This window comes from Paramicrobacterium fandaimingii (genome assembly GCF_011751745.2).
In the GTDB taxonomy this organism is placed as follows: domain Bacteria; phylum Actinomycetota; class Actinomycetes; order Actinomycetales; family Microbacteriaceae; genus Paramicrobacterium; species Paramicrobacterium fandaimingii.
The window spans coordinates 2792935-2850605 of the sequence record NZ_CP061170.1 but is presented as its reverse complement, the minus strand read 5'-3'; the positions used below and the strand labels follow the sequence as shown (position 1 = coordinate 2850605).

The 57671-nt window shown below is 63.8% G+C and carries 52 protein-coding genes (2 of these 52 only partly in view); 32 read left to right on the top strand and 20 right to left on the bottom strand.

Going from position 1 to position 57671, the window contains the following annotated elements:
- From HCR84_RS13735 to HCR84_RS13685, 11 genes are all read left to right on the top strand, one after another.
- Positions 1-820: the 3' portion of an SDR family NAD(P)-dependent oxidoreductase gene (locus tag HCR84_RS13735; RefSeq protein ID WP_166980126.1), read on the top strand. 86 nt of this gene lie to the left of the window's left edge; 820 of the gene's 906 nt are visible here — the last part of the coding sequence; its start codon lies beyond the left edge, outside the window; it ends in the stop codon at positions 818-820.
- 107 nt (positions 821-927) lie between these two features.
- On the top strand, positions 928-2259 hold the full coding sequence (locus HCR84_RS13730) for an RDD family protein (protein WP_166980128.1): 1332 nt from the start codon (positions 928-930) through the stop codon (positions 2257-2259).
- The gene (locus HCR84_RS13725; protein WP_195706648.1) at positions 2256-6746 is read left to right on the top strand and encodes a type VII secretion EssC family protein; all 4491 of its coding nucleotides are present in this window, start codon (positions 2256-2258) and stop codon (positions 6744-6746) included. Before HCR84_RS13730 ends, HCR84_RS13725 begins: the two co-directional genes overlap by 4 nt.
- 113 nt (positions 6747-6859) lie before the next feature.
- Positions 6860-7132 carry a hypothetical protein gene (locus tag HCR84_RS13720; protein WP_166980130.1) on the top strand — a complete coding sequence of 91 codons (273 nt, stop codon included), beginning with the start codon at positions 6860-6862 and terminating at the stop codon, positions 7130-7132.
- Between the two features lie 7 nt (positions 7133-7139).
- Positions 7140-7493, top strand: coding sequence for a hypothetical protein (locus HCR84_RS13715; protein ID WP_166980132.1), 354 nt, complete (start codon positions 7140-7142; stop codon positions 7491-7493).
- A gap of 27 nt (positions 7494-7520) precedes the next feature.
- The gene (locus HCR84_RS13710) at positions 7521-8744 is read left to right on the top strand and encodes a putative T7SS-secreted protein (RefSeq protein ID WP_166980134.1); all 1224 of its coding nucleotides are present in this window, start codon (positions 7521-7523) and stop codon (positions 8742-8744) included.
- Positions 8745-8774: 30 nt separating this feature from the next.
- On the top strand, positions 8775-9401 hold the full coding sequence (locus tag HCR84_RS13705; protein ID WP_166980136.1) for a hypothetical protein: 627 nt from the start codon (positions 8775-8777) through the stop codon (positions 9399-9401).
- Entirely contained in the window at positions 9398-9970 is a 573-nt protein-coding gene (locus tag HCR84_RS13700; RefSeq protein WP_166980138.1) for a hypothetical protein, read from the top strand. The genes HCR84_RS13705 and HCR84_RS13700 overlap by 4 nt, the downstream gene beginning before the upstream one ends.
- A 9-nt stretch (positions 9971-9979) precedes the next feature.
- Complete coding sequence (locus HCR84_RS13695) at positions 9980-10834, top strand: hypothetical protein (protein ID WP_166980140.1); 855 nt, start codon at positions 9980-9982, stop codon at positions 10832-10834.
- A gap of 92 nt (positions 10835-10926) precedes the next feature.
- Entirely contained in the window at positions 10927-11202 is a 276-nt protein-coding gene (locus tag HCR84_RS13690) for a WXG100 family type VII secretion target (RefSeq protein ID WP_166980142.1), read from the top strand.
- 172 nt (positions 11203-11374) lie between these two features.
- The gene (locus tag HCR84_RS13685) at positions 11375-11986 is read left to right on the top strand and encodes an immunity protein Imm33 domain-containing protein (protein ID WP_166980144.1); all 612 of its coding nucleotides are present in this window, start codon (positions 11375-11377) and stop codon (positions 11984-11986) included.
- 27 nt (positions 11987-12013) lie between these two features.
- Here HCR84_RS13685 and HCR84_RS13680 read toward each other — a convergent pair whose 3' ends face one another.
- Both HCR84_RS13680 and HCR84_RS13675 read right to left on the bottom strand, forming a co-directional pair.
- A complete protein-coding gene (locus HCR84_RS13680; protein ID WP_166980146.1) occupies positions 12014-14140 on the bottom strand; it encodes a YhgE/Pip domain-containing protein in 2127 nt (708 codons plus the stop codon).
- Positions 14137-16854 (bottom strand): MMPL family transporter, encoded by a 2718-nt coding sequence (locus tag HCR84_RS13675; RefSeq protein ID WP_166980148.1) that lies wholly within the window; start codon positions 16852-16854, stop codon positions 14137-14139. The genes HCR84_RS13680 and HCR84_RS13675 overlap by 4 nt, the downstream gene beginning before the upstream one ends.
- 92 nt (positions 16855-16946) lie before the next feature.
- Here HCR84_RS13675 and HCR84_RS13670 point away from each other — a divergent pair, with 92 nt between their 5' ends.
- Positions 16947-17636, top strand: coding sequence for a TetR/AcrR family transcriptional regulator (locus HCR84_RS13670; protein WP_166980150.1), 690 nt, complete (start codon positions 16947-16949; stop codon positions 17634-17636).
- Here HCR84_RS13670 and HCR84_RS13665 read toward each other — a convergent pair.
- Positions 17626-19032 (bottom strand): sugar porter family MFS transporter, encoded by a 1407-nt coding sequence (locus tag HCR84_RS13665; protein ID WP_166980152.1) that lies wholly within the window; start codon positions 19030-19032, stop codon positions 17626-17628. The two genes, HCR84_RS13670 and HCR84_RS13665, sit on opposite strands and share 11 nt — an antisense overlap.
- 186 nt (positions 19033-19218) lie before the next feature.
- On the opposite strand from HCR84_RS13665, the gene HCR84_RS13660 reads away from it, so the two are divergent.
- Complete coding sequence (locus HCR84_RS13660; RefSeq protein ID WP_166980154.1) at positions 19219-19782, top strand: dihydrofolate reductase family protein; 564 nt, start codon at positions 19219-19221, stop codon at positions 19780-19782.
- Between the two features lie 18 nt (positions 19783-19800).
- Here the strand turns inward: HCR84_RS13660 and purL are convergent, their stop codons facing one another.
- A complete protein-coding gene (purL, locus tag HCR84_RS13655; protein WP_244972496.1) occupies positions 19801-22104 on the bottom strand; it encodes a phosphoribosylformylglycinamidine synthase subunit PurL in 2304 nt (767 codons plus the stop codon).
- Positions 22105-22268: 164 nt separating this feature from the next.
- On the opposite strand from purL, the gene HCR84_RS13650 reads away from it, so the two are divergent.
- Entirely contained in the window at positions 22269-23522 is a 1254-nt protein-coding gene (locus HCR84_RS13650) for an amidohydrolase (RefSeq protein ID WP_166980158.1), read from the top strand.
- Between the two features lie 6 nt (positions 23523-23528).
- Here the strand turns inward: HCR84_RS13650 and HCR84_RS13645 are convergent, their stop codons facing one another.
- The 3 genes from HCR84_RS13645 to HCR84_RS13635 form a co-directional block, all read right to left on the bottom strand.
- Positions 23529-24179, bottom strand: a complete 651-nt coding sequence (locus HCR84_RS13645; RefSeq protein ID WP_166980160.1) for a trimeric intracellular cation channel family protein — start codon at positions 24177-24179, stop codon at positions 23529-23531.
- 74 nt (positions 24180-24253) lie between these two features.
- A complete protein-coding gene (locus tag HCR84_RS13640; protein WP_166980162.1) occupies positions 24254-24769 on the bottom strand; it encodes a DUF3817 domain-containing protein in 516 nt (171 codons plus the stop codon).
- Positions 24770-24860: 91 nt separating this feature from the next.
- A complete protein-coding gene (locus HCR84_RS13635) occupies positions 24861-25472 on the bottom strand; it encodes a TetR/AcrR family transcriptional regulator (protein ID WP_166980164.1) in 612 nt (203 codons plus the stop codon).
- 96 nt (positions 25473-25568) lie between these two features.
- Here HCR84_RS13635 and HCR84_RS13630 point away from each other — a divergent pair, with 96 nt between their 5' ends.
- Complete coding sequence (locus HCR84_RS13630) at positions 25569-26354, top strand: SDR family oxidoreductase (protein ID WP_166980166.1); 786 nt, start codon at positions 25569-25571, stop codon at positions 26352-26354.
- A gap of 45 nt (positions 26355-26399) precedes the next feature.
- Here HCR84_RS13630 and purQ read toward each other — a convergent pair whose 3' ends face one another.
- Both purQ and purS read right to left on the bottom strand, forming a co-directional pair.
- Positions 26400-27095 (bottom strand): phosphoribosylformylglycinamidine synthase subunit PurQ, encoded by a 696-nt coding sequence (gene purQ / locus HCR84_RS13625; protein WP_166980168.1) that lies wholly within the window; start codon positions 27093-27095, stop codon positions 26400-26402.
- Positions 27092-27343: a phosphoribosylformylglycinamidine synthase subunit PurS gene (gene purS / locus HCR84_RS13620; RefSeq protein WP_166980170.1), complete on the bottom strand. Its 252-nt coding sequence runs from the start codon at positions 27341-27343 to the stop codon at positions 27092-27094. The genes purQ and purS overlap by 4 nt, the downstream gene beginning before the upstream one ends.
- Before the next feature lie 113 nt (positions 27344-27456).
- On the opposite strand from purS, the gene HCR84_RS13615 reads away from it, so the two are divergent.
- From HCR84_RS13615 to HCR84_RS13605, 3 genes are all read left to right on the top strand, one after another.
- Positions 27457-28665: a sensor histidine kinase gene (locus tag HCR84_RS13615; protein ID WP_166980172.1), complete on the top strand. Its 1209-nt coding sequence runs from the start codon at positions 27457-27459 to the stop codon at positions 28663-28665.
- Entirely contained in the window at positions 28662-29288 is a 627-nt protein-coding gene (locus tag HCR84_RS13610; protein ID WP_166980174.1) for a response regulator, read from the top strand. The genes HCR84_RS13615 and HCR84_RS13610 overlap by 4 nt, the downstream gene beginning before the upstream one ends.
- Before the next feature lie 116 nt (positions 29289-29404).
- Positions 29405-29989, top strand: coding sequence for an HAD family hydrolase (locus HCR84_RS13605; protein WP_166980176.1), 585 nt, complete (start codon positions 29405-29407; stop codon positions 29987-29989).
- Here the strand turns inward: HCR84_RS13605 and HCR84_RS13600 are convergent.
- Both HCR84_RS13600 and HCR84_RS13595 read right to left on the bottom strand, forming a co-directional pair.
- Positions 29973-31091 carry an alpha/beta hydrolase gene (locus HCR84_RS13600; protein ID WP_244972495.1) on the bottom strand — a complete coding sequence of 373 codons (1119 nt, stop codon included), beginning with the start codon at positions 31089-31091 and terminating at the stop codon, positions 29973-29975. The genes HCR84_RS13605 and HCR84_RS13600 overlap by 17 nt on opposite strands.
- A 53-nt stretch (positions 31092-31144) precedes the next feature.
- Positions 31145-32032, bottom strand: a complete 888-nt coding sequence (locus HCR84_RS13595; RefSeq protein ID WP_244972494.1) for a VOC family protein — start codon at positions 32030-32032, stop codon at positions 31145-31147.
- A 124-nt stretch (positions 32033-32156) separates the two neighbouring features.
- Between HCR84_RS13595 and HCR84_RS13590 the strand changes: the two genes are divergently transcribed.
- Positions 32157-32681, top strand: coding sequence for a DoxX family protein (locus tag HCR84_RS13590; protein ID WP_166980178.1), 525 nt, complete (start codon positions 32157-32159; stop codon positions 32679-32681).
- Here the strand turns inward: HCR84_RS13590 and HCR84_RS13585 are convergent.
- Positions 32678-33589 carry a phosphoribosylaminoimidazolesuccinocarboxamide synthase gene (locus HCR84_RS13585; protein ID WP_244972493.1) on the bottom strand — a complete coding sequence of 304 codons (912 nt, stop codon included), beginning with the start codon at positions 33587-33589 and terminating at the stop codon, positions 32678-32680. The two genes, HCR84_RS13590 and HCR84_RS13585, sit on opposite strands and share 4 nt — an antisense overlap.
- Before the next feature lie 504 nt (positions 33590-34093).
- Between HCR84_RS13585 and HCR84_RS13580 the strand changes: the two genes are divergently transcribed.
- The 3 genes from HCR84_RS13580 to HCR84_RS13570 all read left to right on the top strand — a co-directional run bounded on the left by HCR84_RS13580 (position 34094) and on the right by HCR84_RS13570 (position 37225).
- Entirely contained in the window at positions 34094-35209 is a 1116-nt protein-coding gene (locus HCR84_RS13580) for an HNH endonuclease signature motif containing protein (protein ID WP_195706647.1), read from the top strand.
- A gap of 232 nt (positions 35210-35441) precedes the next feature.
- A complete protein-coding gene (locus HCR84_RS13575; RefSeq protein WP_166980184.1) occupies positions 35442-36920 on the top strand; it encodes a DHA2 family efflux MFS transporter permease subunit in 1479 nt (492 codons plus the stop codon).
- A gap of 56 nt (positions 36921-36976) precedes the next feature.
- Complete coding sequence (locus HCR84_RS13570; protein WP_166980186.1) at positions 36977-37225, top strand: hypothetical protein; 249 nt, start codon at positions 36977-36979, stop codon at positions 37223-37225.
- A gap of 14 nt (positions 37226-37239) precedes the next feature.
- Here HCR84_RS13570 and purD read toward each other — a convergent pair whose 3' ends face one another.
- Positions 37240-38529, bottom strand: a complete 1290-nt coding sequence (gene purD / locus HCR84_RS13565) for a phosphoribosylamine--glycine ligase (protein WP_166980188.1) — start codon at positions 38527-38529, stop codon at positions 37240-37242.
- Positions 38530-38547: 18 nt separating this feature from the next.
- Here purD and HCR84_RS13560 point away from each other — a divergent pair, with 18 nt between their 5' ends.
- The 4 genes from HCR84_RS13560 (at position 38548) to purF (ending at position 42120) form a co-directional block, all read left to right on the top strand.
- Positions 38548-38913 carry a sterol carrier family protein gene (locus HCR84_RS13560; RefSeq protein ID WP_166980190.1) on the top strand — a complete coding sequence of 122 codons (366 nt, stop codon included), beginning with the start codon at positions 38548-38550 and terminating at the stop codon, positions 38911-38913.
- A gap of 77 nt (positions 38914-38990) precedes the next feature.
- Entirely contained in the window at positions 38991-39521 is a 531-nt protein-coding gene (locus tag HCR84_RS13555; RefSeq protein ID WP_235940699.1) for a hypothetical protein, read from the top strand.
- Positions 39518-40618 carry a phosphoribosylformylglycinamidine cyclo-ligase gene (gene purM / locus HCR84_RS13550; protein WP_166980192.1) on the top strand — a complete coding sequence of 367 codons (1101 nt, stop codon included), beginning with the start codon at positions 39518-39520 and terminating at the stop codon, positions 40616-40618. Before HCR84_RS13555 ends, purM begins: the two co-directional genes overlap by 4 nt.
- A 44-nt stretch (positions 40619-40662) precedes the next feature.
- Positions 40663-42120, top strand: a complete 1458-nt coding sequence (gene purF, locus HCR84_RS13545; protein WP_166980194.1) for an amidophosphoribosyltransferase — start codon at positions 40663-40665, stop codon at positions 42118-42120.
- Positions 42121-42262: 142 nt separating this feature from the next.
- On the opposite strand, the gene HCR84_RS13540 is transcribed toward purF, so the two are convergent.
- A complete protein-coding gene (locus tag HCR84_RS13540) occupies positions 42263-42454 on the bottom strand; it encodes a DUF3073 domain-containing protein (RefSeq protein WP_166980196.1) in 192 nt (63 codons plus the stop codon).
- A 258-nt stretch (positions 42455-42712) separates the two neighbouring features.
- Between HCR84_RS13540 and HCR84_RS13535 the strand changes: the two genes are divergently transcribed.
- On the top strand, positions 42713-43222 hold the full coding sequence (locus HCR84_RS13535; RefSeq protein ID WP_166980198.1) for a universal stress protein: 510 nt from the start codon (positions 42713-42715) through the stop codon (positions 43220-43222).
- A gap of 37 nt (positions 43223-43259) precedes the next feature.
- On the opposite strand, the gene HCR84_RS13530 is transcribed toward HCR84_RS13535, so the two are convergent.
- Positions 43260-43871: a PadR family transcriptional regulator gene (locus HCR84_RS13530; protein ID WP_166980200.1), complete on the bottom strand. Its 612-nt coding sequence runs from the start codon at positions 43869-43871 to the stop codon at positions 43260-43262.
- A complete protein-coding gene (locus HCR84_RS13525; protein WP_166980202.1) occupies positions 43868-44719 on the bottom strand; it encodes a DUF4097 family beta strand repeat-containing protein in 852 nt (283 codons plus the stop codon). Before HCR84_RS13525 ends, HCR84_RS13530 begins: the two co-directional genes overlap by 4 nt.
- 165 nt (positions 44720-44884) lie before the next feature.
- On the opposite strand from HCR84_RS13525, the gene HCR84_RS13520 reads away from it, so the two are divergent.
- From HCR84_RS13520 to HCR84_RS13510, 3 genes are all read left to right on the top strand, one after another.
- On the top strand, positions 44885-45649 hold the full coding sequence (locus HCR84_RS13520) for a MerR family transcriptional regulator (protein ID WP_166980204.1): 765 nt from the start codon (positions 44885-44887) through the stop codon (positions 45647-45649).
- 155 nt (positions 45650-45804) lie between these two features.
- On the top strand, positions 45805-49383 hold the full coding sequence (locus tag HCR84_RS13515) for an efflux RND transporter permease subunit (RefSeq protein WP_166980207.1): 3579 nt from the start codon (positions 45805-45807) through the stop codon (positions 49381-49383).
- A gap of 3 nt (positions 49384-49386) precedes the next feature.
- Positions 49387-49866: an NUDIX hydrolase gene (locus HCR84_RS13510; RefSeq protein WP_166980209.1), complete on the top strand. Its 480-nt coding sequence runs from the start codon at positions 49387-49389 to the stop codon at positions 49864-49866.
- A 9-nt stretch (positions 49867-49875) separates the two neighbouring features.
- On the opposite strand, the gene HCR84_RS13505 is transcribed toward HCR84_RS13510, so the two are convergent.
- Both HCR84_RS13505 and HCR84_RS13500 read right to left on the bottom strand, forming a co-directional pair.
- A complete protein-coding gene (locus HCR84_RS13505; RefSeq protein ID WP_244972492.1) occupies positions 49876-51402 on the bottom strand; it encodes a pyridoxal phosphate-dependent decarboxylase family protein in 1527 nt (508 codons plus the stop codon).
- Position 51403: 1 nt separating this feature from the next.
- Positions 51404-52789 (bottom strand): MFS transporter, encoded by a 1386-nt coding sequence (locus HCR84_RS13500; RefSeq protein ID WP_244972491.1) that lies wholly within the window; start codon positions 52787-52789, stop codon positions 51404-51406.
- A gap of 106 nt (positions 52790-52895) precedes the next feature.
- Here HCR84_RS13500 and HCR84_RS13495 point away from each other — a divergent pair, with 106 nt between their 5' ends.
- Positions 52896-53804 carry an agmatinase family protein gene (locus HCR84_RS13495; RefSeq protein WP_166980211.1) on the top strand — a complete coding sequence of 303 codons (909 nt, stop codon included), beginning with the start codon at positions 52896-52898 and terminating at the stop codon, positions 53802-53804.
- A 163-nt stretch (positions 53805-53967) separates the two neighbouring features.
- Positions 53968-54927, top strand: coding sequence for a hypothetical protein (locus HCR84_RS13490; protein WP_166980213.1), 960 nt, complete (start codon positions 53968-53970; stop codon positions 54925-54927).
- A 119-nt stretch (positions 54928-55046) separates the two neighbouring features.
- On the opposite strand, the gene hutI is transcribed toward HCR84_RS13490, so the two are convergent.
- Both hutI and hutU read right to left on the bottom strand, forming a co-directional pair.
- Positions 55047-56279, bottom strand: coding sequence for an imidazolonepropionase (gene hutI, locus HCR84_RS13485; RefSeq protein WP_166980215.1), 1233 nt, complete (start codon positions 56277-56279; stop codon positions 55047-55049).
- A gap of 2 nt (positions 56280-56281) precedes the next feature.
- On the bottom strand, positions 56282-57671 hold the 3' portion of the coding sequence (gene hutU, locus HCR84_RS13480; protein ID WP_166980217.1) for a urocanate hydratase. Its footprint extends 344 nt past the window's final position; only the last 1390 of its 1734 coding nucleotides appear in the window; the start codon falls outside the window, past its right edge; the stop codon is at positions 56282-56284.

Here is a 57671-nt window from a genome sequence, read left to right as displayed (position 1 = left end):
ATCAGGCGACCGTGTGGTGATGGCCTGTCGAAGCGCAGCGCGAGCGGATGCCGCAGCTGCGGCGATTCGCTGTCGGGTTCCCGGTGCTGAGCTCGAGATCGTGCGACTCGACACGGCCGATCTCTCGTCGGTTGCCGAGGCGGCAGCGCAGCTGAGCACGCTGGAGCGCATCGACGTGCTGATCGAGAACGCCGGAATCGTGCATACGCCGGCGTCGCGGCAGCAGAGCGTCGACGGCTTTGAACTGGTGGCTGCCACAAACTTCTTCGGACACTTTGCGCTCACCGCGGCGCTGCTGCCCCCGCTCGAGCGCACGCCAGGCTCCCGCATCGTGACGCTCGGAAGCCTCACTGCGCTGTGGCCGTGGCCGCGTCTCGACGACCCGCAGCTGCAGCGTTTCTATAACGCGTTTGTCGCCTACGCCCGATCGAAGCTCATGCTGCAGTCGTTCGGCTTCGAGCTCGATCGTCGCCTTGCGGCATCCGGAATTCTCGTGCGGTCGCTCGTCGCCCACCCCGGGTACTCCATCTCGGGCAGAACGCCGCGTGTTCCCTCCGTGAACGAGCCGCGCCTCGGCAAGCGATTTCGCGACAACCTGCAGGCCCCATTTGCCCAGGGAAAGCATCGGGGAGCGATGCCCGTCGTGCTCGCGGCATCCGACCCGTCACCGCCCGCGGGCCTGGCCTACTATGGGCCGAAATGGATGCTGAAGGGCGACGCGGCGCTGAACTCGCCCGCGCGAGAGACGACGAATCGCACTGTCGCGGCGGCGATCTGGGCCGAGGCAGAACGCGCGACGGGCGTGAGCTTTTCCCTCTAGAAGCACGCCCATGGGCAGAACTCCACCATGACTGCGGCGACGTCGTTCGTTAAGCTGTGTGCGGGCGACGTCAGACGGTTTTGAGCGCGTCGCTCGGGGAGGAATGAGTGACGGTTGCGGATGGTCGTCGTGCCCGGCGTGAAGCCGAGCAGCAGGTGCAGGCGATGACGGTGAGGGACCCCGCGGCAGAAAAAGCCGCAGCACGTGCTCATGATCGTGAAGAGTATGCGGAGGCGCTGCTCAGCGCTGACCGACTCGGCATCGTCCCGGCGTCATCTGGGCGACGCTCCCTCGCGTACTTCTCGGACATCGTGTGCTATCTGATCGTTGCATCTCCCGGCCTGACCGCCGCGTGGTTTCTGATCGCCGGCGCCAACTGGGCGAGGCCGGGCATCGAGGTCTTCATCAAGCAACCGAACTTCGTGCTTCTGATCATCATCATGCTGGGCGGAATGCTTCTCGGCTGGATTTTCATCATCGTCGAGGTCGCCCTGCATGGGCTGAAGGGGATGACGGTCGGCAGGGCACTGACCGGTATCCGGTCTGTGAGCGTCGTGAAGATGCGAAAGCCGGGGTTCTGGCGCATCGTGCTGCGTGCTCTCATTCTGCAGGCAGCCAACGTTGTGCTTCCGCTGTTCGGACCCGCACTCATTCTCTGCTCGCCGCTGTGGAGCGCGCGAGGCATCGGCTGGCTCGACAGAGTGTCGAAGAGCCGAGTCATCGACATTCGCCTCGGGATCAACCCGATGGACCTCAAGGCGCTGCGCCGAGCAGAGCGCCGGATTGCCCGCCCCGAGAGAATCGTCGAGACCGATTTGCCGGCATTAGACTCGACGGCAATCGACAGCCACTTTGCGCCGGGGGAGCGCTCCCGACTGAGCGTCGTCGGCGAGAATCCGATTCTTCCGCCCGGTGACAGCCGCGACGAGTGGGCCGTCAGCGTGCCGCCTGCACCTGCGCCTACTCCTGCGGCACCGGCGTCTGCGTCTGATCCTGCACCACCATCTGCAGCTTCTGCGCTCGTCGCCTCTGAAGATACGATCTCTGCCACGGCATCCGCCGACAGTGGTGCAGATGCGCAACTCGCACCCCACACAGAATCGGTCGAATACGTTGTCGAGGGCGGGGGAGTCTCCATCGGGCTCACCGACGCGCCCGTCGTCGTCGGGCGCAATCCCGAGGCACGCGACGGTGAACACGTCAACCTTGTCGCTGTAAACGACCCGTCGCACTCGATGTCGAAGACCCACGCCCTTTTCGGAGGCGAAGCCCGAGGGGTCTGGGTGGAAGACCGAGGGTCGTCAAACGGAACGGTGATCGTTCAGCCTGATGGCAGCGAACGAGCACTTGAGCCGTTCGTGCCGACCTGGCTGACGGGGAGCGTCGTTCGATGCGGAGACTGTGAGTTTCGAATTCTCATGAAGGGAGCGCGTTCATGAAGCTGAAGCTCGTCCTTCGTCGAGAGAACGGTGCGACATCAGACGTCGTCGTGACGGCCGACTCGACGGCGACTGTCGGTGACGTTGCTCGCACATTTCTGCACGATGACCCCAACCTCTCGCTGGCGCCATGGGCCACTGACGACGTGACGCTGGCTGTGACATCTCCCGATGGCAGCCAGCGCGTGACTCTCGATCCCGACAGCCCCATCGGAGAGTCTGCGATGGGCTCCGGTTTCGACGTCTCCGTCGTCGATGCAGCGAGTCGCACAGACGAGACCGCTGCCGCTGTGCTCACGATTCTGAGCGGTCCGGACGCCGGTCGCGAGACGCTTTTGGCTGAAGGCAGCGGAACGATCGGGCGCGACGCAGAGGCCACTGTCACGATCAACGATCCGATGGTGTCGAAGAAGCACGCGCGCATAGAGATCACGGCGGCAGGAACCGAGATTGTCGACCTCAACTCGGCGAATGGCATTCTCGTCGATGGAGGGCTCGTTCCCCGTCTGCGCATGATGGAGGGGCGTCGAGCGACGCTGGGAGACACGGTGATCACCGTGACTCCGCTTAACGATACGGATGCAGGCGAACGCTCGATCATCGAGCGTGGAGGCCTTCTTGGCTTCAACCGGTCTCCTCGGGTGGAAGTGCGCTATGTCGGCGAAGAGATTCCGGCACCGGAAATACCGAAGGATAAGGAACCTCGCCCGTTCCCGTGGATCATGATGATCGCTCCGGTGCTCATGGGCGGCTTCATGTATGCAATGACGCGGAATCCGCTGAGTCTGGGATTCATCGCCATGGCGCCCATGATGATGATCGGGAATTTCTTGATGCAGAGTTCCCGTACATCGAAGAAGCAGCAACGCGAGATCTTCGACTTCGAGCTTCAGCTCGAGGCCATTGAAGATCGGATGGTGAACGAAGAGCCGCAGGAACGCGTGACGCGTTTGCGTGAAAGCCCGTCTGTTGCCGAAATCTTCGACGAGGCGCAGCAGCTTGGCCCGATGCTCTGGACGCGGCGTCCCGAGCACTGGAACTTTCTCGATCTGAGGCTCGGAATCGGGTCGATGCCGCGACGTCTGACGGTGGGCAACCTCGAAAAAGAGGGTGGTCTGGAAGATTATCGGGTGCGTCTCAAAGACCTGCAATCTCGGTTTGAGCAGATTGCACATGTGCCCGTCGTCGAGAACCCACACATCGCTGGCGCGCTGGGCATCTGCGGAGCGACAAGCGCCGTCTGCGACACGGTGCGTGCACTCGGCGTTCAGCTCGCCGGTCTGCATTCGCCATCCGAGGTCACGTTTGCAGCATTGACGAGCACGGGGATCGCGAGCGAGTTTGAATGGCTCAAATGGATGCCGCACACGACGTCGCCACACAATCCGTTGGGTGACTTTCCTCTCGCAGACAATCCGGCTACGGGAACGGCTCTCCTCAACGCACTCGAGGGACTTGTCGCCGAAAGAATCGGAAATTTGCGATCAAGCGATATCGCGCGGGGCCCGCACGCCGATGACGCGTCGGCCGCGCATCGCGGCACAAAAGTTGGCGACGACAGATTCGAGTCTGACTTCGAGCCGGAGACTCCCGTTCTCGTCATGTTCATCGACAACGATGTTGACGTTGACCGCGCGCGCCTCGTGCAGCTGATTGAGCGAGCCGCAGAGGCGAGAATCTATGCGATCTGGATGGCACCGACCATCGAAGCGTTGCCCGCGGCCTGCCGCACAGTCGTTGACGTGGCCTCCGGGCTCGAGCATGCGCAGGTCAGCTATGTTCGTCAGGGCCGCATGGTTGACAACGTGGATGTTGAGGGCGTCTCTCAGCATTACGCGACGGTTCTCGCTCGACGGCTCGCGCCTGTTGTCGATGCCGGAGCGGTGATCGCCGATTCGAGCGACCTACCTCGAAGCGTGTCGCTGTTGACCCTCACGGGCACAGACCTCGCAGACGACCCACAGGCAGCGCTTGAGCGATGGAGCCAGAACGCGTCGATCATCGACCGGAGCGGCGGAGCGCCGGTGAGGCGCAAGCGCGCGGGCACACTGCGTGCGCTGATCGGCCAGGGCTCTCCCGATGCGATGCACCTCGATCTTCGGGTTCAGGGCCCCCACGCCCTGGTCGGCGGAACAACCGGGTCCGGTAAGTCAGAGTTTCTGCAGGCGTGGGTTCTCGGCATGGCGGCGGAATACAGCCCCGATCGAGTGACGTTCCTCTTCGTCGATTACAAGGGCGGTTCCGCGTTCGCAGAGTGCGTCAATTTGCCTCATTGCGTGGGACTGGTCACTGATCTGAGCCCGCACTTGGTGCGCCGCGCCCTCACGAGCCTTCGGGCCGAGCTGCACTACCGCGAGCACGTGCTGAATCGAAAGAAGGCCAAAGACCTTCTGGAGCTCGAGAAGCGAGGCGACCCAGAATGCCCACCCGCTCTCGTGCTGGTCATTGACGAGTTCGCCGCGTTGGCTGGAGAGGTTCCGGAGTTTGTTGACGGCGTCGTCGACATTGCGCAGCGAGGCCGCTCTCTCGGCATCCACCTGATCATGGCGACCCAGCGACCCGCCGGTGTCATCAAAGACAACCTCCGGGCCAATACAAACCTGCGCGTCGCCTTGCGCATGGCAGATGAGAGCGATTCGAAAGACGTCGTCGGCGACAAGATCGCGGGAACGTTCGATCCGACGATTCCCGGGCGAGGAATTGCGAAGACCGGACCGGGACGACTGATCCCATTCCAGTCGGGCTACGCCGGCGGGTGGACGTCGGATGAGCCGGAGAAGAGCGCCGTCGACGTCGCCGAGTTCCACTTCGGAACGCTCACACCGTGGGAACCCGATGTCGAGAGCGACGCCCACGAAGAGGAGGAAGACCTGGGCCCGAACGATCAGGCTCGAATGGTCGCCTCATTCGTCGCGGCAGCGATGGACGCTCAGATACCTGAACCTCGCCGACCCTGGCTCGACGATCTGCCCGAGACCTACGACCTCACTCAGCTGCCACATCGCTCCGACGATGCGATCGTCATGGGAGTCAGCGACAGACCAGAGAAGCAGGCACAGGAGCCGAGCTGCTTCTATCCAGACCGCGATGGACACATGGCGATCTATGGCACGGGAGGAACGGGCAAGACCGCGTTGCTGCGCACGCTGGCCATCAGCGCGGTTCTTGGCGACAAGGGTGGCCCGGTGCACGTGTATGGGATGGACTTCGGAACCGGATCGCTGCGTTCGATCGAGGCGCTTCCGCACGTCGGATCCGTCGTGCCTGGCGACGATTACGAACGTATCTCGCGTCTCCTGAAAACGTTGCGCGGTGAGCTCAACCGGAGGTCAGAGGACTTCTCGAAGGTCAACGCGGGAAGCATCGCCGAATACCGAGAACTCGCCGGTGCCCCCAGCGAGCCACGGATTCTTGTGCTGCTTGACGGTTTCGGCGGCTTCCGATCGGAGTACGAGACCACGCTCGCGCGCGCGCCGCTCTACAACGCCTTCATTCGGCTTCTCGGCGAAGGCCGACCGCTGGGCATGCACGTCGTGCTGACGGCCGACCGCAGCGGGAGCGTCCCAAGCGCTGTCACAGCGGCGATACAGCGGCGCACCATTCTGCGGTTGCCTGACCCGGCCTCGTATCAGCTTTTGGGAGCACCGAAGGATGTGCTCGACGAAAGCTCACCCCCAGGACGTGCTGTCGTCGATGGCTATGAGACCCAATTGGCCGTGATCGGCGGGACGTCGAACGTATCAGAGCAGACGAGAGCGACCGAGTCGCTTGCCGCGGAGCTGGTCGATCGGGGAGTCGGTCGGGCTCCTGAGGTGGGCGCGTTGCCGAAGGAAGCACCGATCGAAGACATGCCAGATGCTGTGAACGATCTCCCCGTCGTCGGGATCTCGGAGGAGACGCTGGCGCCGTGTGGATTCGAGCCGATCGGAACCTTCCTCATCGGTGGGCCCCCACGAAGTGGCAGGACGAACACGCTGCGAGCGCTGTCGCGAACGATCAAGGCGTGGGATCCCGGTGCAAAGCTCTTCCACATTGCCGGGCGTCGTGCGAAGCTCACAGACGACATGGAGTGGACGCGAAGTGCTGTGAAGGCGGACGATGTGGTCGAGCTTGTGAAAGAGTTGACCGAGATCGTCAGCGACGAAGAGATTACGGACAAACTGGTTATCGTTGTCGAAAACGTCACTCAATTCAGCGGGTCGGCCGCAGACAAACCGCTGGCGACACTCGCCCAGAAGGTCAATCGAAGCGATCACGTGCTGATCACCGAGGCTGACATCGCCAATCTGTCCTCGGGAATCGGCCTGATCGGTGAGATGAAGGCGGGCAGGGCAGGAATCGTTCTGAAACCGGATACTCACGATGGGGATGCCGTCTTCAAGACACCGTTCCCGCGTGTTGCCCGCCACGAGTCTCCGGAGGGGCGAGGATTCATGGTGCAAAACGGCCAGGTACTGCGGGTGCAGGTGCCGCTCGTCGTGCCGTGAAGGACGGATTTCGGGGAGTAGTCCCCATCGTCAAAGTGGGTAGTTTTGGTTAGCGTATAGACAGTAAAGTGCGCGGGATGTGAGAGGGGAGCGGTCAAGTCATGGTGTTTCACATGGACTTCGGCGAGATGAACGCCACCGCCAAAGTGCTCGAGGACGGCGGTGAGTCGATGGTGATCACGGTCGACGATCTACTGCGCGAGGTCGAAGACCTCCTCGGTGTGGGATTCGTCACGGAAGTTTCGTCCGAACGATTTGGAAATGGCTACAGGCAGTTGTCGCATGGCCTTGCCCAGGCAGTAGGTGGTCTTGCTGACATGGCGTCGGGTCTCCGCACAATTGGCGAGAAGTCCGGCGAATTCGACCACAAGCTGGCAGAAGGGTGATGCAGTAATGCCTGGCAAGATTTGGCTCAACATGCAAGATCTCGAGGCTGTTGACAATGGCTTGAGAATAGCAATCACTGACTTTGCCGCGGTGGCAGACCGGAACCAAGACGTCGCTGATGAGGTGGGTACGCCGTATAACCGTCGGGATCTCACGGACAAGGTGAGGGACTTCGAGAAAGACTGGAACGACAATCGGCAAGAGCTCTCGGATGGGCTCGGCAAGCTGAGAGAGCATCTCCACGGCATCATCCAGGCGTACAACGAGTACGAAGGAAACCTCGCCAGTCAACTCGAGACGACCGAGCATACGGCGCTTTCTCAGCCTGGACCTAATAACTCTCCGTACGCCTCCGTCTGATTTTCGAAAAGGAAGTGAACTCACCTCATGGACTACTTGGGCAGCCTCTCCCCGAAGGGCAATGAGCTCATGCCTTCGGAAGGTAACGCTGAGAGCATCGACTCGCGCGGTGCCTACCTCCGTGATCTTGGCGAAAGCATGGATAAGACGGCGACCTCCCTTAAGGAGATCGGCGAAGGAACGACACAGATTAGCGAAGCCGTTGACAAGGTTCGCGAGTCCGCGGCCAAGATTCATGGTGAGCTCAGCAAAGCGGCGACACGATACAGCGGGACAGGTGACGCGCTTGTCGGGTACGCAGAGGTTCTGCGAGCGGCGAAGCGCAACATGGATCCGCTCATCGAAGAAATTCAGACTGCCCAGACGAGTGTGTCGAACGCAGTAGAGACGCGCAACGATGCCCAAGGCGCTGTTTCGGACAACAGCACCACCTGGATCTGGGAAGACGAAGCGTCTGACGAACAGAAGGCAGCTGCACAGGGCGACCTCGATGATGCCGAGTCAACTCTCACGACAGCGCGATCGACGCTTGAGGGGCTGTGGGAAGATTACGATGCTCACTTCGTCGTGTGGGAACAGGGATACGATGACGCCGTAACGGGTATCGATTCGGCGATCACCGAGGCGGACAACAACGATGGTTGGTTTGCCGACCTGATGAAGATCTTGAACAAGATCTGCTTTGTCCTCGCTGTCGTCGCGCTCTTCGTTTCCGGCCCGATCGCCGGTGCGATTCTGATCATCACGACTGTTGTCGCGGTAGTCCAGCTGGCTAGTGACATTTATGCCCTGTCTCAAGGTGAGGGGTCGTGGTCTGACGTCATCATCGGAGGCGTCGGCCTCATTCCATTCGGCGGAGGTGTTACCCGGATCGTCGGGCGCGGCGGTCGAGGGCTTGTGAATTCCGTGAGGCACGGTGACGATGTCCTCGGTGGCATGCGTGCAGCGGGGAGAGGTTCTGGTAGGCAGACGGTTCAGGAGGTGAGCGGCGCGTGGCGCAATGCAGCGGCCGGCCCGAGAAGTGTCCCCGTGCGCAATGAGTTTGGTCTGACGCCGCCCCGGACTCCGGTACCGTCGACGCCGATGAACAATTTGTCCCACAACGTGTATGGGCTCACCCACCCGCAGAGTTATATGGACGCGATCAACAACGCGTCGTCGCTGAATGGGCTCTACACAGGCACCAGGGACAACGTGGTGTCACCGTACATCACCAACCCGCCATACAACGAGGCAAATGCCGGTTACTAGCGTGGGTTTTACGGCGGGGATGGGGCCTGTATGGATCTGAAGTCGGAGTTGACGGGTGAGGCTCCCGAGGCGAGTCGCCCGTCTGTCACCTACTCACTTCTCCTTCCGCCGGGGTGGAAGCGTTTCGCCGTCAACGACGAAGCGGAGAAGGTATTCGTCGACAGCCTGAAGAAGGTGTTTCAGCCTCGCGGGCAGGCGAAAGATTACATGTACTACCGAGCGCTGACGCATGGGCTGTTCGTAGATATGAAGAAGCGGCGTGCATCGTCGATCTACCTTCCCGTGAAGGCCATCGACAATGCTCTGCTTCCCGCTTCTCTTGTGGTTCTGCCGGCACCGATCGGTGGTGCGCACCAGCTCGATGACTTTCGGAATCGTCTGATGGCGAGCCATGAGCTCGAGGAGAGCCTCGTGAACGGGCTCGCCGTCTGGCGCTGGGAAGAACGACAGCCGACGTTGCCCGACGGTGATGCCGGGGTCGGCGCGTTGACCGTTCACCATCTTTTTGAGGCGCCGAAATCAACCGGGCGTGCGCCGCTGATGCTCAGCGCAACGTTGCTCGTGCCGCCAGGCGAAGAGAAGAGCGACCTCATCGGCATTGTCAGCGACCTCTTCGATGCCATCGCCGGGACCTTCAACTGGATGCGGAGACCATGAAGTCACAGTCCACGACAGACGTCGATTTCGACACTGAGACATGGATCGAAGTTCCCACTCAATTTCCCTCGGGTCCGTACGAGTCGACCGAGCAGTGGGCAAAGGCTGTTGCCTTCCAAACGACAGACGGTCTACCTGGTGAAGCTGACCTGCGCGACCGCACCGAGAGGGCGGCGCGCGTTATCACTGACGTTCGTCACGAGATCGCGTCACGCAAGTTCTGGTATTTTCCTCGCGAGTTCGGTACGGAAACTGTGGCTCACAGCTACATCATGGAGTACGACGGAGTGACCCCGGTTGCAGATTTGCTCACTGGTGATGCTGCTACATACTCGTTCCCGCAGGTCGTCGAACACGAGCCCGTCGACGGCAAGCGCATTGTCAGCGTGGCTCATACGATCCCTGTCGAAATCGACGGTGAAGATGCGCTCGTCGCGGGAAGTCTGCGTCTCGCGCGAGTGGAAAAGTACGTGCTCGTGATTGTGGACATCGTCGATATGCAGGCTCAAATGATCGGTGTGGTTTTCGACGATGCAGTCGCACTGGCTGGTAGTCTGAGCGTCGATTAGAAGGGGCCTATGACCGACGCGCGTTCGAACTGGCAGGAAGTCCTTCGGCAGGTGCCGGAGCGCGATTACCTGACTCCCTCCTCAGGCGATGAACAGATCTCGCTGGCGCACGCGCAGGAGTTGCCAACCTGGTCGTCACCGACGCAACTTCTCACGGCGCTCCGCGCATCCGTGGCAGGGGGATCTGGAAAAAAGATCATCAACGTGCTTCAGTCTGATCGTGATCGGCGGATGTCGATTGCGCGCAAAGACGCAAACAAGCCAAAGAAGATCGTTATGGTCTTGGTGATCATCCTGCTCACCGTGACGGTCGGCGTCTTGTTCCTGCCTAATTCCCCGACCAATTTCGACGACTACTTCATTGATATCGGGGTGCCAAGCGCGATCACCGGACTTCTCGGCGTCGCATCGCTCGTCGCGTCTCTTGTGATCGAGAAGCGAAGCCTGCCCCGATCTCTTCCATATTCGCCGCCGCTGCTCATCGTCTACGGGGCCTTGTTTGCGCTCGGCACCGTGATGTTCAGTATGCATGTTTCGAACTACGGTTACTGGTTTCTGCCGGGAGCAACGGTCGGAGCCGTCTGCGTTGCGGTCACCGCAGTCGGCTACATCGCCCTGTTCTTGTGGGTGAGGAAGAGACAGACAATGCTCCAAGCACTGCATGGAGACACCGCGGAAGGACGAGATCTCGACGCTGCGCTGGGCGAGCACATTGCGAAGATCCTTCGAAAGCGGGATGACCTCAATGAAGACGACCTCCGTCGACGTACCGCTGACGGCGTGAGACAGCTGCACGAAAGTGGGCGAGTCTCAACAGAGACTGCGGTCTCGATGATGCGAGAGATCGCCACACCACTCACGTAGCAGCAGATGGGGACTCCTCCCCATTGGCAGAGATACATTCGCACGGTTAACTGGGTTCCAGACGTTGAAAGTAACGAGAAGGGGTTGCCAGAATGGTTTTTCACTTTAGTCACGAACAGGTTGAGGCTACGGCCGGCGCACTCGACACGGGTGCGGAGACGCTCCGTACCGAGCTGACGACGCTTCTGGGCAAGGTCGAAGACCTTCTCGGAGAGGGTTTCGTTACCGAGGTTGCTTCGGATCGCTTTGGCGAGGGTTACCGCGAGCTCAACTCCGGTATCGACCAGGCGGTCAACGGCGTCAACGAGATGGCCACATCGCTTCGCGACAAGTCGGCTCGTACGCACGATCACGACTCGACGCTTTAGGCATCACTCGGCGAAAGCCGGAGCTGGAGGGGCCCGAGTCCGGTACTACACCGGATTCGGGCCCTTCTTGTGTGTGCGGCACCTCGATTTCAGCGGGGCCGCTGTCGAGGCATCCGAAATTTCACGGTAGTCGCTCCGGAACACGCGGAGGGTCGTCGATACGATGAGAAGCGTGGCTGAGACGTACTCACGACAAATCGCAGGACAAACCATTTCGTGCACGGCAGACCCGGTGCTCGGCCCGCAGGTCGAGGCGTTCTTCGACGTCATCCAAGCGGCACCAGCCGAGCTCATCGTTGACGGGTTCGTGCTGCGCGCCGGCTGGAGTGCATTCAAGCTCGTTGCCGATGCGGAGACCCTCGTCGTGCACTGCCCGGACTTCGCGGGCGACCTGCACGACTGGGTTTCGAACGTCACGCTCGCTCTCGCCGTTGAGGCCGAACAGTCCGCCGTTTCGCGCCTCGCGGGGCTTAAGAGTGCCGCACCCGCCGTTTTTACCCAGAAAGTGGTGTGCGCAGAAGGCGTGCTCGAATCGCACGCTCTGGTCGCGCACCATACGACGCCGACAGACAAGCGCGACTCGGGGTGGTTTCTCGGGTTTCCAGGCGAGGAACCCGATGAACGCACACTGACGGTGGTGAGCGTCGGGCAGCTCGTGCGTTCACGAGCTGCCCTTCTGAAGGTCTTTGCGCTGCCCGAGGGCTACCTCGCTGCGTTTGACGGTGACGAGATCGAGGTGATTCTCGGCGCAGACGACGAGCCGGTCTACGAGCGCGCGGAGTAGAGCTCGAACTCGGAGACCAGCATCGTGTCAGGCCGGGGCCGTAGTCAGCTTTCGGGCTGAGACCGTGCGTCTCAGCGCGACGCTGAGCGTTGTCGCAGCGATCGCTCCGATCAGCCACACAGCGAGGGCGACGATTGCCGCTCCGATGCCCGGAGTGCCGATGATCACGGCGCTCAACGCATCACGGGCCGGGCTGACCGGCAGCATCCCGAATAACTGATCGAGCACGCCGGGCACCGTCGAGATCACACCGGTGGCGAGGGCGAGAATGCCGACGATCATCGAAATAAAGCGTCCGGCACCTCCCAGCACGGCGACGAGTGCCTGGTTGACGGCAGAGAAGGATGCTCCGATGAGGGCGGCGATGCAGGCAAAGCCGAGGCCTTCGGCGAAGTTCATTCCCTGCGCGATGCTCACGATGATCGACACGAGCACACCCTGCACGACCCCGAGAACGAGTCCGGGCACCGCCGAGCGCAGCGTCAGCATGAATGCTGAGCGCGTGGAGCCGAGTGCGGCTCGTGGTGTCGCACGAAGCATGAAGAACGTGGCGAGAGCTCCGAGCCACAGTGCGATCACGGCGTAAAGCGGAATGCCGCCGGAGCCGAACGAGAACGCTGAGCTCTCCTCGTCGCTGGCCGAAACCGGATCGGCGACGACTTCAGAGAGCGAGCTGCGCTCTGACTCGCTGTAGTTGGGTATCTGCTCGACGGCCTGGTCGAGGCCGTCGGCGAGCGAGCCGGCACCGTCGCTGAGCTCGGACGTGCCGTCGCCGAGCTTTGTCATCGCCTCGCTGAGCGAGACGACGCCGCCTGTGTACGTCTCGATGCCTGTCGCGTACTGGGACGCACCGGTCGACAGCTGCTCGGCACCAGAGCCGAGCTGCCCTGCGCCGCCCGCCAGCTGTGAGGCACCGCCGGAGAGCTTTTCGAGACCGGCGGACAGACTCGTTGCGCCCGAGGAGAGGTCGTTGGCGCCTGTCTGAACAGCAGCCGCCCCGGATGCTGCAGACGCGATGCCATCGGCGAGGGGCTGCATTCCTGCGCTAAATTTGGTCATGCCAGCTGAGACCTCGGAGGCAGTATCGCCGACAGTTTTGGCGGACGTAGTCACACTCGCGACGGTTTTCGTGAGTTGCTCGCACTTCTCCGTTTCACCAGCTGCACATGCATCCGCAAGCGGTTGGATATCGTCCTCCAACGCCGTCGCGATACTGTCGACTCCGGTGGAGACGCCGGCTGCGCCATCCGCGAGACCCTGTGCTTGACCAGGCAATGCCGCGGTCTGCGTCTTAAGCTCATTCAGTCCATCGACGAGGCGCTGCAGCCCCGCACCGAGCTGGCTTGCGCCGCCCGCAAGCGCGGACGCGCCGGCCGCCGACTGCGATGCTCCGTCTGCGAGGCCCTGCGCACCCGTCGTCAGGTCGCCCGCGCCATCGGCGATGCCGGATGCACCATCGGCGAGGCCCTGCGCACCCGTGACGAGGCCGTCTGAGCTGTCGGCCAGCTCACCCGCGCCGTCCGCGGCTTTGGTCATTCCGTCAGACAGCTCTGTTGTGCCGTCTGCGAGTTCGTTCGCACCGTCGGCAGCATCCCCAAGCTGGTCATGCAGCGTGTTGAAGCCGAGAAACACGTTGTCGAGATAGTTCGTGGTGAGGTTGGTGCCCAGAATGTTTGCCGCCGTCGTCGTAACGACCTGGCTCACCGCGTCGTCAATCAGCCGCGACTTCTCGCTTGTCGTGACGTCGATCACGGCCTGCTCGGCATCGTCGGCATCGCCAGCCGTAGACGTTGCGGCCTCTGAGAAGTTCTCGGGGATCGTCACGACAGCAGCGTATGTGCCGTCCTGGAGACCCTCGCTTGCGCCGTCGGAGTCGGTCACCTCCCAGGTGTAGTTGGTCTCCTCGTCGTCGCTGCCAACGAGCCCCGCTCCGAGCTGCCTGCCGAGCGGCACGGTCTGGCCGTTGATCTCCACGGGCTCGTCGTTGTTGACGATGGCAGCTTTCACAGAGTCGAGGCGGTCGCTCGGGTCCCAGAGCGCCCACACCAGCATTCCGGCGATGACGAACGGCACGAGTAGCAGCCCCACGAGGGTCAGTGGCCGCACACGCTTCGCGTTGTCGGTTCGTTCGATGAAAGAGAAGCTGTTGCTCATGCGGATGCCTCCGTGACGAGTGAGCGAGAGGTGAGTTCGTCGACGAGCGTTTCGTCATCGGCGATGTCGACGTCGGATGCTGCGCCGCAGCCCAGCACGATGGTCGGCGCTGTGCGATGGGAACGCGCCTTCGCGATCTCGGCGATCAGCCGTTCGCGCTGCGCCGGCTCGGTGACATGGTCGACCCCGTCGATGGCAAGCAGTCTCGGCTGCTCAGCCAGTGCGGCTCTCACATCGGCGATGGGCTGGGTCGACGAGGCAAGAGTCACGTAGCCCGCGGTGCGGCGCACCGCCGACGCACGCGACGGAATAACCAGGCCGTTGACTTTCAGCGTGCCGACCGCGCCCGGGAGCCTGCCGGTGATCGCGAGCAGAGCCGCGGTGACGGCACGAGCGCTGTCTCCGCGAACAGCGTGCACGGATCCCGGTGCGATGCGCATGCTCGTCGGGGCGAGCACCTCCTCGCCCTTGACCGTGAGCGACAGATCATCGGCTGCGACGGCGAGGTTCGCGCCCGGGGCGGGCCACTCGGCGAGCTCGAGCTCTCGTGCGAGCCCCTCACCCTCCACGTCGAACGAGGGAAGAACGCGGTCGAGCCATTTCGGCATCCACCACGCCTTGTCCCCGAGTAGGGCGAGAACCGCGGGCACAAGGGTCATGCGCACGATGAAGGCGTCGACGAACACGCCTACCGCGAGCCCGAGCGCAATGGGTTTGATATTCACATCTTCGCTTGGCACGAACGCGGCGAACACGGCGATCATGATCACGCCTGCCGCCGTCACGACCTTTGCAGACGAGGTGAAGCCGGTCTCGATCGCGCGACGTGCGCTCTTGCCGTGCACGTAATCCTCGCGAATGCGCGAGACGAGAAATACCTCGTAGTCCATGGCGAGGCCGAAGAGCACACCCATAAGAATGATCGGGAGAAAGCTGATCACGGGGCCCGTGCGTGCGACGCCGAGCGCTTCGGCGAAGACTCCGTTGCCGAACACGAGAGTCACGGCTCCAAACGAAGCGCCGACCGAGAGCAGATAGCCCAAGGTTGCCTTGATGGGCACCCAGACAGAGCGGAAGACCATCGTCAGAAGCACGAGCGACAGTCCGACAACGAGAAGTCCGAAGGGAAGCAGGGCCTGACCGAGCTTTGCCGAGACGTCGATGCCGACGGCGGTGAAGCCCGTGACGGAAAGGTCGACATCGTACTCATCGAGAAAATGGTCGTGCAGCGCACGGATCTCGTGAACGAGCGCCTTCGTCTCATCGGAATCGGGTCCGTGCTCGGGCACGACCTGCACGATTCCGGTATCTGCTGTCTCATTGGGGACTGCAAGCGGCACCGTGGCGACGCCGTCGAGTTGCTCGATCTCATCGCCGATGTCTTGCATCAGACCGAGTGGGTCCGTGCTGGTGATGATCGGGCCGGTGACGATGAGCATGCCGTTGTAGCCCTCGCCGAAGTTCTCGGAGACGAGATCGTAGGTGTGGCGCGCCTGGTTGTCTTCGGGAAGACCCCCTGCATCGGGAAGGGCGAGCTTGAGCCCGAGCGCGGGAATCGATGCAATGCCGAGCACAGCGACGACGGCGACAATGGTCACGAGAGGCCGCCTGGTGACGGTGCGTACCCAGCCGAGGAAGAACCGATTGGGCTTCGCAGTGGCCGTGCCTTCATCGATCTGCGACTTCGTGCGCTTAGGGCGCAGCCGTTCGCCCGACACAGCGAGCAGCGCGGGAAGCAGCGTGAGCGACACGACGACGGCGATGCCGACGCCGAGTGCCGCTGCAACGCCCATGACGGTGAGGAAGGGGATGCCGGCGACCCCGAGGCCGAGAAGGGCGATGATCACGGTGAGACCCGCGAAGACGACGGCAGATCCCGCCGTCGCCACAGAACGAGCAATCGATTCGTCGACGTCGAGTCCGTCGCGAAGCTGATCGCGGTGCCGCGAGATGACGAAGAGGGCGTAGTCGATTCCGACGGCGAGACCGAGCATGAGCGCAAGCATGGGCGTCGTCGACGTGATCGACGTGAATGCCGTTGCGCCGAGAATGAGCGACATGGACGCCCCAACGGCGACCATCGCCGTGATGAGAGGCATACCCGCCGCGAGGAACGACCCGAATGTCAGCACGAGAACCACGAGCGCGACGACAACGCCGATGCCCTCAACCAAACTGATCTCGGGCATCTCCTGGCTGAACAGCTCGCCGCCGAGGGAGGCCTCGGAGCCGTCGGGGAGGTCGGAGCCGAGTGCCTCGACGGCATCCTCGAGTTCTGTCTTTGTCGAATCTGGAATCTCGAATGTGCTGCCATCGAGCTGCACCTGAATGAGTGCGGCTGTCTCGTCGTCGTTGATGGAGCCGGAGACGGTGTCGTCGTAGGGCGAGGTCACGGCATCGACGTGGTCGATGTCGGCCAGAGTATCGACGGCGTCGGTGACGGGCGTCTCGACGTCGGCATCGGTCACTGTCTCGCCGTCGGGGGCGACGATGATGATCTGCGCGCTGGATCCGCTCACCTGGGGGAATGTCGCGCTGAGCGAATCGAGCGCCTGCTGTGATTCGGTGCCCGGAATTGAGATGCTGTTATCCATGTCTTGGCTGAACAGAAGGGCGCCGGCGCCCAGCATTGCCAAAAGGAGGATCCACACGCCGATCACCGTTTTACGGGTGCGGTGCATAGCGCGGCCGAGGGAATAGAGGAAGGAAGACACGGTTCTCCAGAACTCGATACAGGAATGTATCCAATACACGAATGTATTCGATACAATCGTGTATTGCAAAGTGAATTCAGGAAGGTGTCAGGATGGTCAGCTCAACGCCCGATGCAGGGTCTGCGCGTCGGCAGAAGACGCGAGATCGCCTGCTCGATGCCGCGTATGACGTGTTTGCGGAGGTTGGCGTGGATGCCGCGCCCGTCGAGCTCGTTGTCGAGCGCGCGGGCTTCACGCGGGGCGCGTTCTATTCAAACTTCGAGAGCAAGAACGAGCTCTTCGTCGCGCTCGCCGAGCGCGAGAACGATCGACGAATGGCGCAGGTGCAGGTTGGCCTCGATACCGTACTTCCCGGCCTCGACGGCGAGGCGCTGTCGAGGCTGACAATGACGGAGCGCGTCGACGTCATCACCGGGCTCGTCGCTGACTTTCTGAAGCTGCAGGGCGATGACAAGCAATGGTGCGTCATCGAGTCGGAATTTCGCGTGCACGCACTGCGCAATGCCGACTTTGGCCGCTATCTCGTAGAGCACGAGACCGAGATGCAGCGCCAGCTCGCGCAGGTTCTTGAGACGACCCTGCTCAATTTTGGGCAGCGCTTCGTCGTCGACCCGCTGGTCGCCGTGCGCATCATCACGACGGCCTACAAAGACGTCACGGTGCGCGGCCTGCTCGCGGGAACGGGCATTCCCGCGCAGTCAGACTCTGAACTGCACAACGTGATCGCCAGCGTCGTCGCCCTCTTCACGGAGCCGACGGCGCCGACGCACGCTACTTCGTAAACAGGGTCTCTGCCTGCTCGAGTTCCATCCCCTTGGTCTCGGGAACCTTCCAGAACACGAAGATAAACGAGAGCGCCGCGAACACGGCGTACATGCCGTAGGTGAGTGGAAGCGACCACGACGACATGCTCGGGAACGTGACGGTGACTGCGAAGTTGGCGAGCCACTGAGCTGCCGCGGCGACGCCCAGCGCCTTTCCGCGGATCTTCGGCGGGAAGATCTCGCCAAGCAGAACCCAGACAAGCGGGCCCCACGATGCGGCGAATCCGATGACGAAGAGGTTCGCGGCGATAAGCGCGATCGGTCCCCATGCGCCGGGAAGGCTCACGTCTTCACCGCTCTTCGCCGCGAAGCTGAAGGCGAGAGCCATGGTGCCGAGTGAGATCGCCATGAGCACCGAGCCGCTCAGCAGAATCGGGCGCCGTCCGACACGGTCGACAAGGAAGATCGCGACGAAGGTGAGCACGACGTTCGTCAACGCGGTGATGACGCTGACGAGCAGTGACGACTCCTCGGTGAAGCCGACGGCCTTCCACAGGCTCGTCGAGTAGTAGAAGATGACGTTGATTCCCACGAATTGCTGGAACACCGACAGGATGATGCCCACCCAGACGACGCCCTGCAGGCCGAACCTCGAGCCCCGAAGTGACGCACCGGAGTGCTTCTCGTCTGTCTTGATCGCCTTGGTGATGTCGCGGATGTTGCGCTCGACCTCAGACTCGATGACGAGCGTCTTGAAGATGTCGCGCGCTTCGTCTTCACGCCCCTTCGCGAGCAGGTAGCGGGGCGATTCGGGAAGGGTGAAGGCCAGCACGATGTAGACGATGGCGGGCACGGCGCCGACGAGGAACATCCAGCGCCACGCCTCCATGCCGATCCACAGCTGCTCGCTTGCGCCGCCGGCCGACGTTGCGAGCACCGCATCGCTCAAGAGCGCTGCGAAGATTCCGAGGGTGATGGCGAGCTGCTGAAATGAGGCGAGGGTGCCGCGAATCTGCCGCGGCGAGATCTCGGCGATGTATGCCGGCGTGACGACAGAGGCGATGCCGATGCCGATGCCGCCGAGAACGCGCCAGACGAGCAGGTCCCATGGCCCGATGGTGAGACCGGCCCCGATCGAGCTGATCAGAAAGAGGATGCCGCCGATGAAGATGACCCGGAGCCGACCGTAGCGGTCGGCGAGGGCGCCGCCGAACCAGGCGCCGACGGCGCAGCCGAGAAGGGCGACGGCGACGATGAATCCGGTGAGCGCGGGCCCCAGTGAGAACGCTTTGTCAATCGAATCGACGGCGCCGTTGATGACGGACGAGTCGAAGCCGAAGAGAAATCCGCCGACCGCAGCGGCGATGGAGAGCCCGTAGGCCTTTTTCGTATACGGAGTGGATCGTTGTGACATCGGTATCGCTCCCCTCAGAGAACGATCGACCGGCCGTTCCCCTGACGACTCGATGGGCGGCAGATGCCGTCCGACGTCACGAGCCTACATCCGCTACGGGGAGCGAATGCAAGCAAAGCGAGCAGGATGCGGCGATCGGACGCGTGTCTCCAACGCGAATGGCAATGCTGCAATACCGTGAAGGGCATGACACGCATTGTCTACAACACGGCGACGTCGCTGAACGGGTTCATCGCCGATGAGCAGAACTCGCTCGATTGGCTTTTCGCCGTCGAGTCGGGCGAGGCTCCCGACCACGGAGCATTCATGCGCGAGGTCGGCGTCATCGTCGAGGGCGCAACGACGTACGAGTGGGTGCTGAGCTCAACGAAGCTCATGGAGCATCCTGAGAAGTGGACGTCGTTCTTCGGCGATCATCCAACGTACGTCTTCACGAGTCGCAACCTGCCGATTCCCGAGGGCGCCGACGTTCGCCTCGTCGACGGCGACGTCGGTGACCACCTCGATGACATCGTTCGGGCGGCATCCGGTCTTGATGTGTGGCTTGTCGGCGGAGGGGAGCTTGTCGGCCAGTTCTACGACATTGGCGCTCTCGACGAGATTCAGGTGTCGATCGCGCCCTCGGCGCTCGCCGGTGGGGCGCCGCTTTTTCCTCGTGCAACGGAGCCCGGCGACCTCGAGTTGACTGAGGTCAAGCGCTATGGCGGATTCGCGCACCTCTGTTACAGCGTGCAGTCGGAATCCGACTGACGCGACGGCCGCCGATCTCTAGGCGAAATGCTCGCGCAGGGTGCTCTCGTGCGTCTTCCGCAGGTCATCGACCGAGACCGTGAAGTAGTCCTGAACCTCGAGCGTCGCGTCGGCAGAAGCCGCGCTGTCGGTGACGCCGATGCGCAGCACGGGGTACCCGCGCCCCTCGCACAGTCCGCGAAACTTCACATCGTCTTCGCGAGGAACCGAGACAACCACACGTCCTGTCGACTCCGAGAAGAGGGCGGATGCCGCGTCGACGCCGTCACGCTCCATGATCTCGCCGAGCCACACGCGCGCTCCGACGCCGAAGCGCAGCACAGACTCGATGAGCGCCTGCGCGAGACCGCCGTCTGACAGATCGTGCGCCGAGGCGAGAAGCGATTGCTGCGACCCGGCGTGCAGCAGCGCAGCAAGATCCTTCTCGCGCTGAAGATCGACCTTCGGCGGACGGCCGCCGAGGTGCCCGTGCACCGTTCCAGCCCACGCCGATCCTGAGAGCTCCGTGCGGGTCGTGCCGAGAAGGTAGATGTTGTCGCCCTCGTCCTGCCAGCCGCTCGGAACGCGCTTGGCGACATCGTCGATGACGCCGAGAACGCCGACGACCGGCGTCGGGTAGATGGGGGTGTCGCCCGTCTGGTTGTAGAACGAGACATTGCCGCCCGTGACGGGAACGCCCATCTCGAGGCAGGCATCGGAGAGCCCTTCAACGGCTTCAGAGAACTGCCACATCACCTCGGGGTTCTCGGGGCTGCCGAAGTTGAGGCAGTCGGTGACCGCGGCGGGGACGGCCCCGGTTGCGGCGACGTTGCGGTAGGCCTCCGCGAGGGCAAGCTGCGCTCCTGCGCGCGGGTCGAGCTGGCAGTAACGGCCGTTGGCATCGGTGGCGATCGAGAAGCCGAGCCCCGACTCCTCGTCGACGCGGATCATTCCCGCGTCATCGGGGAACGACAGCGCCGTGTTGCCCAGCACGTAGTAGTCGTACTGGTCCGTGATCCAGCTCTTGTCTGCCAGGTTCGCCGAACCAAGAAGCTTCAGCGTCTGCTCTTTCAGCACGGCCGGGTCATCGCTGCGCTCGAGAGCGCTCGCGGTGTCTGCCTGCAGCGCATCGATCCAAGTCGGGTATGCAACCGGGCGGTCGTACACGGGGCCGTCGACGGCCACCGTCGACGGATCGACGTTGACGATCTCTTCGCCGTGCCAGTTGATGACCAGTCGTCCCGTGTCGGTGACTTCACCGAGCACGCTCGTTTCGACATCCCACTTCGCGGCGACGGCGAGAAACTCGTCGAGCTTCTCTGGCGCCACAACGGCCATCATGCGCTCCTGCGACTCCGACATGAGAATCTCTTCTGCCGTGAGCGAGGGATCGCGAAGCAGCACGCCATCGAGCTCGATGAACATGCCGCCGTCGCCATTTGCGGCGAGCTCGCTCGTTGCGCACGAGATGCCGGCTGCGCCGAGGTCTTGAATTCCCTCGACGAGCTCATCGCGGTACATCTCGAGGCAGCACTCGATGAGCACCTTCTCGGCAAACGGGTCGCCAACCTGCACGGCGGGTCGCTTTGTCGGCCCGCCGTCATCAAAGGAGTCAGAGGCCAGAATGGATGCTCCGCCGATGCCGTCGCCTCCCGTGCGTGCGCCGAACAGCACAACCTTGTTGCCGACGCCCGAGGCATTGGCCAGGTGAAGATCTTCGTGGCGGAGCACTCCGACGGAGAGCGCATTGACGAGCGGGTTTCCCTGGTACACCGGGTCGAAGTATGTTTCGCCGCCGATGTTGGGAAGGCCGAGGCAGTTGCCGTAGAACGAGATGCCGCTCGTGACCCCGTGCACGACGCGTGCGGTGTCGGGGTCGTCGATCGTGCCGAAGCGCAACTGGTCCATGACGGCGACGGGACGAGCGCCCATGGAGATGATGTCGCGCACGATGCCGCCGACGCCTGTCGCTGCACCCTGGAACGGCTCGATGTAGCTCGGGTGGTTGTGGCTCTCGACCTTGAAGGTCACGGCCCAGCCTTCGCCGATGTCGACGACGCCGGCGTTCTCGCCCATGCCCACCATGAGGTTCTTCGTCATCTCTGGCGACACCTTCTGGCCGAACTGGCGGAGGTACTTCTTCGAGCTCTTGTACGAGCAGTGCTCGCTCCACATCACCGAGTACATGGCGAGCTCTCCCGAGGTGGGGCGCCGTCCGAGAATGTCGCGGATCGCCGCGTATTCGTCTGGCTTCAGACCGAGTGCCGCGTAGGGCTGCTCTTTCTCGGGAGTCGCTGCTGCGTTCGCGACGGTGTCGGCGCCGGTGTCTGCTGGGATGCTCACGAAATACTCGCTCCTGGGGACGAAAGAGGGGCGTGGCTCATCACGCCGGACCGTAGTCAATCCTACCCGGGTGCAGAGCATGAGGTGTGCGTGCGCAGAATCGTGCTTGCCTCGGCATCCGAGCAGTGGAAAGCTTGCGAAAAGAGACGGTGGTGGAGGACTGCATGACGGTGGTGTCGAAAGTTTTGGCCGGGCTCGATGAGCTTCGCGAGCGGCAGGAGGAGTTCTACAGAGATCTGCACAGAAACCCCGAACTATCGCATCACGAGCACGAAACTGCGACGAAGGCGGCGCAATGGCTGCGCGGGCTTGGCCTTGATGTGCATGACGGAATCGGCGGCACTGGCGCCGTCGGAATTCTGCGCAATGGCGACGGGCCTGTCGTACTGCTGCGTGCGGACATGGATGCGCTCCCCGTCACGGAACAAAGCGGCGTCGACTACGCGAGCGAGGCTACGGCACCGGACGAGAACGGTCACACAGTGTCTGTCGCCCACGCGTGCGGGCACGACGTGCATGTGGCGTCGCTTGTGGCTGCCGTGGAGCTGCTGAGCAGATCGCCGGAACAGTGGAGCGGCACTGTCGTTGCGCTTCTGCAGCCCGCCGAAGAGACGGCTGACGGTGCAGCGGGCATGCTCGACGACGGGCTCGCCGAGCTGATTCCGACACCAGACATCGCCCTCGCGCAACATGTGCTGGCGCTACCGGCCGGAACGCTTGGGGTGCGACCTGGCCCGTTCCTCACGGCGGCAGACAGCATCCGGATCACCGTTCACGGCCGTGGCGCCCACGGTTCGATGCCGCAGGCGAGCATCGACCCGGTCGTGCTCGCTGCGCACATCGTCGTGAGGCTGCAGACCATCGTCTCCCGTGAGATTGCGCCGGCGGAGACCGCCGTGCTCACGGTCGGCAGCATCCAGGCCGGCACGAAGAGCAACGTCATTCCCGAGTCAGCCGTGCTGCAGCTCAACATGCGCACCTACAGCGAGCAGACGCGCTCCGCGCTGTTTGAGGCGATCCGGCGCATCGTCGATGCCGAGTGTGTCGCCTCGCAGTCGCCGAAACCAGCGGAATACGACGTCTTCGACAGTTTTCCGCTCACAGACAACGACACGGAGGCAAGCGAACGCGTCGCCGCTGCATTCACCACGCACTTTGGTGAGCAGAACAGACCCATTGAGCAGCAGTCAGCGAGCGAAGACTTCAGCGACGTTCCGAACGCTCTCGGAGTGCCGTATGTGTACTGGGGCATCGGGGGAATCGACGCAGAGCAGTATGCCGCTGCCGAGGCAGCAGGGCGAGTGGCGCAGGACATTCCCGTGAATCACTCGCCCGCGTTCGCACCCGTGATCCAGCCGACACTCGACACGGGCACTCGTGCGCTCGTCGTCGCGGCGCTCGAGTGGCTTGCGAAATAGCCATCGTTAGTCCCGACGTGAGCTGCCGGTGCCACGCCGCTTCCACTCGCGCGGCACTGGCGCGTTCCAGCCGAAGTGCAGTCCCAGGATGCGGATGAGAAAGCACACGGCAGCTGCGACGACCGCGGTGACGGGGCCGTAGAGCCCGAATAGCGACGCGATGACGGCGAGGCCGGCGCCGATGAAGGCCGGCACAGCGTAGAGCCCGTCACTCAGCACGGAGGGCACACGTCCGAGCAGCGCATCGCGAAGCGTGCCTCCGCCGACAGCGGTGATGGTGCCGAGAATGATGGCCTGGGCCGGTCCGAGCCCGAACTCAATGGCTTTGATCGCTCCGGTGATCGCGAAGAAGCTCAGCCCGACAGCATCCAGCACCTCAATCGGCGTGGACAGTCGAACGAGACTGTTTCCGAAGGCGAAGGCGATGAGCGCCCCGACCGCCGCGACAGCGAGGTATCGCCAATCCTGAAAGGTGGCGGGCGAGAGGTTGAGCATCACATCGCGGATGACTCCGCCGCCCATCGCGGTGATCATGCCCAGAGCGATCACTCCGACGATGTCGACGCGAACGGCCCGGATCGCTGTGAGGGCTCCATTGAGTGCGAACGCAAACGTGCCCGTGAGGTCGAGGATGAGCAGAAGCAGTTGCTGATCCATCAACAACTCAACTCATGGCGCATACGACCATTCTTGCCGCGGTTGCCCGTGAGTGGCAACCGGCGCGCGACGACTCAGGAACCCCACTCGGTGGGCGGGCCGAGCGTGAGGAGCGTGCCGAAGACGACGCCGACGGCTACCACAAGGAGGATGCTGAGCAGGGCCGGATGCCGGAGGAAGAATCGGAGCCACGCACTCACCCACGTTGCATCGCGCGGATCGTCTGTCTTCTCGCGGCGCCAACCGCCCTCGAGCATGCCCCGACGCTCGAGGCTGCGGTCAAACGGAATCGTCGCATATGGGACGATCGCCGTGGCGACGGCGCCCACGATCTGCAGTGGCGTCCACCGCTGGTTCACGCCGACAAGACCGGCTGTGAAGGCGTAGGCGACGAAGATGACACCGTGCGTGCCGCCGCCGATGGTGACGGGCCAGTCGCCGATCTGCGCCACGTATTTGAGGAGCATTCCGATAATCAACAGGGTCCACGTGATCGTCTCGGCGATCGCGAGGATGCCGTAGAGACGTCGAGGTGTCAATGCCTTCGACGACGTGGATGCTATCGCGGATGAAGTCTCAGATGGGGCCATGCTCACTATCGTCTCTTACGGAGCTGAGCAGAGCATCGTCCAAAAGATGGAATGCGGGTGGCTAGGGCGATCAATATACGTTCTACTCGAGTCACTGGGTGAGGAGCGCTTCGAGGTCGTGCTCGGTGTTTCCGATGCCGCCGAGCAAGGTCTGCATGATGAGCCTCGCCCATTCGGAGGCGGACTCGTCGTCGGGCCGGGCGACTGCCGCCTCATGGATCAGCGCCATGTACACGTTGCGTGCCCACTGCACGTCGACCTCGGCGCGCAGGAGCCCGACCGCGAGGGAGCGTTGTAAGAGAGAATCGAGCTGCGCAATGTTGTCGGGGTCGATACCTCGAGCGCCCGCGCTGCCGAGGTCGATGAACTGCCAGGATGCTCGCCAGTCGACCTTGAGATCGAGCGTCGCCACGGTCAGTTGGTACAGCGCCACCAAAGGAGGCGCCGTATCTACGTTCGCACCGGCCACAGCTTCACGCAGCTTTGCGTTGACGACGTCGACGAGGGCATCGCGCAGGTCGTCCCTCGAGGAGAAGCGACGGTGCACGGTCGTGCGCGCGACACCGGCAGCTTTGGCCACAGCTTCGAGACTTGCCGACGGATCGGCGGCGAACACTCTCTCGGCCGCTTCGAGGATGCGCGCGATCGAGTTCTCGGCGTCGGCGCGAAGTGGGCGCGGGGGTTGGTGAGAAATTTCTGCCATAAGAGGATCATACCGTCACAACTATTGACTTAACTGCATCATCTGTGTTGCAGTTAATGTGTTGACACAGGGTCGACCTGAATGGAAGAAGACATTATGGACCTCCAGCTATCGGGCAAAACTGCACTCGTCACCGGCGCGAGCAAGGGAATGGGTTTGGAGGTCGTGCGTGTCCTTCACGAGGAGGGGGTCAGGGTAGTGACAGCCTCGCGCACGATCTCGCCCGCCCTCGCTGAAACCGGAGCCGTGACCCTCACCGGCGATCTGTCGCTACCGGATGTGCCAGCGCGGATCGTGACAGACGCCCTTGGCGTCACGGGCACTCTGGACATCCTTGTGAACAATGTCGGCGGTGGCGACACCGGTGCTCCTGGGGCGGGCTTCCTCGATTTCGGCGACGAAGCCTGGTCGTCCACCGTCGATCTGAACCTCTACGCGGCCGTTCGCACGACGCGTGCAGCCCTGCCCGCCCTGCTGGATTCGCGCGGAGCCGTCGTGAACGTCTCGTCCGACAGTGCCCGTCGACCGCAGACCGCACCTTTGCCGTATGGCGCGGCGAAGGCAGCGCTCAACGCGGTAACGAAGGGATTGTCGGAGGAATTCGGCCCAAGGGGTGTGCGATTTAACACGGTGTCGCCGTCGTCGACTCGCACTGCCCTCTGGGAGGGCAAACAGAGCTTCGGCGCCGACCTCGCGCAGGCAATGAACGTCACCCAGGAAGAACTGATCGCCGCCCTTCCGTCGCAGATGGGGATGCTCACCAACCGCTTCATCGAACCACGTGAGATTGCGACCACGATCGCCTACCTCGTCTCACCACTTGCGGACAGCGTCCACGGCGCCAATTGGGTAGTCGACGCCGGTGTCTCGAAGACAATCTAGGCAGGCTGGCCCCTCACTCCCGACGAATGCGCCGCTGCTAACGCGCTACACAGCTTGGAGTGCTGTGATCGCCGAGGTGAAGAAACGCAGCCCGTCGACGCCGCTGCGCATCGCGGCATCCGTGTCGGGCCCGAACCCCGCCTCGATCGCGTGTTCGGGGTGCGGCATGAGCCCGACGACGTTGCCGCGCTCGTTCGTGACGCCCGCGATGTCGCGCAGTGAGCCATTGGGGTTGACGCCGACGTAGCGGAAGGCAACGCGGCCTTCACCCTCGAGCCTGTCGAGCTCGTCGTTGCTGGCGATGAACCCGCCCTCGCCGTTCTTCAACGGAATGACGATCTCCTCGTCAGCCGAGAAATCGTTCGTCCACGCGGTGTCGGCGTTCTCGACGCGCAGCGTCTGGTCGCGGCGCACGAACGTGCCGAGCTCATTGCGAATGAGGCCTCCGGGCAGCAGGTGCGCCTCGGTGAGCATTTGAAAGCCGTTGCAGATGCCGAGAACGGGCATTCCCCTCTTCGCGGCGTCGATCACCTCGGCCATGATCGGCGATACCGAGGCGATCGCGCCGGCGCGCAGATAGTCGCCGTAGCTGAAGCCTCCCGGAAGCACGATCGCGTCGACGCCCTTGAGATCGTGTTCGCCGTGCCAGAGCGCGACGGGCTCAGCATCCGCGAATCGAATCGCCCGCTGTGCGTCGCGATCGTCGAGGGAGCCCGGAAAAGTGATGACGCCGATTCTCATCGTGCGTCTGCCTCGCGCACCGAGACGACGTCTTCGATGACGGAGTTCGAGAGAATCTCGCCTGCCACCGTCGTAACGTCGTTGATGACCTCAGGCGTCACCTCGTCAACGGTAATCTCGAAGCGCTTTCCGACACGCACGCCAGAGACGGCTGCGTGGCCGAGACGCGAGAGCGCGCCGTGCACTGCCTTCCCCTGGGGGTCGAGCAGCTCGGCCTTCGGCATGACATCAACAACAAGAATGGGCACGTGTGACTCCGAACGAAACACTGACGGCAAGGATGCTTCCAGTCTACTGTGTCGGTGCGCAGCAAACTTTCGACGGATGACGTCCGGATGCCGCACGGAATAGGCTCGGTCTCATGAGACACTCTGCCCTTGCCCCCGTGTTCACGGGGCTGCGCTGGGCGCTGCACGCTCTGCTCGTCGCGCTGATCGTTTTCGCGAGCGTGCATGCTGAGGTTCTGCAGTCCGAGCATGCTCGTGCCGTGCAGGTGCTGGGCGGAGCGATGCTCGTCGTCTACTTCGGCGGGGCCGGGGCAGCGCATCTGAGCGTGTTCACCGGAAAGCGTCTCTCGCTCTTCTCGTATGTGTGGATCGGACTTCTCGGTCTCGTCTGGCTTGGCATGCTCATGGTGACGATGGACGCCGCGTACATCGTCTTTCCGCTCTTCTTCCTCTTTCTTCACCTTCTGCCCATGACCGCGGGCATCGTCAGCGTCGTTGTGTCGACGACGCTGACGATCGCGATGCTCGGCTACCACTCGGGCATCAGCGTCGGCGGTGTCGTGGGCCCCGTCATCGGCGCCTCGGTCGCCCTGGCGATCTCGGGCGGGTACTCGGCGCTCTACCGTGAGGCGCGCGAGCGCGAGAAGCTCATCGACGAGCTGACGGCAACCCGGGGCGAGCTCGCCATCGCCGAGCGCGAAGCCGGTGTGCTCGCCGAGCGCGAACGGCTCGCGAGAGAGATTCACGACACTGTCGCGCAGGGTCTCTCGAGCATTCAGATTCTGCTGCACGCGACGGAGCGCGTCGATCCGGACAGGCCGGGCATCGAGCAGCTTCAGCTGGCGAGGCAGACCGCCGCAGACGCGCTCGTTGACACGCGACGCATCATCAGAGAGCTCACGCCTCCCGTGCTCGATGAGCAGACTCTCGCCGGAGCGCTCAGTCGGCTCGCCGCGTCGGCAGAGCACACCCTGCGCACGAGCGGGCGAGCAACCCGTGTGCGATTTCACCTCGTCGGCGAGGCGCAGCCGCTGCCTATGATCACCGAGACAACCTTGCTGAGGGTCGCGCAGAGCGCCATTGCCAATGTGCAGCAGCACGCGAAGGCAACGGCCCTCGACATCACCCTGACGTTCGATGAGGATGCCGTCACTCTCGACGTCGTCGATGACGGAACGGGCTTTGACACGGCGACGCTCGACAAACGAAACAGCACGTCTTTCGGTCTCACGGCGATTCGCCGTCGAGTGATCGAGCTTGGCGGAAGCATGTCAATCGAGTCGGTTCCCGGTGAAGGCACCGCTCTCGCCGCGACGATACCGCTCACAGAGGAGGCAGCATGATTCGCCTGTTGATCGCTGACGACCACCCCGTCGTGCGCGCAGGGCTGCGCGCACTGTTCGAGACAGAGAGTGACATGACGGTCATCGCCGAGGCGGCGACGGGCGCCGACGCCGTGCAGAGGGCAGGCATCGACGTCGACCTCGTGCTCATGGACCTGCAGTTCGGCGGCGGCACTCAGGGCGTCGAGGCGACGCGGCGCATTCGCGAGGCGGGCGGGCCGCGCGTGCTCGTGCTCACCAACTACGACACCGATGCAGACATTCTCGGCGCCGTCGAAGCGGGAGCAGCCGGCTACCTGCTCAAGGATGCCCCTCCGGCCGAGCTGCTCGCTGCGGTGCGGGCGGCTGCGGCGGGGGAGACCGCGCTCGCCCCGAGCGTCGCCGGTCGCCTCGAGGCGCGAAAGGATGCCGCGTCCGTCGCCCTCAGCCTGCGCGAGGCCGAGGTGCTCGATCTCGTCGCGAATGGCCAGTCGAATCGCACGATTGCACGGCAGCTCTTTCTGTCGGAGGCGACGGTCAAGTCGCACCTGGTTCACATCTTCACGAAGCTCGGCGTTTCGAGTCGCACGCAGGCTGTTGCCGCGGCGCGCGAGCGAGGACTGATCCGGTCGCAAGCGCGGTGACGGCGACACCTGCCCCTCGCGCATCGTTCACCCGCAGGCCACGCGCGTGACTCCTGCGGTTCGAGTCGGACTCGTACGTTCGAGTCGTCACCGCAGAGAAAGGGCTGCTCGCCACCATGACAATGCACGCAGAAACGCTGACTGTCGAACCGGCGCGGCGCATCGACGCCGTGGAGTTCTCCGACGTCGCCGTTGAGTTGGTCGTTCTTGACCTGTCCGCAGCAACGGTGCGCGGCACAGAATTAGTCGATGCCGCGCCCGAGGTGGTTGAGAGTGCCGAGGGTGTTGAGGCCGTCGAGGGCGCCGAGCGCATGTTTCGACTGCTGCGGGACGCGGGGGTCTCGATTGCGCTCACCACCGGTCGTTCGCGCGAGACAATGAAAGCGATTATCGACATGCTCGGCTGGCGTGACGTCATCGATGTTGCACTGTGCGCCGAGGATGCGGGGCGGGGCATGCCGTTTCCCGATCTGCCCCTCACCGCGCTGATGCGCACGGGCGCGGCGTCAGTCGACTCGATGGTCATCGTCGGCGACACGGTAGATGCCATGCGCACCGGGCTCGCGGCGGGTGCTGGGCTGAACGTCGGAGTGCTCACGGGAGCAACCGACGCCGAGCAGCTGCATCAGGCCGGCGCAGACGAGGTGCTGGAGTCGATTGCCGCGCTTCCCGCAATGCTCGGAGTCAGCCCGGAGGTGTGACGTCGGGCCGCCCGCTCCGGAGCGTCGACGGGTCGTGCAGCGTGCGCAGCGCTGTCACGACGTCGCGATGCCAGCGCTCTGCGAGAGGAACGACGGCACGGTAGTCGACGGTGTCGTGCACACCACCCTCGTACTCAACGGCCGACGCCGCAACGCCAGCCGCACGCAGAGCGTGAGCATACGCCCTGCCATCGCCGCGCAGAACGTCGAACTCAGCCGTGAGAATGACGGCGGGCGGCAGCCCGCGCAGATCGGGGGCGAGCAGCGGCGAGGCGAGCGGATCGCGAGCGCGTGAGCGATCGCCGAGGTAGGCGTTCGCCACCTGAACGAGCTCGCGCCGTGCGAGAAAATAGGGAACGTGCAGGGTCCACAGCGGCGTGAAGTCGATGTGCTTGCCCGTCAGATCGAGAGCGGGCACCTCGAGAATCTGCAGGCAGATCGGATGCCGCGCTCGCTGCCGATTGGCGAGCGTCACCGCCGCCGCGATGTTTGCGCCAGAGGAGATGCCGCCGATGGCGACTCGCGTCGGGTCGATGCCCAGGTCGGCGGCGTTCCCGTGCACCCAGTCGAGAACGGCGTACCCCTGTCGGACGGGAGTGGGAAAGCGGTGCTCGGGGGCGAGCGCGTAATCGACGGCAATCGTGATGACCTCGGCGTCTGCGGTGCGTGAGCGAAAGAGAGCGTCTTCACTTGCCCAGTCGATGCCGCCGAGTTGAAAGGACCCTCCGAAGAACATGATCACTGCGGGTAGCGGTCCACCGCCATCCGTCGTCGGTCGGTAGAGGCGCACGCGCACGTCGGGGTACCCGTCAACGGCGATCGTGCGGTCTTCGGTGGGGACGGTGGGGCCGTAGACCCCGATGCGATCGAAGAACTTGGTGTCCCACGCATGCGCATTCTTCCGCTTCCACTCCGACGTCGACTTTCTCGCCGAAGACGCAGCCTGTGCGCGTGACGCTTTGCGCGCTTGCTGCCTCGCCGTTCGCGGACCGAATCGCGCAAAGAAGCGCCGAGTCGACAGAAACGTTCTGCGTCGAAACTGGTGAGCGAGATCACGCAGGTGCGATCGATGCATGGCAGCGAAGTAGGGATCGAGTGGCACGGGCAACCTCCAGCATCCTCAATTATGCCGTTGAGAGGCCCGTGCCGGCGATCTTATTCGGCGGCGTTGACGGTGATCAGGTTGTTCCACGGGTCGTCGAAGCTGAGCGTCTTCCCGTCGTCTCGTGTCTGGAGTTTGTGGTGGCGCAGGCGTTCGTCGAGCTCGCCGAGCCCGTCTCGCGTGGGCAGCTCGATGCCGATGCGCCCGAGGCCGAGCGCCGGCATGCGGGGCCCGGCCCCGCGACTGTTCCAGACGTTCATCGCCATGTGGTGGTGGTATCCGCCCGCCGAGACGAAGAGAGCCTGATTGCCGAGGGATGCTGTTGCGTCGAAGCCCAGGGTGTCAACGTAGAACTTGCGGGCGGTCGCCGTGTCGCCGACGGAAAGGTGCACGTGGCCGATCACGGCCCCGCCGAGTTCGGAAGCATCCGGTGTCGTCGCTCCCTGCTCTGTGAGATGCTCGCGCAGGTATTCATTCGGATCGAGGTAGAGCGTCGCCATCTCGACCTGGCCGTGAACCCAGCTCCACTCGGTGCGGTCTCGATCCCAGTAGAGTTCGATTCCGTTGCCCTCGGGGTCTGTGAAGTAGAACGCCTGGCTCACGAGGTGGTCTGCACTGCCGGTGAAGGTGCCGGGCTGGGCCCGCGCCACCGAATAGAGCGCCGCGGCGAGAGCCGACTGCGATTCGAAGAGGATTGCCGTGTGAAACAGGCCAGCCGCACCGACAGGAGCGTGGGCGAGCGCGGGAGAGTGCTCGAGCACAACGAGGGGCTCGCGCCCGCGGCCGAGGGTGACGGTGCTCTCGGTCGCAGACAGAACCTGCAGGGTGACGGCGTCGCGGTAGTACGCCGTCATGCCGTCGAGGTCGGAGACGAGAAGGGTGACGGCGCCCATGGACGTGTCGGCCGCAAGCTTTGTGGAGGTATCGGGTGCAGTGGTCATGATGGGTATAACGATAGTTGTAGCGACAACATTCCTGCAAGCTCATGTCCCTTGGCTTCTGCACTTTTCCGCCGTACGCTTCGAAACAGTGGTTCTGAACAGCGAAGTCAGAGGAGGGGCTCTTATGAGTTGGGGACGTGTTCTGGTCAGGGTGGTCGTTGGCGGGCTCTTCGTCGGGCACGGGCTGCAGAAGCTGAAGGGATCGTTCGACGGTCCTGGCCTCGACGGCACAGAGAAGATGATGGAGAGCCTCGACATGGAACCGGCGAAGGAGAATGCGCTTGCCGTATCTCTTGCTGAGACGGGTGCAGGCGCGGCGATCATCGCCGGCGCGGCAACGCCGGTCGCGGCCGGTGGGCTCATCGCGTCGATGGTGACGGCGATTCGAAAGGTGCACGGCAAGAACGGCGTGTGGAACTCGAACGGCGGGTTCGAATACAACCTCGTGCTCATCTCGGCCCTCGTCGCCATCGCCAGCGACGGGCCGGGACGTGCGTCCATTGACGCGGCGTTTGGAAAATCGCGCTGGGGCGGCGGTGGCGGACTGTTCGCCCTGCTTCTCGGCGTCGGTTCGTCGTTCGCCGCCGTCGAGATGGGCAAGCGCGCCGCCGAGCAGAAGCGCCTCGTCGATGGCGCGGGCGAGGTCTAGCTCGCCGTCATGCGCTCCAGGAGTTCGCTGTAGCGGTCCGCCGTGCGCTCGATGATCTCTGCTGGCAGCTCCGGGGGAGTGCCGGCCATGTTCCAGTTCTCGGTGAGCCAGTCGCGCACGATCTGCTTGTCGAAGCTGGCCATGCGCTGTTCGGGGGTTTCGCCCGATGCCCATGCCTTGGCGTCCCAGTAGCGCGAGGAGTCCGGAGTGAGCACTTCGTCGGCGAGGGCGATATCGCCCGTCTCGGGATCGCGACCGAACTCGAATTTGGTGTCGGCGAGAATCAGCCCGTGCGACTCAGCGGTCTTCGCCGCTGTCGCATAGATTGTGAGGGCGAGGTTGCGGATCGCCGCGGCATCCTCGTCGCCGACGAGTTCGACGGTGCGCGCGAATGAGATGTTCTCGTCGTGCTCGCCAAGCGGGGCCTTCCACGCCGGTGTGTAGATCGGCTCGGGAAGGCGATCGCCATTCTGCAGGCCGTCGGGGAGGGAGATGCCGCAGACTGTGCCGTTCTGCTCGTACTCCTTCCAGCCCGATCCCGTCAGGTAGCCGCGCACGACGGCTTCAACGGGAAACATGTCGAGCTTCTTCACGAGCATCGCCCGCTCGGCAACCTCGACGGGAAGTGCGGTGTGGCCGCGCTCGCCGTCCCTGTGGCTGGCGACGAGGTGGTTGGCAACATCGAGCTGATCGAACCACCAGAGGCTCAGGCGTGTGAGCACTTCGCCCTTTCCGGGGATGCCGGGGGAGAGCACGTAGTCATAGGCGCTCACGCGGTCGCTGGCGACAAGCAGCATGGCGTCGCCTGCTCCGGCTACATCTGTAGCGGGGGAGGCGGGCTCGAAAAGATCACGCACCTTTCCCGAATAGAGGTGGTTCCAGCCGGCGGGTGTCAGGTTTGTGCTCACCACTCCATTATCGGGCCTTTCTGTAACGGGCGATTATTTTCGTGGATGCTGTGCTCGTCGTGCCTGTTCTCCACAGAACAAGGTCGAATATAACTTCGAATCTAAGTTATCCACAGATGGCAGGTTATTCGAATCTGTGTCTGTGCATGATGGCAAAATTGGTGCATGGATGATTACAGAGAACCTCCGGATGGGCCCGAGGAGTGGGTGCCTTCGGAGGACCATGAGAGATCCCATCAGCCGCCACCGACGCCGCCAGCGGACTCTCCGAAGTCTCGCGAAGGCGATGTTGGCGACGATGCTGTCGTTGGTGCTTTGCGTTTTCGTTTGGGCGGTGTTGTTGATGATTCGCAGCTGATTGCGGCGGCGGAGGCGTCCCGGTTGCGTGGCATGTATGCGATGTTGCAGGATGCCCTTGAGCACCCGGGGGTGTTCATCCCGAACGCTCACGGGCTCGTCCGTGCCGATCTGACGGGCGAGTCGCAGGGGTGGGTTCGTTCGTCATTGGCGCAGGAGATCGGTGCTGCACTCGGTATCACGAAGAGCCAGGCTGCCGGACTCATCAACGATGCTGAGACGCTGTGCGAGACGCTCCCGGCAACACTCGACGCGTTAGATGCCGGCGAGGTCACCCGGCAGCATGCTGATGCGATGATCCGCCAGTCTGTCGGCTTGAGCGCCGACGAGGTCGCGGCGTTTGAGGCGAAAGCGTTGCCGAAAGCCATCCAGCAGTCGCCGACGCAGTTCTCTCGGGCTGTAGTGAAGATCCGGGAGGGGTTGTTTCCCGACTCGATCAGTGAACGGCGCACCGAGGCGGTCACGAACCGTCGTGTGGAGTGTTACGGCACCCAGGACGGTATGGGGGTGCTCAGTGTGAGTGCTCCGATCGAGGTGGTGCAGAGCCTGCGCAATGCTGCCCGTCTGACAGCGCGGGCGTTGAAGGCTGCCGGGGATGAGCGCACGGTGGCGCAGATCGAGACCGACGCCATCATCGATGCACTCATGATCGGGTTCACCGCCGATTCCGGTGACAAGCCCGGTGTCGGCGCATCTGGTGTCGGCGCTGACCGGCTCGGCAGCATCCGACCCACCGTGTATGTCACCGTCCCCGTCATGACACTGCTCGGACACTCCGAGGAGCCCGCGCATTTGGACGGGTACGGGCCCATCGCACCGGAAATGGCACGCGAGTTGGCGGCGCAGGCGCCGAGTTTCACCCGGCTGCTGACGCACCCGGAGACCGGGGCTGTGCTCTCCGTCGGCCGGCACAGCTACGCTGTCCCGGCGGATCTGAAACGGGCCGTGCAGTTACGGGACGAAACCTGCATCGGCATCGGCTGCGACAGACCTGCCACCACCTGTGACCTCGATCATCGGAAAGAATGGCAGCGCGGCGGCGAAACCAGCCTCAGCAATCTCCAAGCAGCATGCGAACAACACCACATGATCCGACACCACACCCAATGGGACGTTACCGTCACCGACGATAATGAAATCGAATGGGTCTCACCACTCGGGAAGACCTACCGGGTGCCCCGAACGTCAAATGTCCAATTTGCCCAGGCCGACGCGGCGAACAACAACGAGCGAATGGAGCTTCCCAACACACCACCATTCTGATGTGGCGATGAGTTTCGCTACACGGAGTCGTGGCTGCTGACCAGCCGAGGGTTGACCGGATGCTTTCTCCTGTTCAGTCGCGGAGGGCTCCCCCAGTGCTGAGCGCTGTCCAGATGCCGGATCTGCGTCCCTGCTGGATGCTTCCATGTCGGTTCCAAGGAGTAGTCTCCTGGATGTACATGCGGTGAATGACGGCGTTCCTCCGCACAGAAAGATCGAGGCAGGAACACTCATGGATCGCACCCTCCGCCCATGGCCAGCACTCTGGGCACTCGTCATCGGCTTCTTCATGATCCTCGTCGACACGACGATCGTGTCCGTTGCCAACCCCGCGATCATCACGGGTCTCGACACCACGATCGAGAGCGTGCTCTGGGTGACGAGCGCCTACTTGCTCGCGTATGCTGTTCCGCTGCTCATCACGGGCCGCCTCGGCGACCGCTTCGGACCAAAGAAGCTCTACCTCATCGGTCTCGCCCTATTCACGGTCGCGTCAGCCGCGTGCGGTCTCTCCAGCGACATCACCATGCTCATCGTCGCACGCGTCGTGCAGGGCTTCGGGGCATCAATGATGACGCCGCAGACGATGGCCGTCATCACACGCATCTTCGCACCCGATAAGCGCGGAGCCGCCATGGGTCTGTGGGGAGCAACAGCGGGAGTCGCCTCGCTTGTCGGACCGATTCTCGGTGGCGTTCTCGTCGACGGGTTCGGCTGGGAATGGATCTTCTTCATCAACGTCCCCGTGGGCATCATCGCCTTCGTCGCCGCCGTGCGCTACGTTCCAGCGCTGACGACGCACCGGCATCGCTTTGACATCGTCGGCGTCATCCTCAGCGCCGTCGGCATGTTTCTTCTCGTCTTCGGAATTCAAGAGGGCCAAAGCTACGACTGGGGTCAGATCTGGGGACCGATCTCCGTGTGGTCGCTCATCATCTCTGGTGTCGTCATCCTCGCCGCGTTCGTCGTGTGGCAGCGCTTTACGCGCAGCGAACCGCTTGTTCCCCTTCGGCTGTTCCGCGATCGCAATTTCTCGCTCGGCAACACCGTGATCACCACCGTCGGCTTTGCGATCATCAGTATGTCGCTGCCGCTCATCTTCTATCTGCAGATGGTGCGAGGGCTCACCCCAACGGAGTCAGCCCTCATGCTTGTGCCGATGGCCGTGATCTCCGGCGTGCTCGCACCCTTCGTCGGCCGTCTCATCGACCACATCAACCCGCGGCTCGTCGCAACGGCGGGCATGGCCTGCTGCGCGGTTTCCTTGGCGTGGTACGCCGCCGTTCTCACTCCAGACCAGCCGATCTGGATTCTGCTGCTGCCGAGCGCGGTGATGGGGCTGGCGAATTCTGCCATGTGGGGGCCGCTCGCGACAATGACAACGCGCAATCTTCCTCCCGCGCTCGCTGGTGCCGGCTCTGGCGTCTACAACACGACTCGGCAGGTGGGCGCGGTGCTGGGGAGCGCGTCAATCTCAATGCTGATGCAGGCGCGCCTCGCAGTGGAGCTGCCTGCGGGCGGGCACGCAGCGGGCCCGGACGCTGCCGCCCTCTCTGGAGTGCTTCCGGAGTTTCTCCATGCGGGATTCAGTGCAGCAATGGGGCAGGCTCTGCTGCTTCCCGCCGCACTTGCCGTTGTCGGAGCTATCGCGACGCTCTTCTTTGCAAAGCCGAAGCCGATTGCCGCCGAGTGGAGCGCGCAGAGCTCTTGACCGTCGCCCCGTGGCTGGATAGCGTCAGAGCACGGTCAGGGACAGGAGCACTCGCGATGAGCGACAGCAACAACGCAGGTGGTTTCAAACGATTGCTTTCAAGCACCAACTGGATAGCGCTTGTGCTCGTGGTGCTCGTCATTGTGTTCATGGCGCAGAACTCGCACGATGCGAATCTGACGATTCTGTGGATGACGGTGCGTTGGCCGCTCTGGCTCGCCATCGGGATCGTTCTCGTTCTGTCGTTCGCCGCCGGATATCTCTTTCGCGGGCGGCGTGACAAGCGCCGGCGTTCAGCGCGGTAGCCGAAGCGCGAACGCTAGTCGGCGACGCACCGTGCGATGTCTGATCGGTACTGCGCGCCCTCGAGTTCGATCAGCCCGATTGCGTCATATGCCCGTTCGCGTGCCTCGCTGAACGTGGTGCCCAGCGCGACCACGTTCAGCACCCGGCCTCCGGATGCCGTCAGGCGTCCGCCCGCGTCCGTTGTCGCTGCGTGGGCAATGTGCACACCCTCGATCGCTTCGGCCGCATCGAGACCCGTGATCTGCCGACCCGTTATGGGCTTCGCCGGGTAGTTCTCACTCGCGAGAACGACGGTCACGGCCGTTGTCATGCTGAACTCCGGCCTGTCGGAATCATCGAGTGTGCCGGTCGCTGCGGCGAGGAGCAACTGCGAGAGCGGTGTCGCGAGCCTCGGAAGAACAACCTGCGTCTCGGGGTCGCCGAACCGGGCATTGAACTCGATGACGCGAATGCCGCTGTCGTCGGCGTTGTCCCGCTTGCTCGTCAAGATGAGCCCGGCGTAGAGCAGACCGATGAACGGCGTCTGATCTTCGGCAAGCTGAGTGATGACCGGCTGCGCCACCGTGCGAATCACCTCGTCAACGAAGGCCTCCTCGCTTCCGAACGTCTCATCGAGCCACGGCAGGGGCGAATACGCGCCCATGCCGCCGGTGTTCGGCCCGGCGTCGCCGTCGCCAAGTCGCTTGTAATCCTGGGCGGGGGAGAGCGGCAGAACACGGTGGCCGTCGCTCAGCAGAAACAGTGAGACTTCCTGCCCCTCAAGAAACTCTTCAACGAGGATGCTGCCATGGGGAAGATATGCGCGTGCGTGGTCGCGGGCGGCATCTCGATCGTGGGTGACGAGCACACCCTTTCCCGCAGCGAGGCCATCCGCCTTCACGACATACGGCGACCCGAAAGCGTCGAGAGCGGATTCGACCTCGGCGAGGGATGTCGCTCGGGTCGCGCGGCCGGAGGGCACGCCAGCGGCATCCATCACGCGCTTTGCAAAGGTCTTCGACCCCTCGAGCTGAGCGGCGGCTTTGCCCGGCCCGAAAACGGGGATGCCCTGCTCGCGCAGCTCGTCTGCAACGCCAGCGACGAGGGGGGCCTCTGGGCCGATCACCACGAGGTCCGCCGCCATCTCGATGGCGACGTTTGCCACGATGACGGGGTCGGTGATGTCGAACGTCGCGCACGTCACGTCGCGGGCAATGCCGGCATTGCCTGGCGCCGCTGTGATGTCGTGACTGTCCGTCTCGGCACGAAGAGAGAGGATGATGGCGTGTTCCCGGGCGCCAGACCCCAGCACAAGAATCTTCACGAGTACTAGCCTATGGGCATGGCTCGTGCGCGCATCACCGATGACATTGGAATTCCTGCGGTCGACCGAGCCGTGCGAGAAGCCGCCGTGCGAGACGACGTGGCGACGGCCGTACGGTTCACACTTCAGCTGCTTGCCGAGCGATTCCCCGGCAACACAGTGGAGCTTCGGGTTCCGCCGTTCGGCGCCACCCAGTGCATTGAAGGGCCGAAGCACACGCGCGGCACACCTCCCAACGTCATCGAGACCGACGCTGAGACCTGGCTGGCGCTGGCAACGGGCACGGTGGCGTGGGTGGATGCTGTCGAGACGGCGTCTGTGACGGCATCCGGAAGCCGGGCCGACCTCACGGGTCGGCTGCCCATTCTCAGACTGCGCGCCTGACAGCTGCCGCCGCCCGGCGCCCACCGCCGCAGCCGCCGTGTGAAACGCACACAGCTTCATGCGCGACAATGGAAGGCATGAGCACCACTCCGGGCGCCGCGTCTGAGCGCCCCGTCTCCGACCCGTCCGCGCGCGATCGAGCAGCGGGCGCTGAGCCAACCGCGGCCGAGTCGGCCACGACGGAGCCTGCCGCGACAGTGCCCGCCACAACAGTGCCCGCCACAACAGTGCCCGCTGCGACATCCACCTCGCATGAGGTGGCGGTGCGTCGAGCACCGAAGTACCAGACGTTCATTCTGATCGGCGTCATCGTCGGACTGATTGCGGCGATGATTCTCACCTTCGCCTTTCAGCGCACGCCGAATGAGATCGACGCAGCTCGCGGCGAGGTGTACTTCTCGCCAGGCGCGGTGTTCGGATTTCTTCTGCTTGTCTGCATTCCCATTGGGATCGCGGTCTTCGGACTCCTTGCCTGGATTCTCGACGTGAGAGCCCGCAAGAAAACACACACGGTGCGAGTCGATAAGGTTAACGTGCGCGTCAGCGAGCCGGAAGCTGAGGCGCCACCAGCAGCAACAACGTCAGCCGATCACGAGGACAATCTGTGAGCAGTTCCGCGACATATCGCGAAGCAGGAGTCGACACCGCAGCGGGCGACCTCGCCGTCGAACTCATGAAATCGGCTGTCTCAGCCACACACGGACCACAAGTGCAGGGCGGCTTCGGCGGATTCGCCGGGCTCTTCGACGTCTCGTACCTCACGAGATTCCGCAAGCCCCTTCTCGCAACATCGACCGACGGCGTCGGCACGAAAGTCGCGATTGCCCAGGCAATCGACAAGCACGATTCAATCGGTCAAGATCTCGTCGGAATGGTCGTCGACGACATCGTCGTCGTGGGAGCCACACCGCTGTTCATGACGGACTACATCGCCTGCGGCAAGGTGGTTCCCGAGCGCATCGCCGATATCGTGCGCGGCATCGCCGAGGCGTGCTCCGCAACGGGAACGGCGCTTGTCGGAGGGGAGACCGCCGAGCACCCCGGGCTCATCGCCGAAGACGAGTACGACGTCGCTGGAGCAGCGACGGGGGCCGTCGAAGCGGATGCTGTTCTGGGAGCACACCTGGTGAAAGACGGCGACGCCGTCATCGCTCTCGCCTCGAGCGGGCTGCATTCAAACGGATACTCGCTCGTGCGACATATTCTTGCGCAGCAGAAGATCAGCTACACCGACACTTCAGCCGAACTCGGCGGTGTTGTCGGCGAAGTGCTGCTCGAGCCTACTCGGCTGTACACCAAGCCAATGCTTGACGTCATGGCTGCCGCACCGGGAGCACTCCACTCGCTGTCGCACGTGACGGGCGGCGGCATCGCCGCCAACCTCGCACGCGTGCTTCCCGCCGGATCGTGGGTCGAGGTTGACCGTTCGACGTGGTCGCCTTCCCCCGTGTTCCGCGTGCTCAGCGACATGGCGGGAACACCGCTTGAAGCTAGCGAAGGCACCTGGAACCTCGGAATCGGGTTCTTCGCCGTCGTTGACGCCGCTCAGGCAGCATCCGTCATCTCGCTCTGCGAATCCGCGGGAATCCCCTCGTGGCAGGTCGGCGAGGTGCACACGGGAACACGAGACTTCACCGGCTTCGAGCAGGGTGCCAAGGGTGTCGACGGCGGTGCCGTGCGACTCGTTGGAACTCATGCGAGCTGACAGCCCAACCGCAGAACAACTGAACCCTTCGGGAGCCCACTGACATGTGCGGAATCGTCGGAATCGTCTCACACGAGCCCGTCAACCAGCAGGTTTACGATGCGTTGTTGCTTTTGCAGCACCGCGGCCAAGATTCCACGGGAATCGCGACGGCCGAGGGGCCGACCTTTCACATGACGAAGGCCAAAGGTCAGGTGCGGGAGGCTTTTCGCACCCGCGACATGCGCTCGCTCGTTGGCAATGTCGGGCTCGGTCACGTGCGGTACGTCACAAAGGGCGATGCGGCAAACGAGCAGGAGGCCCAGCCTTTCTACGTGAACGCGCCGTATGGCATCATTCTCGTGCACAACGGCAATCTGACGAACACGCGTGAGCTCGCCAAAGACCTCTTTCATGTGGATCGCCGACACGTGAACTCGACGAGCGACACCGAGATGCTGCTCAACGTGCTCGCGAACGAGCTTCAGGGGCAGATCTCGGGAATGGAACTTGACCCCGACCAGATCTTCACCGCCGTGTCGCAGGTGCACGAACGTGTTGAAGGCTCGTATGCGGCGATCGCGATGATCGCCGGGCACGGGTTGCTTGCCTTCAGAGACCCCTACGGCATCCGGCCGCTCGTGCTCGGGCGTCGCCAGGCGGGCATCATCGGCGATGATTGGGTCGTCGCGTCGGAGTCGCTCGTGCTCGAGGCTGCTGGCTACGACGTCGTGCGCGACATTGCACCGGGCGAAGCGGTTTTCATCACGCCAGACGGTGAGCTGTTCTCCCGGCAGTGCGCGCGTTCGCCGCGACTCGTTCCGTGCTCGTTTGAATACGTGTACCTTGCTCGCCCCGATTCGATTATGAACGGCATCTCGGTGTATGACGCCCGGCTGCGGCTCGGCAATCGTCTCGCCGACACCATCACCACGCACATGCCTCTCGGCGACGTGGACGTGGTGATGCCGATTCCGGACTCGTCGAGACCCGCGGCAATGCAGGTGGCGCGGAAGCTCGGCATCGAGTACCGCGAGGGTTTCTATAAGAATCGCTACGTTGGGCGCACCTTCATCATGCCGGGGCAGGCGCAGCGCAAGAAGAGCGTGCGCCAGAAGCTCAACGCCATGGGCAGCGAGTTCAAGGGTAAGAACATTCTGATCGTCGATGATTCGATCGTTCGGGGAACCACCTCGAAAGAGATCGTGGAGATGGCGCGCGCTGCCGGTGCGAACAAGGTGACATTCACCTCAGCGGCGCCTCCGGTGCGGCATCCGCATGTCTACGGAATCAACATGCCCACACGTGCCGAACTGATTGCGCATAATCGCAAGATCCCAGAGATCGGTGCCGTGCTCAACGCCGACCACATGATCTTTCAGGAAGTCGACGATATGCGCGACGCCATCATTGAAGGGTCGGACGTCACCGATCTCGAGATGAGCTGCTTCACCGGCGACTATGTCACCGGATCCGTCACGCCGGAGTATCTCGAGTGGATTGAGCGAACCCAGTTGTCGTGACAGTGCGGGTCGCCTCTGCGGGCAGATGAGAATCTGCGCTGGCGATCTGCGCAAACGACGCGATCTGCGCAAACGACAGAGCCGGGCATGGCTTGGCCTGCCCGGCTTTCTCTCGTGGCGCTACGAGCACTCGGGTAACGGGTCAGGCCCGCTTCTGTTGGTCTGACGAGAAGTCGTCTGCATACTCAGACCACTTCGAGACCTCGTCTTCATACGGGTCAGGAGTGCTGCCACCGAGCTCACGCTGGAGCTGGTCGTAGTCCACTTCTGGGCTGAACGACTTGAGCTCACGTGCGATCTTCGTGTGCTTTGCCTTTTGACGGCCACGCCCCATGCGAGACCCCCTCACAAATCAGTATTCGGATAGCTGTCTAGCTACCCGCGGTTGTACCAACCAGGGAACGATAAGACTAACCCTGAGTTTAGCATGATGGTGCCTTGATCTCTCCTGTGAGACGGTCCGGCCGGTGCTGACCTGTCGAAGCGTGACATCACATGCGACGGACGGAATATGGCGCCGAAACGCTCAATCAGCGATACGCTGGAACCGAGGCAGAGAAGCCGTTCGCAGTGGCGAGAGGAGTTCGAGATTATGCAGAACCCCGAAAATGGCCCGGTGCTTGTCGGAGTCACAGGAGAGCAGCCCGAGAGCGTTCCCGAGCGAGGTGTCGCGTTTGCGAAGGCCTTCGGTCGTGACGTGGTGTTCGCGTGGGTTGATACCACGCAATACACCTCGGGATTCATGTCTGACGGCACCGTCGCCTTTACGACGTTTGATCCTGATCCGTCTGCCGAGAGCAATCCGGACATCGAATGGCTTGAGGAGCGCGCGAAGGCCGCAGCCCAGAACGCGGGCGTCACGTGGACCACGAGAGTCGGTGCAGGTCAGCCCTCTGCCGTTCTCGGTGCGATGGCCGACGAAATCGGCGCCAGCATGATCGTTGTCGGAACGCGAGAGCCCGGGTTCATTGCCGGGCTCCAGGAGTTTCTCGGAGGTTCGGTCGCCGCGCATCTGGCGCACACGCAATCCCGGCCCGTTGTCGTCGTGCCGCTGCTTCCTGCGGATGAGGGCGGCCGGGTGCCATGGGAGCCCGAGGCCTAGCCTCGAACTCCCACAGGATGCTGCGGGGCGAGACGAGTTAGCGCGGACGGAGCAGCTCGCGAACGCGAGCAAGCTCGGCTCGCGCGGTCACGATGAGCTCATCGTCGACGACCTTGCCCGACGCGATGGCCGTGCGCAGGTCTGAGCGCAGATCGCGGCGAAACTCCGACACGGCGGTTTCGATCTCGTAGACCGCGACCCGGCTCTGAGTGCGCGCATCCGTATCGCGAGGCGTCGAGACGGGGTCGTCTTGCGCTCGTGCCCGTGCGTCGCGAGATGCCGACGCGAGCTCGGCACGCAGCGAACGCATTGCGTCGTTCACGCCCGTTCGCACTTCGTCGGCGAGACGGCGCACGGAGTCGCTCACATCGTCTTCGATGGCATCGAGCTCGTCCGCGCGACGCTCGAGTTCGGCTCGACCGGCATCCGTTATCTCATAGACGCTCTTACGCCCATCGCTGTTCTTGGCGACGAGCCCGTCTTCGGCGAGCTTCGCCAGTCGGGGGTACACCGTGCCGGCGCTCGGGCTGTACGTTCCGCCGAAACGTTCGCTGAGCGCCTGAATAATCTCGTACCCGTTTCGAGAGCTCTCGGCGAGAAGCTTCAGCACGTAGAGGCGCAGACTGCCGTGCGCGAAAACCGGGGTCATTGCACTGCTCCGTCCGCGTCGACGCTGTCGGGCGAGGGTGCGGGTGAGCGCTTGATCACCGAGATGTCGCCGGAAACCGTGTTCGCCGTCACCTCGACGGTGAAGTTGCCTGTTCCCTGCCTCGTCATCGAATAGCCGCGACCAAACGTGCCGTCGACCGTTCTGCCATCGACGTGCATGCGTCCGCTCACGGTGTTGAGTACACAGCGAGTGCCGAGATCGCCGTCGACGCGGGCTGTGACGTTTCCCGACATCGAATTGACCCGGATGCGGTCGCACGCCCCGGTCGCGTCGATGAAGACATCGCCCGAGACGGTGTCGCCCGTGATCTTCGTGAGTTCGCCCTGCGCCGTGACATCGCCTGACACGGTGTGAACCGAGACCGTGCCCGAGTGATTGCTGACGTTGAGTGCGCCCGACACGGCGTTGAGCTCGACATCGCCCGTCAGGCTGTCGGCTCCGATCTCGCCGCTGACCGTGCTGAGGCGGGCGTCGGTTTCGAGCCCGGATACGAGAGCTGTGGCGCTCACCACGCCGAACGACAGGTCGATGCTGCGGGGAACGAGAACGCTCACCGCGGCAGAGGCCCGGCTGGGGCCGAATGCTCGGAACGTGTCGATGAAGTTCTCCCAACGCAGCTGAGGGTGGTCGATCTCGAGGGAGTCACCGTCGATTGTCACTTTGAGGTCTCGTCCGGTGACGTCGTTCACCTCGATGCGCGCAGTGTCTTCGTCGTGTCCGATGACGTCGATGGTGCCGGCGATGAGGGCTACCTTGAGCGCTCTAATGATGCCGGTGTCGATCACCCGCGATTCACCCGGCTGGATGAACCATTTCTCTCTGCTCATGGGATGCCCTTCTCTTCGCATCGTAAACGCGATATATCGCGTGTTCCTCAAACACGATATATCGCGTTTCACCGATTGGCAACGGTGTGCAGGAAACTCGGGGTTGACATTGACGCAACGTCAACTTCTATCGTGGACACCGTTGCACAGCAAAAAGGAGACGAGATGCACTGGTCAATTCACGAGATTGCCCAGCACGCGGGCACGACGAGCCGCACGCTGAGGCACTACGACCACATCGGGATTCTCGAGCCGAGCCGCATTGGACCGAATGGCTATCGGTATTACGACGATCAGTCGCTTGTGCGGCTGCAGCGCATTCTGCTGCTGCGTGAGCTCGGGCTCGGACTTTCCGCGATCGCCGACGTCATCGATCGTGAGGCAGATGCGCCGACGGCACTTCGCACGCACCTCACGTGGCTGCGACGCGAACACGACCGCATTTCGAGACAGATCTCGTCTGTCGAAAACACCATCAGCACGTTAGAGAAAGGAGAGGGTGTCATGGCAGAGAACATGTTCGACGGTTTCGACCACACCCAGTACAAGGACGAAGTCGAGGAGCGTTGGGGAAAGAACGCGTATGCGCGTTCAGACGAATGGTGGCGCGGTATGAGCGATGCCGAGCGTTCGGAGTGGCAGCAGCGCCAGCACACTCTCGCGTCGGACTGGGCGGATGCCGCAGAGCGCGGCGTTCACCCTGACAGCGACGAAGCGCAGAGCCTCGCCAGACGTCATGCCGAATGGCTCAGCAGCATCCCCGGCACACCGGGCAGCGAGCATGGTCGTTCGACAGACGAGTACCTGCTGGGGCTCGGGGAGATGTACGTCGCTGATCCGCGTTTTGCGAAGAACTACGGCGGTCAGGGTGGAGCTGCGTTTGTGCGCAACGCGCTCGCGACCTACGTCGAGAACCGACGCGGTGCGTAGCGCGTAACCGGCGGATGCTGTGACAGCATCCGCCGGTTGCATTCGCCGGTAAACACCACAGGTCTGTGTGAAAGAATGCAGGCGCGGATTAGTGGCGTGCGCGACAGCAGCTGCGCACGCATTCGCTCCCACCTCAAACTTTTCGCAGGAGAATTGTGCATCTTCTCAGCGTCGCCAGCCTGAAGAACCGTGCGCTCATCGCGCTTGTCACCGTCGTCGTCGCCGTGTTCGGGGTGATCTCACTCACCGGACTCAAACAGGAGTTGGCGCCGAACATCACGTTCCCCCAGCTCGCGATCGTGACAAATTACCCTGGGGCGTCACCCAACGTCGTCAACGATGACCTGTCGACGCCCATCGAGAAGGCGATCAGCGGTGTTCCCGGGCTCGAGTCGACGAGCGCCACATCGAGCACGAACCTCAGCCTGGTGTCGGCGACGTTTACGTACGGCACAGATCTCGACACGGCCGAGCAGAAGATCAATCAGGCGATCGAGCGCATCTCCTCGACGCTGCCGAGCGACGCCGATCCGCAGGTGATGGCGGGAAGCCTCGATGATCTCCCGATTATTCAGGTTGCCGTCACGGGTGGTGACAACGCCGAGCTGAACGACCTGCTCGAGCGCGTCGCTGTTCCGAAGCTCGAAGATGTCGAGGGCGTGCGCGAGGCGGCGATCGTCGGTGCGGCTGGGCAGCGGGTGACGATCACCCCCGACGTCGAGGAACTGGCAAAGGTCGGGGCGACAACGCAGGCCATCAACGATGCTCTGCAGCAAAACGGAACGCTCATCGGCGCGGGGGAGATCACCGAAGACGGCAGCACGTATTCGGTACAGTCCGGCACGAAGCTCGGCTCCGTCGATGATCTCACGGCGCTTCCGCTGACGGGAGTTACCCCGCCAGACGGCGAGGTCGTCACCCTCGGCGACGTCGCATCGGTTGAGCTCACGGAGAACCCGCAGACGACGCACTCGCGTGTGAATGGCGAAGACGCCCTCACGGTGTCGATCACCAAGCTGCCCGATGCAAACACCGTTGATGTCTCTCACGGCATCACCGACGCGCTGCCCGAACTTGAAGAGTCGCTGGGCAGCGACGTCACCCTCACGATCGTCTTCGACCAGGCGCCGTACATCGAGCAGTCAATCGAGTCCCTCTCAACAGAGGGTCTGCTCGGTCTCGTGTTCGCCGTTCTGGTGATTCTGCTCTTCTTGCTCGACGTGCGTGCCACACTCGTCACAGCAATCTCGATCCCCACGTCGGTGCTGATCACCTTCATCGGCCTCCAGGTATCCGACTACACGCTCAACATTCTGACTCTGGGCGCTCTGACGATCGCGATCGGTCGCGTCGTCGACGACTCCATCGTGGTCATCGAGAACATCAAGAGGCACCTGGGTCTCAGTGTCGAACGCACCGGAGCATCCCGCCTTCAGGCGATCGCCACAGCTGTGCGCGAGGTCGCCGGGGCGATCACGGCATCCACCATCACGACTGTCGCCGTGTTCCTTCCGCTTGCCCTCGTCGGCGACATGACAGGCGAGCTGTTCCGGCCGTTCGCCCTCACCGTCACGATCGCGCTGCTCGCATCGCTGCTTGTCTCGCTGACGATCGTTCCCGTTCTGGCGTACTGGTTCTTGCGCGCGCCGACGGAGAAGCAGCAGGCGAAGATCGAGGCACGTCAGCAGAAGCAGGCGGATGCCGTCAGCGCCAAGAACCGGGCTCGCGAAGAAGCCGACGCGGCCCGCGTTGCCAAACGGCAGCAGAAGCAAGCAGCGAAGGCAGAGCGTCGCGACACGACGTCGGCGAAGCCGGCACAGGATGCTGTCGCGGCATCCGCTGAAGCGAGCGAATCTGCTGAGCCCGACGCCGCCAGCACGGCGAAGCCATCGATCGCACCGATGCCGGCGATCGTGTCTGCGTCATACGTGCGTCAGGCGAAAACTCCGGGTGTTTCTGCAGACGACTCCGCACGGGAACAGACGGATGCCGAGGAATCGGCGACGGTCTCTGAGGAGCACACCGCAGCTGACGCCGCGCGTGAGTCAACGGCATCCGCCCGCACTCGCCGTGGGCGCCGCCAGGCGCAGACCGATCACGAAGACGAGCTCAAGCACCCCACGCGCCTGCAGCGCTCCTACCTTCCGATCATTCGGTGGACGCTGAAGCACTCGGCGACAACGATCATTCTCGCGCTGCTTGTCATGGGCGTGACGCTCGCAGCGGCGCCCTTCATGAAGACAAACTTCCTCGGCGACAGCGGCCAGAACACGCTCTCGGTGACGCAGACCCTGCAGCCGGGTGCGAGCCTCGACGCGCAAGATCAGGCGGCGTCGAAGGTCGAAGATGCTCTGCTCGACATCGACGGAATCGAAACGGTGCAGGTGTCGATCGGCTCGAGCGGAAACTCGCTGACGTCCGCGTTCGGCGGTGGCGGAGAGGGAGCGGTCACGTTCTCGATCACGACAGACGTCGACGCCGACCAGACGGCACTGCAGCAGTCGGTGCGCGACAAGCTCGCAACGATCGACGACGCGGGAACGATCGAAGTCGCGGCGTCGAGCGGGTTCGGAGCATCGTCTGACATCGAGGTCGACATCACGGCGACGTCGTCTGATGATCTCGAGAAGGCCACCAAGGCGGTGCACGACGCGGTCAGCGACCTTGGTTCGGTGGCCGAGGTCAGCGACAACCTCGCCGAGTCGCGCCCGTACATTGAAGTTGCGGTCGACAGGCAGGAAGCGGCGGAGGCCGGGTACAGCGAGATCGCCCTCAGCTCGTTCGTCGCCGGCGCGACAAAGCCGCAGCAGTCGGGAACTGTCGTGATCGACGACACGACGCTCACGATCTACGTTGAGACCGCTGACGAACCGGCAACGCTCGATGAGCTTCGCGCCCTTGAGGTTCCGACCCCGACCGGCGTCGTGGCGCTCTCGACGCTCGCGAGCGTCGAGGTCACCGACGGGCCGCAGAGCGTGACAACAGTAAACGGAGATCGCTCGGCGACAGTGAGCGCGACCCCCGCGGGCGATAACATCGGCGCCGCGAGCGTTGAGGTGCAGGAAGCGGTTGACACTGTCGATCTGCCCGCAGGCGCGTCTGCGGAGCTCGGCGGCGTGAGTGCCGACCAAGACACCGCGTTCCAGCAGCTCGGCCTCGCGATGCTCGCCGCGATCCTGATCGTGTACATCGTCATGGTCGCCACGTTCCGGTCGCTGCGCCAGCCGCTGCTTCTTCTCGTGTCAGTGCCGTTCGCGGCAACGGGCGGCATTGGCCTGCAGCTGGCGACGGGCGTTCCGCTTGGTGTTCCGTCGCTCATCGGCGTGCTCATGCTCATTGGAATCGTTGTGACGAACGCCATCGTGCTCGTCGATCTTGTGAACCAATACCGCGACAGGGGACTGTCCGTTGCGGACGCCGTCGAACACGGTTCCGTGCGAAGGCTGCGCCCCATTCTCATGACGGCTTTGGCGACGATCTTCGCGCTCACCCCGATGGCGCTCGGTATCACCGGGCACGGCGGCTTCATCTCGCAGCCGCTCGCGATCGTCGTGATCGGCGGTCTCGTCTCGTCGACGGTGCTGACTCTCATTGTGCTGCCCACCTTGTACAACCTTGTCGAAGGCGCTAAGGATCGCCGGGCGGCAAAGCGTGCGCGAAAAGCCGAGGCGGCGGCAGAGCGTGACAGCGCCGACGCTGTGCCGACAGAATCGGAGTCGGCCGGGGTACGGTAAGGCATGGCAACGCCCGAGTTCATCACCGCCCTTCGACGCAAGATCGGGCATGATGAGCTGTGGCTGAGTGGAGTCACGGCCGTGGTGACGCGGCGGGCAGCCTCGGGCACCGAGGTGCTGCTTGTGCGCCGCGCCGACACCGACGAGTGGACCTCGGTGTCGGGCATCATCGATCCTGGTGAGCAGCCGGCCGTCGCCGCCGAGCGTGAAGTGCTCGAAGAGGCCGGCGTCGTTGCCGTCGCCGAGCGCCTCGCGTTGGTGAACGCGCAGCCGTCGATGGCGTGGCCCAACGGCGACAAGGCCCGGTTTCTCGACATCGTCTTCGCCTGTCGCTACGTTTCGGGCGAGCCTGAGCCTGCCGACGGAGAGAACACGGATGCTCGGTGGTTCACCCTCGCCGAGATGCCGCAGATGCGCATGACACAGCTGGAGCGCATCGACGCTGCGCTGCATGGCGGCCCCGAGGCGAAGTTTGAGCGCTGAGCAGGCTGCTTACGGGGCAGTGGGCGGCTCGACCTGGCGGGCGAGCACCTCGATCAAGAGGCGCTCAGCGAACTCGGAAGGCAGCTGCTCGACGAGGGCGATGAGCGGCGCCATCTTTGCCGGAAGCGGAGTTGACGCGCTGCCTGCGTTGCCCGGATTGGCGCCAACGCCGAAGCGTGACAGCAAGGCCTGCGCCCTGTCGGCGGTGAGCTCCCGGCCAAGGGCGCCCGACATGCGGAGTGCCTGCACGGCGAACCGCGGGGTTGCCCTGGCTTTCCCCCGCACATCGTCGGCCGCCTGCGTGAGCGCGGCGGTCAGTTCGGGCAGCATCCGTTCGGTGACCGGCGTGATCGTCAGGTGCGTTGTGTGGGGAAGCGTGAGACCGTTTGACTGGGTGAATCCCGGCTGCAGCTGCAGGGTGAAGCCGAGCTCCGAGACGCGGTCTGCCCAGTGATGCGGGTCGACTCGCGAGCGCTTGGGCACTGTCGCATCGGTCTCCACCGCAAGAAGAGGGCCAGTCGGGGAGCCGACGACGCGCAGTCCGACGATGTCATCGATGCGAGTGTGCAGCTTCTCCGTCGATCGGCGGCACGAGGAGACGAGCTCGGCGAAGCCCTCGCCTCCGAGTCGCTGCACGATCGCCCACGCCGCGGCGAGAGCGCCCGCCGACTTTGACCCGAGCAGCGTCGCGTTGACAACGGGGTACCCAGGCCACCGTGCCGTTGCGAAGAACTGCTGACGCTGCCTGTCGCGATCTCGCTGCAGCAGCACAGAGGCACCCTTCGGGGCGTAGCCGTACTTGTGCAGGTCGGCCGAGATGCTCGTGACCCCGGGCACCGCGAGATCCCACGGCGGTAGGTCGTCACCCCACCAGGCGAGGGCGAAGCCCCCGATGCACGCGTCGACGTGACACGGGATGCCGTGGTGCGCAGCCGCGCTTGCCACGTCGGCAATGGGATCGAGAACGCCGAACGGGTAACTGGGAGCAGACACAACGACGAGCGCCACGTCGGGCCCGAATCGCGCGCGAAGGTCGTTGACGTCGACCTGGCCCGTGGCGTCGACGGGCACAAGGTCGAGGTCGAGCCCGAAGTAGTGCGCAGCCTTGTGGAACGCGGCGTGCACGGTGGCCGGCGCGATGATGCGCGGGCGCAGCGCGAGCATCGGCTGCGTGGCCGGGTCACCCGAGACCTGCGCCGCCGCCCAGACATCGCGCGCCGTCTTGACGGCGAGCATGCAGCTCTCTGTGCCTCCGCTCGTGATCGACCCGACCGTGTCGGCGTCGCCGTGCAGCATCTGCCTGGCAAAGCCGACGACATCGCGCTCGAGTGCAGCAACGGACGGGAATGCCGTGGGGTCGAGCCCATTCACCGGCTGCACGAGACGCATCGCCTCGGCGGAAAGTTCGTCGAGCTCGGCCAGCCCCGAGTCGTACACATACGACAGAACGCGGCCACCGTGGGTTGCGGCATCGGCCTCGCGCAGTCGCCGCAGGCGCTCAAGAATCTCCCGTGACACGTCGCTCAGTTCAGCCACGTCACGCTCCCTCTGGCTCGATGTCGGCGCGACGCAGCCGGTAGCGGCTCAGGGCGACGAGGCTCAGCAGCATGGCTGCAGCGGGAACGATGCTGAAGCTCAGCACGATGCCGTTCACGGCAGCATCCGATTGGGTCTCCACGGCGACGCCAATGGACTCCTGGTATCCGGTGATGGCGAGCATCACGGTGAGCGCCGTTGCGCCGAAGGCCATTCCTGCGGTCTCGCCTGCCGTCCAGAGTCCGCCGAAGATGCCGGCGCGGCCCTCACCGTGTCGCGCGGCGTCGTGCGAAATCACGTCGGGGAGCATGGCCATGGGCAGAGTCTGCATTCCCGCGTATGCTGCACCCGCAACAGCGACGGGAACGAACACCCACCACCCCGGCGACCACATCAGCATGACCAGGGATGCCGACGCGATGAGAAAAATGATGCTCGCGAACCAGTAGCTGCGCTCTTTGCCGATGCGCTTGGCGATGCCGCCCCAGGCCGGCGTGAGCAGAAGGGCAGGGGCAATGAGCGCGACGAACAGCAGGGTCACGGCGGTTTCGGAACGCAGCACCCAGGTGGCAACATACTGCGCGCCGGCGAGCATCATGCCGGTGGCGAGGCCCTGCAGCATGTAGGTGGCGAGAAGCGCGCGGAAGGGCTGGCTGCGAATGAGGGCTCGGATGCCGCCACGGTAGTTCTGCACGAGTGACGCCGTCGGCCGGGACTCCGGTTCCGGCACATTCTGCGGCGCCACACCCGATGATGTCAGCATCCCCGCACCGAGAATTACCGCCGCGACGAGGGCCATGACGAGATAGCCCATGTATGGGTCGTTCGGAAAGAGGTCGCGCAGCAGCGGGCCGCCCGCGCCGAACAGCAGAATCGCGACGGTCAGCACAACGACGCGCCACGTGAGCAGGCGCGTGCGCTCGTCGTAACTCCTGGTGAGCTCGGCCGGCAGAGCGATGTAAGGCACCTGGAACAGACTGAAGGCGGTGGCGCACAGAATGAACGCGAGCGTCACCCAGATGGCAGACACTGCGGGCGGGAGCCCCGGTGTAACGGCGAACGTCACGACGAAGAAAATGGGGAGGAAGATGCCGCCCAGCACCATGAATCGGCGACGTGACCCGCTGCGCGCGAGGCTGAAGTCGCTGCGCCCGCCGATGACGGGGTCGATCACGACGTCCCAGATCTTCGAGACGGTGAGAATCAGACCGGCGACGAGCGCCGTCACACCGAGGGTGTCTGTGAGGTAGTAGACGAGAACGAGGCCGGGGAGCGTGGCGAAGCCGCCGGTGCCGAGCGAGCCGATGCCATAGCGCCACAGCGTGGCGCGCGGCAGTCGCGCACGCGAGACGCCGATCGGCCCTGTGGCATCGTTCGGGAGGTTCACTGCACCTGCCCGTGTGCCGTTCGCTCAATGGGTGCCATGAACCGATCTTAGTGCTCGTGGCCTCGCCCACGGCCCGGTGGCGGTGCCGCGGTGTTAGCGTCGATGCATGGCTGGCAACATCGCGTCACTTTCCCACGACGACCTCTGGCCGAGAGCCGGCGACTGGCCGAGCTCTGAGAGCATCAACGGCGATCTCGATCTCGCGCTCATCGGCATTCCCACGGCGCGCACGTCGCTGTCGCCGACACACGCTGACGCGACACCCGCAGCCGTGCGCGAGGCCCTCCGACGCTATAGCCCGTTCGCGCACGATCCTGAGGCCGACCTCGACGTGCTGACTCTCGCGGATGCCGGTGACATTCGCGACCCAGACGGCGACGAGGAGGCAGCAACGCAACGCGTCGCCGACATCGCATCCCGCAGTCGCCTCGTCGTTGCCCTCGGCGGTGATAATGCAGCGACCGTCCCCGCAGCTCTCGGCACGTGGGGGAGCGACCTGCCCGCAGCAGGCCTCATCACGCTCGACGCCCACTACGACCTGCGCGACGGCCGCTCGAACGGGTCACCCGTGCGCAGGCTCATCGAGGCAGGTCTCGACGGCAGACGCGTTGTGCAGATCGGCATTCAGGACTTCGCCAATTCACGCTTCTATGCCGAACGTGCTCGTGACGTGGGCATCACGGTCATCACACGTGATGAGTTGGGGCGTCGCCCGATCGACGACGTCATGGCTCAAGCGCTCGAGGTCGCGGGCAGCGCCGGGGGCCCCATCCACGTGGATCTCGACGTCGACGTGTGCGATCGCTCGGTCGCACCCGCGTGCCCGGCGTCGACCCCAGGAGGCATCGCCGCGCATGAGCTCCGTCATGCGGCGCGCGTCGTGGCGCAGCATCCTCTCGTGCGTTCACTCGACATCACCGAGATCGACGCAACTATGGATGCCGCTGACGGCAGAACGGTTCGCCTGGCGGCCCTCTGCGTGCTGGAGGCCGCCGCGGGCCTCGCCCTGCGCTGAGCCCGGCCCTGAGCACTCCAATCTCTGGGCACTCCAGCCGAGCCGCACATTCATGTGGCGAAATCGGCAGGAATCCGAGCGCATATCCACCAGCTTTGACATCTGAACTGGGCCCTGTGGAGAACACCTGCGGCCCGGCACCGCTTTTGGCAAAGTATCGGTCATGACTCGCTCGCTCACACCGCTTCCCACGGCGCTTGGCACTCACTTCTCGGTCGCGGCGGCAGCGGGTCGAGGTGTTAAACAGGGCAGGCTCCGCGCAGCAGACCTCGAGACTCCCTTTTACGGAGTGAGGATGCTTGTGGGTGCCGTCGCAGATGACGACGAGCCGGGCCCCGAGGAGATAATGCGTCGTCACGCACACGCTTATGCGCCGCGTATGCGTGACGTGGACTTTCTCAGTCACAGCACGGCTGCTGCTGTTCACAACGCGCCGTTGCCGTTCGCAACGGACCCCCGAGTCCACGTGTCGACGGTGCGCCCGGCTCGAGCGCCGCGAACTCGCGGCGTCATCGGACACAGCGCTTCGCAGGCGGTACCTGTCGTCATGGTGTCAGGGATGCGTGTTTCAGACCCTGCTGCGACGTGGGCAATGCTCGGCGAAAGTCTCGATGTGCCGTGGCTCGTCGCCGTCGGGGACTACTTCTGCCGGGCGTGGCGTGAGGGTTACGGCCGTCCGAATGCGGGGCGAGCGCCGTTGGCGACGCCGTCGCAGCTTGCGGATGCTGTGAACAGCTGCCGCAGGGTGGGCGCTGTAAAGCTGCGCGAGGCGCTTCATTTCGTGCGCTGCGATTCATGGTCGCCTCGTGAGTCGCTGACGCGCCATCTTCTGGTCACGAACGGGCTGCCCGAGCCAGTGCTCAATAATGATTTCTACGATGAGAACGGGTGCCACCTTGCGTGCATCGACATGGCCTATCCCGAATACAAGGTGGCCGTCGAATATCAGGGTCGCGTTCACGGTGTGCAGTACTCCCGCGACATCGAACGCATTGAAAGTCTGCGCGCCGACGGGTGGATCGTCGTGCAGGTGTCATCTGAGCTCTTCATCGAGCCGGGCGAACTCATTCGACGCGTTCGTGGTGCTCTCTGCGCACGGGGTTGGCAGGGTTGGCCGGGCTGAAGGGTCTCTGGGCTGGCAGTGCAAGCTGGTGCCTGGGCGTTCAGATGTCAAAGTTTGCATCTCAGAGGCGGTCTGGCCGCCAACTTTGACACATGAACTTCTGGGCAGGTCCCGGCAGGTCAGAGGGTGCTGCCAGCCACCCAGGTCTGCTCAACGAGGGGGACACCCGGGCGGTAGGCAAGGTGCACGTAGCTGGGAGCGTTCAGCAGCACGAGGTCGCCGCGGGCGCCGGGAGCAATGCGCCCCACATCGTCACGCCTGAGAGCCCGTGCGCCTCCGGCCGTTGACGCCCACAGCGCCTCGGCCGGCGTGAACCCCATGTCGCGCACGGCGACAGCGATGCAGAACGCCATGCTCGATGTGAAGCTCGACCCCGGGTTACAGTCACTCGCGAGCGCGAGAACTGCACCGGCATCCAACAGCCTGCGCGCCTCGGGGTACGGCTGCTTCGTCGAGAACTCGACGCCGGGCAGCAGCGTGCAGACGGTGTCGGATGCCGCTAGAGCGGCGACGTCTTCGTCACTGAGATACGTGCAGTGGTCGACGCTCGCGGCGCCGAGTTCGACAGCGAGCTGCACGCCGTCGCCCGGGCCGAGCTGGTTGCCGTGTACGCGCACGCCGAGCCCGCGTTCGGCGCCGGCCTCGAGAACACGGCGCGACTGCTCAGCAGAGAACGCGCCGCGCTCGCAGAAGGCGTCGATCCAGCGCGCATACGGTGCGCAGGCGTCGAGCATGGCACCGCAGACTAGGGTGACATAGTCATCAGGGTCGCCGTCACTGCCCATTCCGTTGTCGAACTCGGGCGGAACGACGTGAGCACCCAAGAACGTCACCTCATCGGTGAGTTCCCTGGCGAGGCGCGCGAGCCGCTCCTCGTCGGCCACGCTGAGCCCGTAGCCGGTCTTCACCTCGAACGTCGTTGTGCCTTGCGCGTGCAGTTCGGCGACGAAGCCCGCGAGCCGCGCGCGCAGTTCGTCATCACTTGCCGCGCGCGTCGCCTCGACAGTCGACTGGATGCCGCCCGCCGAGTACGGCTGCCCACTCATGCGCGCGGCGAACTCCGCTGAACGGTCGCCGCCGAAGACAAGGTGGGTGTGGCTGTCGACGAATCCCGGGATGACCGCCTGCCCTGCAGCATCCACGACTTCGTCGACGTCGTCAGAGTGCGGAGCGGAAGCCGCGGGTCCGACCCACGCGATGCGGTCGCCATCCAGCAGCACAGTGGCGTCGTGGATGATGCCGAGCGCAGAGTCTGCGGCGCGCTGGCCGGCGGCATCCTGAATCTGCTGGGTGTTCGTGGCCGACTGGTTGTTGGTGACCAGTTCGCCGATGTTGGTGATGAGCGTACGCATGACTACTCCTCGTGCACCGAGATGAGGGGAATGCGCACGCCGCGCTCACGGGCAACGTCGGCGGCGCGCTCGTAGCCGGCATCGACGTGCCGCATCACTCCGGTGCCCGGGTCGTTCGTGAGCACGCGCTCGATCTTCTGCGCGGCAAGATCCGTTCCGTCGGCGACGATCACCTGGCCGGCATGAATCGACCGGCCGATTCCCACCCCGCCGCCGTGGTGAAGTGACACCCACGTGGCTCCCGATGCTGTGTTGAGCAGGGCGTTCAGAAGCGGCCAGTCGGCGATTGCGTCTGAGCCGTCTGCCATCGCTTCGGTCTCGCGGTACGGCGAGGCGACGGAGCCCGAATCGAGGTGATCTCTCCCGATCGCCACAGGCGCCGAAAGTTCGCCCGAGGCAACCATCTCGTTGAACTTCAACCCGGCGCGGTGGCGCTCGCCGTAGCCGAGCCAGCAGATGCGCGCCGGCAGCCCTTCGAAGTGCACTTTGTCGCTCGCACGCTCGATCCACCGGCGCAGGTTCTCGTCGTCGGGGAACAGCTCGAGAATCGCGCGGTCAGTTGCGGCGATGTCTGCAGGGTCGCCCGAGAGCGCCGCCCACCGAAACGGCCCCTTGCCTTCGCAGAACAGCGGACGAATGTACGCGGGAACGAAACCCGGGTACTCGAAGGCACGCTCACAGCCTCCTTCGCGGGCTTCGGCTCGCAGCGAGTTGCCGTAGTCGAACACTTCGGCGCCAGCATCCTGAAACCCCACCATCGCGTCGCAGTGCTTCGCCATCGACGCCCGTGCCCGCACGGTGAAATCGTCGGGATCGGATGCCGCCAGCTCATGCCACTGCGCGAGGTCGACGCCCTCGGGCAGATAGTTGAGGGGGTCGTGTGCGCTCGTCTGGTCTGTGACGACATCAACGTCGATGCCGCGGGCAAGAATCTCGGTGAAGACGGATGCCGCGTTGCCGACGACGCCCACAGAGACGGCCTCGCTGTCGCGCTTCGCCTGACGAGTGCGCTCAAGCGCGGCATCCAGATTGTCGGCGATTTCGTCGAGGTACCCGTGAGCCTGCCTGCGGGCCAAACGGTCGCCATCGACGTCGACGATGAGGCAGACGCCGTCGTTCATGGTGACGGCGAGAGGCTGCGCGCCGCCCATGCCGCCGCAACCCGCCGTGAGGGTGAGCGTTCCGGCAAGCGTTCCGTCGCCGCGACCGCGCACCTGCAGCGATTTCGCCACCGCGGCGAACGTCTCGTACGTTCCCTGCAGAATGCCCTGGGTGCCAATGTAGATCCAGCTGCCAGCCGTCATCTGCCCGTACATGGTGAGACCCTCAGCCTCGAGTCGACGAAACTCGGGCCACGTCGCCCAGTCGGGAACGAGGTTCGAGTTGGCGATG

Excerpts from the sequence above, each read along its gene's own strand:
- HCR84_RS13725 (WP_195706648.1), top strand. The coding sequence starts at position 2,256 with ATGAAGCTGAAGCTCGTCCTTCGTCGAGAGAACGGTGCGACATCAGAC.
- HCR84_RS13720 (WP_166980130.1), top strand. The coding sequence starts at position 6,860 with ATGGACTTCGGCGAGATGAACGCCACCGCCAAAGTGCTCGAGGACGGC.
- HCR84_RS13715 (WP_166980132.1), top strand. The coding sequence starts at position 7,140 with ATGCCTGGCAAGATTTGGCTCAACATGCAAGATCTCGAGGCTGTTGAC.
- HCR84_RS13710 (WP_166980134.1), top strand. The coding sequence starts at position 7,521 with ATGGACTACTTGGGCAGCCTCTCCCCGAAGGGCAATGAGCTCATGCCT.
- HCR84_RS13705 (WP_166980136.1), top strand. The coding sequence starts at position 8,775 with ATGGATCTGAAGTCGGAGTTGACGGGTGAGGCTCCCGAGGCGAGTCGC.
- HCR84_RS13700 (WP_166980138.1), top strand. The coding sequence starts at position 9,398 with ATGAAGTCACAGTCCACGACAGACGTCGATTTCGACACTGAGACATGG.
- HCR84_RS13695 (WP_166980140.1), top strand. The coding sequence starts at position 9,980 with ATGACCGACGCGCGTTCGAACTGGCAGGAAGTCCTTCGGCAGGTGCCG.
- HCR84_RS13690 (WP_166980142.1), top strand. The coding sequence starts at position 10,927 with ATGGTTTTTCACTTTAGTCACGAACAGGTTGAGGCTACGGCCGGCGCA.
- HCR84_RS13680 (WP_166980146.1), bottom strand. The coding sequence starts at position 14,140 with ATGAGCAACAGCTTCTCTTTCATCGAACGAACCGACAACGCGAAGCGT.
- HCR84_RS13670 (WP_166980150.1), top strand. The coding sequence starts at position 16,947 with ATGGTCAGCTCAACGCCCGATGCAGGGTCTGCGCGTCGGCAGAAGACG.
- HCR84_RS13665 (WP_166980152.1), bottom strand. The coding sequence starts at position 19,032 with ATGTCACAACGATCCACTCCGTATACGAAAAAGGCCTACGGGCTCTCC.
- HCR84_RS13660 (WP_166980154.1), top strand. The coding sequence starts at position 19,219 with ATGACACGCATTGTCTACAACACGGCGACGTCGCTGAACGGGTTCATC.
- HCR84_RS13650 (WP_166980158.1), top strand. The coding sequence starts at position 22,269 with ATGACGGTGGTGTCGAAAGTTTTGGCCGGGCTCGATGAGCTTCGCGAG.
- HCR84_RS13645 (WP_166980160.1), bottom strand. The coding sequence starts at position 24,179 with ATGGATCAGCAACTGCTTCTGCTCATCCTCGACCTCACGGGCACGTTT.
- HCR84_RS13640 (WP_166980162.1), bottom strand. The coding sequence starts at position 24,769 with ATGGCCCCATCTGAGACTTCATCCGCGATAGCATCCACGTCGTCGAAG.
- HCR84_RS13635 (WP_166980164.1), bottom strand. The coding sequence starts at position 25,472 with ATGGCAGAAATTTCTCACCAACCCCCGCGCCCACTTCGCGCCGACGCC.
- HCR84_RS13630 (WP_166980166.1), top strand. The coding sequence starts at position 25,569 with ATGGACCTCCAGCTATCGGGCAAAACTGCACTCGTCACCGGCGCGAGC.
- purQ (WP_166980168.1), bottom strand. The coding sequence starts at position 27,095 with ATGAGAATCGGCGTCATCACTTTTCCGGGCTCCCTCGACGATCGCGAC.
- HCR84_RS13615 (WP_166980172.1), top strand. The coding sequence starts at position 27,457 with ATGAGACACTCTGCCCTTGCCCCCGTGTTCACGGGGCTGCGCTGGGCG.
- HCR84_RS13610 (WP_166980174.1), top strand. The coding sequence starts at position 28,662 with ATGATTCGCCTGTTGATCGCTGACGACCACCCCGTCGTGCGCGCAGGG.
- HCR84_RS13605 (WP_166980176.1), top strand. The coding sequence starts at position 29,405 with ATGACAATGCACGCAGAAACGCTGACTGTCGAACCGGCGCGGCGCATC.
- HCR84_RS13595 (WP_244972494.1), bottom strand. The coding sequence starts at position 32,032 with ATGACCACTGCACCCGATACCTCCACAAAGCTTGCGGCCGACACGTCC.
- HCR84_RS13590 (WP_166980178.1), top strand. The coding sequence starts at position 32,157 with ATGAGTTGGGGACGTGTTCTGGTCAGGGTGGTCGTTGGCGGGCTCTTC.
- HCR84_RS13575 (WP_166980184.1), top strand. The coding sequence starts at position 35,442 with ATGGATCGCACCCTCCGCCCATGGCCAGCACTCTGGGCACTCGTCATC.
- HCR84_RS13570 (WP_166980186.1), top strand. The coding sequence starts at position 36,977 with ATGAGCGACAGCAACAACGCAGGTGGTTTCAAACGATTGCTTTCAAGC.
- HCR84_RS13560 (WP_166980190.1), top strand. The coding sequence starts at position 38,548 with ATGGCTCGTGCGCGCATCACCGATGACATTGGAATTCCTGCGGTCGAC.
- HCR84_RS13555 (WP_235940699.1), top strand. The coding sequence starts at position 38,991 with ATGAGCACCACTCCGGGCGCCGCGTCTGAGCGCCCCGTCTCCGACCCG.
- purF (WP_166980194.1), top strand. The coding sequence starts at position 40,663 with ATGTGCGGAATCGTCGGAATCGTCTCACACGAGCCCGTCAACCAGCAG.
- HCR84_RS13540 (WP_166980196.1), bottom strand. The coding sequence starts at position 42,454 with ATGGGGCGTGGCCGTCAAAAGGCAAAGCACACGAAGATCGCACGTGAG.
- HCR84_RS13535 (WP_166980198.1), top strand. The coding sequence starts at position 42,713 with ATGCAGAACCCCGAAAATGGCCCGGTGCTTGTCGGAGTCACAGGAGAG.
- HCR84_RS13530 (WP_166980200.1), bottom strand. The coding sequence starts at position 43,871 with ATGACCCCGGTTTTCGCGCACGGCAGTCTGCGCCTCTACGTGCTGAAG.
- HCR84_RS13525 (WP_166980202.1), bottom strand. The coding sequence starts at position 44,719 with ATGAGCAGAGAGAAATGGTTCATCCAGCCGGGTGAATCGCGGGTGATC.
- HCR84_RS13520 (WP_166980204.1), top strand. The coding sequence starts at position 44,885 with ATGCACTGGTCAATTCACGAGATTGCCCAGCACGCGGGCACGACGAGC.
- HCR84_RS13510 (WP_166980209.1), top strand. The coding sequence starts at position 49,387 with ATGGCAACGCCCGAGTTCATCACCGCCCTTCGACGCAAGATCGGGCAT.
- HCR84_RS13495 (WP_166980211.1), top strand. The coding sequence starts at position 52,896 with ATGGCTGGCAACATCGCGTCACTTTCCCACGACGACCTCTGGCCGAGA.
- HCR84_RS13490 (WP_166980213.1), top strand. The coding sequence starts at position 53,968 with ATGACTCGCTCGCTCACACCGCTTCCCACGGCGCTTGGCACTCACTTC.
- hutI (WP_166980215.1), bottom strand. The coding sequence starts at position 56,279 with ATGCGTACGCTCATCACCAACATCGGCGAACTGGTCACCAACAACCAG.